The sequence below is a fragment of the Ponticoccus sp. (in: a-proteobacteria) genome (genome assembly GCF_048381735.1).
The window spans coordinates 1-55284 of sequence record NZ_JBLXGL010000002.1; the positions used below are offsets into that span (position 1 = coordinate 1).

Sequence of the window (55284 nt, forward strand, 5' to 3'; positions counted from 1 at the left end):
CGGCATGGCTAGATCAGGCTTGCGCCCATTGTCTAAGATTCCTCACTGCTGCCTCCCGTAGGAGTCTGGGCCGTGTCTCAGTCCCAGTGTGGCTGATCATCCTCTAAAACCAGCTATAGATCGTAGGCTTGGTAGGCCATTACCCCACCAACTACCTAATCTAACGCGGGCTAATCCTTCTCCGATAAATCTTTCCCCCGAAGGGCGTATGCGGTATTACCCTCAGTTTCCCGAGACTATTCCGCAGAGAAGGGCATATTCCCACGTGTTACTCACCCGTCCGCCGCTCACCCGAAGGCGCGCTCGACTTGCATGTGTTAGGCCTGCCGCCAGCGTTCGTTCTGAGCCAGGATCAAACTCTCAAGTTGAAAGCATCTTGCGATGCTATCCTTGACGTTCGAACCTCTGCACATCTCCAATACTCACCGGTGCTTTGGGGGCATCCGGCTATATCCACCCGGCTAAGGAAGGATACGTATTGGAAGTCATCTGTTTGATTGTGCTTCAGGTTTCATCAGAAACCGAAAGCCGCTCAAACAGTGAAGCTGACACCACATCATCGGCCGAAGCCTAGTGGCGCGACATACAGACAGTTGATCCATCGATTTGGACCAAAGCCGCCCGCATATCTCTTCAGATATTAGCGATGTCAAATAGCGTAGAAACAAATACCGAACCGGTGCGCCCTAACTTCTTCGGCGCGCCCGCCCGTCATGCCTCTGATTTCTGCCGCCGCGCTTCCCTTTCCGAACCCCTCGTTGGCGTCCCGTCCGTTCCGTCTGGCGTCCCGTCGTGCGCCTCAGCGCCGCCGGTGAAGGGGGTTCTACGGTTAGTTCCCCAGACCCGCAAGCGCTTTCTTCACGGAATGTCAGATTTTCTTCACGAAACCACCTACCAGACTGTTACAAAAGGATTTATTTCTTCATTTTTCCACTCCATGACCCCCGAAGTCCCGCTTTCCCCCCGCAAAACCCCGGCCCCCGCACGCCCGCCAGACACCCCCGGCCGCTTATCCACAGACTTACCCCCAAAGCCCCCCGATTCCACCGATTCCAAATTGCCCTTGAGCGTGAAGCACCGGCGACTCGCGGACAGAAAGAAGCCCCGCGAGCGACTCGCGGGGCCTCTTCGGTCTTCAGCTCGGGGCGGCCTGCCGGTTTGGCTGGCCTCTGGGGATCGTCCGAAGCGCCAGGAGGACCAGAACAAGCCCCATGTATAGGAGCGGCTCCAGCTGGAAGCCCTTCGTCAGCATCACGAAGTGCAGCGCCCCCAGCAGTGCCACGACATAGGTCAGCCGGTGCAGCCTGCGCCAGCGCGGACCAAGGGCGCGGACCGCGCGGTTGTTCGAGGTCGCCGCCAGCGGGATCATCAGAGCGAAGCCCGCCATGCCCACGGTAATATAGGGGCGCTTTACGATGTCGGCCCAGATCTGCCCCAGAAGCTGGACGTCGAGCAGCAGCCAGACCAGCAGATGTGCCGTGACATAAAAGAAGGCCATCAGGCCGATCGCGCGCCGGAACTTCAGCAGGTTCACCCCGGCGAAGCGCCGCAGCGGCGTCACGCAGAGGCCCGCAATCAGCAGCTTCAGCGCCAGCGCGCCATATTCATGTTCAAGTGCCTCGATCGGGTCCACCCCCAGCCCGCCGGTCAGCCCCAGCCAGAACAGCCAGGGCGCCGGCAGCGCGAGCGCAAGGTAGACCATCCAGACCGGCACGTGGCGCGCCGCGCGGTTGATGGCATCGACCGGCATCAGAATTGCGCCTTCAGGTCCATGCCGTCATAGAGGGCCGCGACCTCTTCCTCGTAGCCGTTGAACATCAGCGTCGGCTTGCGCTTGGCAAAGAGGCCGCCGCCGATGGTGCGTTCGGTCGCCTGCGACCAGCGGGGATGATCCACGCTCGGGTTCACGTTCGAGTAGAAGCCGTATTCGCGGGGCGCGGCCTTGTTCCACGCGGTAGGCGGCTGTTTGTCGGTCAGGGTGATGCGCACAACGGACTTGATCGACTTGAAGCCGTATTTCCACGGCACCACCAGCCGCAGCGGCGCGCCGTTCTGGTTGGGCAGCGGTTTGCCGTAGATCCCCGTCGCCATGATGGTCAGCGGATTCAGCGCCTCGTCCAGCCGCAGCCCCTCGACATAGGGCCAGTCCAGCACGGGGCGGCGCAGGCCCGGCATCTCTTCGGGGCGGTAGACGGTTTCGAAGGCGACGTAGCGCGCGCCGGACTGCACGCCCGCAAGATCCAGCAGGTCCGCCAGTTCAAAGCCGTTCCACGGCACCACCATCGACCAGGCCTCGACACAGCGGAAGCGGTAGAGGCGGCCCTCGATGGTCATCTGGCTGAGGATGTCCTCGAGCGCGTAGTCGCCGGGCCGGTCCACCATGCCGTCGATCGTCACCGACCACGGTTCGGTCGTCAGCCTGTGGGCATTGGCCGAGGGATCGCCCTTGCCGGTGCCGAACTCGTAATAATTGCAGTAGCTGCTGATCTCTTCGAAGCTGTTGGGCTTCAGCGCCCCCTCTTCCTGCGCCATGGCCGGGGCGCCAAGGGCCATCGCGCCCCCCGCCATTCCCATCCCGGCCAGGATCTGGCGGCGGTTCAGGAAGGCCGCCTCGGGCGTCACATCCTGCATCGTCAGCCGGTTTGTCCAGCGGTTGGCCATCGTGCTCCTCCTGTGTCTGGCGTTTCCGGATAGATAGCCGCCCTGCCCTTTCGGACAAAGAAACGCCTTGTCACGTTGGCGCGCGGGCGCTGTAACAAAACGCGTCAGCCGTCGCCGCGCAGCATCCTTTCCTTGTCGGGGGTCTTGCGCTTGATCGAGGGGTTGATCTCGTTCAGCTGGACAGAGCGCCCGTCGTCCATCACCACGCGCACGTGCCGCCGTCGCATCATGCGCGGTTCGGCCACGCCGACGGAATGGGCGATCGTCTCGACCTCGTTGATGATCGAGCGGGCGTAATTCGCGACCTTGTCCTCTTTGCGCTCGACCACCAGCCCCTTCTGCAGGTCCCTGTTGTGGGTGGTGATGCCGGTCGGGCAGGTGTTCCTGTTGCATTTCATCGCCTGAATGCAGCCCAGAGAGAACATGAAGCCCCGCGCCGAGGTCACGAAGTCCGCGCCGCAGCAGATGGCCCAGGCCACATCGCCCGGCGTCACCATCTTGCCGCTGGCGACGATGCGGATGCGCTCATGCAGGTCGAAGCGGTCGCGTATGTCGACCATGCGGATCAGCGCCTCGCGCAGGGGCATGCCGACGAGGTCGATCAGCGGCATGGGCGCGGCGCCGGTGCCGCCTTCGCCGCCGTCGATGGTGATGAAGTCGGGCGCGCTGCGCGGTCCGCGCTCCTGGATCAGCTCGAAGAACTCCACCCAGGGATCGGCAGAGCCGAGGCAGGTCTTGATGCCCACCGGCTTGCCGGTCACCTCGCGGATGTGGTGAATCAGGTCCAGCAGGTCCGCGAAGGTATCCACCTCTGTGTGCCGGTTCGGGGAAATCGCGTCCTGCCCGACGCGGATGCCCCGGATCTCGGCAATCTCCTTCGAGACCTTCGACCCGGGCAGGATACCGCCCTTGCCCGGCTTTGCCCCCTGGCTCAACTTGATCTCGAACATCTTCACCTGCGGTCGGGCCGCCACCGCGCGCAGCTTGTCGTCCGACAGGATGCCGTCCTCGTCCCGCACGCCGAACTTTGCCGTGCCGATCTGGAAGACCACGTCGCAGCCGCCCTCCAGGTGGAAGGGCGACAGGCCGCCTTCGCCGGTGTTCATCCAGATGCCCGCCTTCTTCGCGCCGCGCGACAGCGCCCGGACCGCCGGTTCCGACAGGGCGCCGTAGGACATGCCCGAGATGTTGAAGATCGACGGCGCCCTGAAGGGTTCCCGCGCGAAGGGGCCGATGGTCATCGGCGCGGTCGCCGCATACTGATCGTCGAGCGGCGGAAAGACCGCGTTCACGAAGATCGGCGTGCCCGGCACCTGGATATTGCGGGTCGAGCCGAAGGCCACGGTGTTCCCCGCCCCCTTGCTGGAGGAATAGACCCAGTTCCGCTGCGCCCGGTTGAAGGGCATCTCTTCGCGGTCCATGGCAAAGAAATACTGCCGGAAGAACTCTCCCAGCTCCGTGAACAGGCCGCGAAAACGCCCGATGACCGGGTAGTTTCGGCGGATCGCATCCTCGGTCTGGGTCCGATCCACAATGAAGAAGATCACCGCCACGGTGACCGCCAGCGCGATCAGAAGAACGAAGAGCAATGCGAGGTATTCCAGCGCCGTTCCGGCAAGTCCCATATTCTACGCTCCGAATGTGTTGATTTGTCTCACCACCCGGGCCGTTTACTTCCCCTTGTGTAACGGCAGGATGTGCAAGCGGATGCTGGTGCGCATCCTTTGCGAAAGGAAAGACAAATGAAACCGTTTCTTTGCATGACCGCGGCGCTGGCCTGTCTGGCCCTGCCCGCAACCGCGCAGGAGCTGGTCACCTATGAAACCGACCAAAGCTTCGACGACGTGGTCTTCGGGCTGGAAAGCGCGATTCTCGACGCCGGTCTGGTGATCGACCACACCAGCCACGTCGGCGAGATGCTCGAGCGCACCCGCGCCGACGTCGGTTCCGACGTGGTGCTCTTCGACCAGGCGGATGTGTTCAGCTTCTGCTCGGCGGTGGTGTCGCGGCAGGTGATGGAGGCGGACCCGATGAACATCGCCTACTGCCCCTACGACATCTTCGTCATGACCCGGCCCGACACAGAGGGCACCACCATCGGCTTCCGCAGCTATCCCGAAGGCCCGATGCAGGCAGTGCAAGAGATGCTGGACGGCATCGCCCGCAGTGCCATCGGCGAGGACTGATACCCGGATCGGGCGATTTCCGATCACGGGACGCGCGCGGCGGTTCACGAAAACCTGAGTGGACGGCCGCGAAGGCGCGGGCTTAGGCGGGGCGGTTGCCCCGTCAACGGCACCCCACGAAATCGTAAGCCTGATCTGGCCGCGTTTCTCCTCCGTAGCCTTCGCGATGAGACGGTTGTCGCATCGTGATGCACACAACAGGAGAGACACCCATGTTTCGCAAGACCTTCTTCGCCGCCACCGCAGCCGCTGCCCTCTTCGGGTCCACCGCCTATGCCGCCGGCCACTCGATGAACATCGTCGACACCGCCAAAGAGGCCGGCACCTTCGAAACCCTGCTGGCCGCCGCACAGGCTGCCGGTCTGGCCGAAACGCTGTCGGGCGACGGCCCGTTCACCGTCTTCGCCCCCACCGACGAGGCCTTCGCCGCCCTGCCCGAGGGCACCGTGGAGTCGCTGCTGCTGCCCGAAAACAAGGACCAGCTGACGGCGATCCTGACCTACCACGTCATTCCGGGCAAGGTGATGTCCTCGGACCTGTCGGACGACATGGCGGCCACCACCGTGCAGGGCTCTGACGTGATGATCGACCTCGACAATGGCGTGATGGTGCAGGACGCGACCGTGACCAGCGCCGATATCGAGGCGTCGAACGGCGTGATCCATGTGATCGACAAGGTGATCATGCCCGAGATGTGATCCGGCACTCCCAGGCCGGACGCAAAAAAAGGCCCGGTCTCCGCAGGGAGGCCGGGCCATTCTTCATGGGCTGGACGCGGGCCCGGCCCACCGTCTGGCGAGCAGGCCCGGGGTGCGAAAAGGCGGGGTCTCCCCCGCCTTCCCGATGCGCATCAGGTCTTTCAGTGGACCACCGCGTCGTCCGGCTTGGGCCGGCTGGTCGCGCCGACCCGGTCGCCGATCAGAAGCCCGTCCGATCCGGCGGACACCGTGATCGTCTGGCCGTCCGCCACGTCGCCGGCCAGCAGCATCTCTGCCAGCGGGTCCTGCAGCGCACGCTGGATCACGCGCTTCAGCGGGCGGGCACCGAACACCGGGTCGTAGCCCTCATCGGCCAGCCATTTCTTCGCCGCGTCGTCCAGCTCCAGCCGGATCTTGCGGGCGGCCAGCCGCTTCAGCAGGCGGGCAAGCTGGATATCGACGATCCCCGACATATCCTCGCGCTTGAGGCGGTCGAAGATAATGGTCTCGTCCAGACGGTTCAGGAACTCGGGGCGGAAGTGCGCCCGCACCGCGTCCATCACGTCGCGCTTGGCCTGCGCACCGTCCGCGCCGTCCGGCAACTGGCTCAGCGCCTGCGACCCAAGGTTCGAGGTCAGCACGATCAGCGTCTGCTTGAAGTCGACCGTGCGCCCCTGACCGTCGGTCAGGACACCGTCGTCCAGCACCTGAAGCAGGACGTTGAAGACGTCCGGGTGCGCCTTCTCGACCTCGTCGAACAGCACGACCTGATAGGGACGTCTGCGGACCGCCTCGGTCAGGACACCGCCCTCGTCATAGCCGACATAGCCCGGAGGCGCGCCGATCAGGCGGGCCACCGCGTGCTTCTCCATGAACTCCGACATGTCGATACGCACCATGGCGCTGTCGTCGTCGAAGAGGAACTCGGCCACGGCCTTGGTCAGCTCGGTCTTGCCCACGCCGGTCGGCCCGAGGAAGAGGAACGAGCCCAGCGGGCGGTTCTCGTCGTTCAGGCCCGCACGCGCACGGCGCACGGCATTGGCCACGGCGGTCACCGCCTGGTTCTGGCCGACAACCCGGCGATGCAGGTTGGCCTCCATACCCAGCAGCTTCTCGCGCTCGCCTTCCAGCATCTTGCCCGCCGGAATGCCGGTCCAGCGTTCCACGACGGACGCGATCTGGTCCGGGCGCACGGCTTCCTCGACCATCAGGTCGTCCTCGGCGCTTTCGGCCTCGGACAGGTGCCGCTCCAGCGCGGGGATGATGCCGTAGGACAGTTCCCCGGCGCGGGCGAGATTGCCCTCGCGCTTGGCCTGCTCCAGCTCGGCGCGGGCGCGGTCCAGCTTTTCCTTCAGGTCGCGGGCAGAGGCCAGCTTGTCACGCTCTGCCTGCCAGGCCGCCGTCATCTCGGCGGACCGCTCCTGCAGGTCGGCAAGATCCTTTTCCAGCTTGGCCAGCCGGTCCTTGGAGGCCTGATCGTCCTCCAGCCGCAGGGCCTCGACCTCGATCTGCTTTTGCAGGATGTCACGGTCGAGCGCGTCCAGTTCCTCGGGTTTGCTGTCCACCTCCATCCGCAGACGGCTGGCGGCCTCGTCCATCAGGTCGATGGCCTTGTCCGGAAGGAAACGGTCGGTGATGTAGCGGTGCGAGAGCGTCGCCGCCGCCACCAGCGCAGAGTCACTGATCCGCACGCCGTGGTGCAGCTCGTACTTCTCCTTGATGCCGCGCAGGATGGAAATTGTGTCCTCGACCGTCGGCTCCTGCACCATCACGGGCTGGAAGCGCCGGGCAAGGGCCGCGTCCTTTTCCACATGCTTGCGGTATTCGTCCAGCGTGGTTGCGCCGACGCAATGAAGCTCACCGCGCGCCAGCGCCGGTTTCAGCAGGTTCGACGCATCCATGGCGCCATCCGCCTTGCCCGCGCCAACCAGCGTGTGCATCTCGTCGATGAAGAGGATGATCTCGCCCGCGGCGGCCTCGACCTCTTTCAGGATGGACTTCAGCCGCTCTTCGAACTCGCCGCGATACTTCGCACCGGCGATCAGTGCGCCCATGTCGAGCGCCATCAGCCGCTTGTTGCGCAGGCTCTCGGGCACGTCGCCGTTGACGATGCGCAGGGCAAGACCCTCGGCAATCGCCGTTTTACCGACGCCGGGTTCACCGATCAGCACGGGGTTGTTCTTGGTCCGGCGCGACAGCACCTGCATGGCCCGGCGGATTTCCTCGTCGCGGCCGATGATCGGGTCGATGCGACCCTCTTCGGCGCGGGCGGTCAGGTCCGTGGCATACTTCTTCAGCGCGTCATAGCCGTCTTCGGCATTGGCGCTGTCAGCCGTGCGGCCCTTGCGGATATCGTTGATCGCCTCGTTCAGGCCCTGCGGCGTGACCCTGCCCGCCTCCAGCGCCTCTTTCGCGGGGCTTTTCACCATGGCCAGCGCCATCAGCATCCGCTCGACGGGAACAAAGCTGTCGCCCGCCTTGGTGGCAATCTTCTCGGCCTCGTCCAGCACCTTGCCGGTGGCACTGTCCAGATACACCTGACCGGCATCGCCCGAGACCTTGGGGATGCGCGCCAGTTTCGTATCCAGCACCTGAACGACACGCTTCGCGTCACCGCCCGAGGCGGCGATCAGGTTGGACGCAAGCCCCTGCTCGTCGTCCATCAGCGCTTTCAGCAGGTGTTCGGGCGCCAGCTTCTGGTGGCTTTCGCGCATCGCGATCGTCTGGGCGGCCTGAATGAACCCGCGCGCGCGCTCTGTGAACTTCTCCAAGTTCATAATCTCTCTCCTTTATCAAGCGCCCCTGCCTTTGCTGCGCCCACCTTTGCGGCACGCAGCCCCACGGGGCCTCGGGTTTGAATTTGGCGGGCGGCGGCGCCGGTTTCAAGCCCCCTGCGTTGCATTATTGCAACGGCGCCCATCCACCGAATGTTAAGCCGATGCAGGGCAGTCTGCGCACCGGAGGGAGGCCCGATGTATATCACAGGGATCGAGATCGAGGGCTTTGGCCCGCCCGGTGCCGACGGGCAGCGCCACGGCTCTGTCACGCTGGAGGCGGACGGCAGCCGGGTGCAGATCCCGCTGTCGCTGCCCGCCGGCCATGGCGCAATCGGGGCGCGCCAGCGGATGCTGCTGCTGGCGCAGGCGCTTTACCGCACCCGCCGCCTGCCGGAATTCCGCGACCGGGGCAGCCTGCGCTTCGCGCCGGGCCTCTTGCCGGACCGCCTGCGCCGCCTCTCCGCTTGACCTCTGCCGGGCTTCTCCGCATGGAAGGGCAACCCCAGCAAGGAGCCCGCGCCATGACCACCCCCGCCGACGACCGCCTGATCGTAGCCCTCGACGTGCCGAACGTGATTGCCGGGCTGGACCTCGTGCAGACGCTGGGCGACTCGGTCTCCTTCTACAAGATCGGGCTGGGGATGCTGACCGGCGGCGGGCTGGCGCTGGCCAACGAACTGAAGGCAGAGCACGGCAAGCGCATCTTCCTCGACATGAAGTTCTTCGACATCGGCGCCACGGTCGAGGCGGCGGTGCGCGGCATCGCGCAGTTCGACCTCGATTTCCTGACGGTGCACGGCGACCCCCATGTGGTCCGCGCCGCGAAACAGGGCGCGGCGGGCAGCGACCTGAAGATCCTCGCCGTGACCATCCTGACCTCGCTGGACCGCGACGACCTCGACGACTCGATGATCCGCGGCGGCACGATCCCCGACCTTGTGACCGAACGCGCGGGCCGCGCCTTTGACGCGGGCGCCGATGGCGTCATCGCCTCGCCCAACGAGGCGGCGCTGATCCGCGCGCTGCCGGAAGCCGCCGGGCGCCTGATCGTCACGCCGGGCGTCCGCCCCACCGGCGCCGACAAGGGTGACCAGAAGCGGATCGCCACACCGGCGCAGGCGGTCCGCGACGGTGTCGATCACATCGTTGTGGGGCGCCCCGTGCACAAGGCCGCCGACCCCCGCAAGGCGGCGCTGGACATCGTGGCAGAGATGGCCTCGCCGCAGGCCCGGACCCCCAACACCTAGCTGCCGGATTTCGTTTGACACCAGATCTTCGATCACGGGGACTTGAGCGCACTAGATAAGCTGCTTTCTGTCGGTTCCAAACAAGGTCATGAATTCCGGTATGGAACTTATCCACAGGCCTGGACGTATATATGCAACACCATCTTCGACCCCACCGGGTCCGAGCAGAGGAGACTGGTCATGCATAACGGTTCGCCCCGGATCGACGAGATCCGCTACAACGCCGCCGAGGAATGCTTTGAGGCCCTCGTCACGCTGAACACCATCGACGGCGCGATGCGGATCGCAAGCGCCTACCCCGCCCCTGTGACGGCAGAGTTCGAAGAGGTCTCGAACGGCCTGCTTCGCAACGCCCTGCGCAACCGGACCGCGCCCGAGGCACTGCGCTCGCGGGCTCCCTCCACGCCGCCGCGCCGCCACCTTCCCCATTGCATGCCCTTCGCGGCATAACATCTGCCTCGGCTCATATCTGCCTGTATGAGCCTGCACCCGGCGCCCCTCTTCGTCCCCTTGGGGTGTCGGGACTTCGCCGGGGTTCGTCCAGTGTTCTGGCGGCCCCGGCTTTTTCTTGGCCGCGGTCAGGGCCTTCAGCCCACCCGCTACGCCCCGCGACGCCGGTAGGCCGACAGGATCGCGCTGAAATGCGGGATCGCATCGGGCGCCGCGCAATAGGCTTCCGGCGCCATTTCGCACCAGCCCGCGCCCTCTCCGCCAAAGCGCACCTCGCGCAGCCCCTCGGCCGGAAGATGGGCCGCGAAGAACCAGCTTGGTCCCCGCGCGCCTGCATGGACCGCCGCGAAGACAAGGTCGCACGGTCGCAGAAGAGTGCCCAGCTCCTCGGCGGTTTCGCGGATCGCGCAGGTTTCCGGGCTTTCGCCCGCCTCGCGCCCGCCGCCGGGAAAGTCGAGGCATCCGGGCCAGGGAATGCCGGGGCTGTGGTCGCGCCGCAGGATCGCCATGCTGCCCCCGAAGAACAGCATCACCTTGGCTCCGGCGAAATCACGCCGCGCGGCGCCTGTGGCCTGCGTCTCTGCGCTGCTGTAGATTGAGGTCATGCCCGCCCTCTGCCGCGATTGTCTTGCCCGGTTCGAAACCGGTTCCCGCTGCCCCCAGTGTGGCAGACCGAGGATCGTGGCGCATCCCGAATTGAACAGTCTTTCGATTGCCCACATGGATTGCGACGCTTTTTATGCAAGCGTCGAAAAGCGCGACAATCCCGAACTGCGCGACAAGCCGGTGATCATCGGCGGCGGACGCCGGGGCGTCGTGTCCACCGCCTGCTACGTGGCGCGGGTGCGCGGCGTGCGCTCGGCCATGCCGATGTTCAAGGCGCTGCAACTTTGCCCGGACGCCGTGGTGGTCAAGCCGCGCGGCGCGGTCTACGCCGAGGTCAGCCGCCAGATCCGGGCCATGATGGAAGACCTGACCCCCGCCATCGAGCCGCTGTCGCTGGACGAAGCCTTCCTCGACCTGACCGGCACCGAACGCCTGCACGGCGCCCCGCCCGCCGTGGTGCTGGCCGGGCTGGTAAAGCGGATGCGCGACGAATTGGGGCTGACCGGTTCCATCGGCCTGTCGCACAACAAGTTTCTCGCCAAGATCGCCTCGGACCTCGACAAGCCGCACGGCTTCGCGGTGATCGGGCAGGCCGAGACGCAGGCCTTCCTGCGCCCGAAACCGATCCGGCTGATCTGGGGCGTCGGCGAGGTCAGCCAGCAGGCGCTGGACAAGGCCGGCATCCGCACCTTCGAGGACCTTCTGCGGTGGGAAAAGACCGACCTGATCCACCGTTTCGGCGGCATGGGAGAGCGGCTGTGGCACCTTGCGCGCGGCGAGGATCGGCGCCGGGTCAGCCGCAATGCACCGGTAAAGTCGATCTCGAAGGAAACGACCTTCAACGAGGACACCGCCGATCCCGAGATTCTGGACGGGCATATCTGGCGGCTGTCGGAACAGGTGGCGGACCGGGCCAAGGCCAAGGGGCTGGCCGGGCGCACCGTCACGCTGAAGCTGAAGCGCGCCGACTTCCGCACCCTGACCCGGCGCCAGTCCCTGCCCGACTGCACCCAGACGGCGGACCGGCTGTACCGCGTGGCGCGCGGCCTGTTCGAGCAGGTGGCGGATCAGGGGCCGTTCCGGCTGGTGGGCACGGGACTGTCCGACCTGGTGCCCGACGACCGCGCCGATCTGGTCGACGACCTGCTCGACCCGCAGGCCCGGGCGCGGCGGCAGGCGGAAAAGGCGACGGATGCGATCCGCGCGCGCTTCGGCGAGAACGCGATCCTCAAGGGCCGCGCCCTGCGATAGGGTGGCGCGCGCCGGGCATCCGACGCCGGTCAGGCGCCCCGGGTCATCAGCGCGTCTTCCTCATCGGTCGGATCGAACCCCAGCGCCTCCATCCCCGCCTCGAGGTGGTCGGCAAGATGGGGCGTGCCGATCAGGTAATCCGCCGTTGGGGTCGTGGCCTCTGCGATGGCGGTGTCATAGGCCTCGTCCCATTCCTCGGCCTCGAAGGCGCCGCGACCGATCCACATGATCGCGGTCAGAGCCGCCTGCTCTTCCTCGTCCATGCGGTCGACAAGCGCCCGCAATTCGCCCTCGGCCCGGTTCAACTCGCGGGCCATGACGATAACGGCGGCCACCTTGCTTGTGCTGATCTTTTCCATGTCGCGCCTCCTTGCGTGCCACCAAGCACTATAGCACAGGGGCGCGGGCGCATTGATCTTAAGCAAACAGCCGGTAGTACAGCGCGTCCGGCAGGAACTGCGCGGCCCGGAACAGCAGGCCAAAGCCATGGGGAAAGGCCCGCTGAAAACCGCCTTTCTCCATATGTTTCAGGACGATATCGGCGGCCTTCTCCGGCTCCATGATGAAGGGCATCCTGAAGTCGTTCTTGTCGGTCAGCCGCGTCCTGATGAAGCCGGGGTTCAAAAGCTGCACCCGCACGCCAGAGCCGCGGGTATCGGCGTGCAGCGACTCGGCCAGCGCCATGACACCCGCCTTCGAGGCGGTATAGGGCGCCGATCGCGGCAGCCCCCGGTAGCCGGTCAGCGACCCGGTGAGAACGATATGGCCCCGGTCGCGCTGCACGAAATGCGGGATCACGGCGCCCATCAGGTTCATCGCCCCGACAAAGTTCACCTCGGCCATGGTGGTCGCCTGCGTCGCATCCCAGTCTTTCGCGCCGAAGGGCCAGTAGACCCCGGCCAGCTGCACAACGCCGTCGATCTCGCCCATGTCGCGGTAGGCCGCCTGAAGGCTTTCGGGGGCGGTGACATCCACCGGCAGCGCCTCGGCCTTGCCGGGCAGGGATCGGGCCAGGCTGCGCAGCTTGTCGCCGGAGCGCGCCGACAGCACCAGCGCGCAGCCCGCCGCGCTGAGCCTGCGGGCCAGCGCCTCGCCCAGACCGTCGCTGGCGCCGACCAGCCAGTAGCGTTTTCCGGTCCAGTCCATCACAGGGCCTCCTTGCGTCGCATGGTGGCCACCAGTTCGGCCACCTTGAAACCGAACTTCCGAAACTGGCTGCGGTTCACGATGGTCCCGCCGGGCGTCAGATACATCCAGTCGGTCGTGTCCAGCACATGCCCGCCGGCGTCTGCTTCCAGCCGGATGCGGTAGCGCAGCAGAACCGCCGGGCCGCTTTGCCAGCCCTGCCCCTCGCCGGGGATGTCGTCGGCGCGGGCGGTGATGCGCCCGTCGCTGCCAAGGGTCAGGCGCCACTCGCGGTGCTGGACCTTGCCGGAATCGTAGCGGAAGACCTCTGTCATCACCCCGGCGTTGCCCTGCCAGCGGACGTCGAAATCGCCGGTGAAGCGCGACACCACGCGCCCCATGGGCCCGTAGATCACCCCGTCGCAGACCAGCGGACCGTTCAGGTGTCGGCGCAGGTCGAAGGCCTCTCCGCCCGCCTGCTCATAGTCGGCGGGGCGCTGCGCCCTGAAGGTCGCGAGGCGCCGCACCATCCAGACCGCCAGCAGTGCCAGCCCGGCGCCAAGCACCACGGACAGCAGGGACATCACGAGACCTCCTTCAACGGGCGCGGGCCGCCGCTGACCTCTTGGTCGGGCGCCGTCGGGCGGGTGCGGTAAGAGGCGCCCCTCCACCAGAGCTTCAGCGCCTGCCAGTGGATCAGCGCCAGAACCCGCCGCGCACCAAGGGGGCGCCGCAGGGCGGACCACAGGATGCCCCGGGCCGTCAGCGGCACCAGCGGGCCGACAAGCGTGGCGATCACGCCGCCCTTGTCGTGGGTATAGTCGATGCGGATGCCGATGTGATCGGGCCGGATGTCGAACTGGAACACATAGCCCCCGGCGATCGGCTGGAAGGGCGAGACATGCAGGATCTTCTGCGCCTCGATGCGGTCCTCTGGCCGGATCGCGCGACCGCCGGGCGCGGTGCAGAGGTAGGAATGCCGGTCGCCAAAGGTATTCGTCACCTCGGCGATCACCGCCCGCAGCGCCGCGCCTTCATAGGCCAGCCAGAAGGAAACCGGGTTGAAGACATGGCCCAGCAGCCGGGGCTGCGCCAGCAGCATCAGCCGCTCTGCCCGCAGCCCATGCGCCGCCAGCACCGCGCGGGCCCATGGCGCGCCACGGCCCTTGCGGGGCGGCCCGCCGTGATCGCGGTCCTGCACCGACATCATTCCGGCGCGGTTGCGCGCAAACAGGCGCGGCGCGGCGACAGGGGCCTCGGCATCGAGCAGCACGTAGTCGATGGAATAGCGAAAGCCGTTCTCGACCGCCCCCTTTCGTCCATGGAAGGTGTGCCCCCGAAGCAGCTTGACCCCTGTCATGCCGCCTCCATCGCGCCGGTGCGGGCGCGGATCATCTCGGCCACCGCGATGCCGCTGGCCAGCCCGTCCTCGTGGAAGCCGTTGCGCATCCACGCGCCGCAGAACCAGGTATTGCCGGTGCCGTTGAAGCCCGCCACCTCGCGCTGCGCGTCAAGCGCGTTCAGGTCGTAGACCGGATGATGCAGCGTCACCTCGTCGTGGATCAGTTCTTCGCGGATCGGGCGCGTCGAGTTCAGCGTCACGAACAGCGGGTCGTCCTTCGGAATCGGCTGAAGGCAGTTCATCCAGTAGGTCAGGTCGATCTGGTTCATCTCCTTGCGGTCGGTTTCGGTGTAGTTCCACGCCGACCAGCAGACCGGGCGGCGCGGCATCAGCGAGGTATCGGCGTGCAGCACGACCCGGTTCGGCTGGTAGGCGAACTTCGACAGCGCCGCGCGCTCGTGCTGGCGGGCGTCGGAGAGCAACCGCAGGCTGACATCCGTATGGGTCGCAAGTACCACCTCGTCGAACCGCTCCCACTGGCCGCCGCGCATGCGGATCTCGACCCCGCCCGCATCCAGCCGCCGCACGCCCTGAACGGGCGAGCCGGTGCGCAGCGCGACCCTGCGCGCCGTCAGGGCGGCCTCCAGCCGTCGCACGTATTCGACCGAGCCGCCCCTGACCGTGTACCACTGGTGCTGACCGCTGTGGCTGAGCAGGGCGTGGTTCTCGAAGAAGCGCACCAGCGCATGGGCCGGGAAATCCAGCACCTTCTCGGTGGGCGTCGACCAGATCGCCCCCGACAGCGGCAGCAGGTAGTAATCGCGGAACCAGTCCCCGGTGCCCATGCCGCGCAGGAAGTCCCCAAGCGGCTGCTGCGGGTCGTTCGCGGCATCCAAAGCGCGCGCATTGAAGCGCAGGATATCCCGGATCATCCGCAGAAAGCGCGGGTTGAAGGCGTTCCTGCGCTGCGCAAAAACCGCCCGGATGTCGCGCAACCCGTATTCCATCGCACCCCCGCGCAGGCTGGCGGAAAAGGTCATGTCGGATTTCACCACCGGCACGTCCAGATCCGCGAAAAGCCGCGTCAGATGCGGATAGTTGGGGCGGTTGAAGACGATGAAACCGGTGTCCACGGGTTGATCGCCATTGCGGCCCGCCAGCCGCGTGCGGGCATGGCCGCCCAGGTCGGGCTCCGCCTCGATCAGGGTGACCTGGTGGTCTTGCCCAAGGCTGTGGGCGGCGCCCATCCCGGAAATGCCGCCGCCGATAACGGCGATGCGGCGCGGGCCGGGAGGGGTGGCTTCGAATGGCATGGTCACGTCCTTGTCGTTCCGGTCTTTCAAGGCATTACGCGCCGCGACGCGGATCGGATGAGTTTTGCTTTGGCGGCAGCGGCAGGCCCGGATCCACAGCGCCGCGACGCGCCCGGCTGACAGGGTCCGGCCCGCATGACCGCGCCCACCAAGGGACACATGCCCCCGACCACCACGACGCCTGCCGCAACAGGTCACAGGATTTTTGATCCACCCCTGCCGCCGCTGCGTATTCAGGCTATGTTTGTCCAGACCGATGCATATCCTGCCCGCGACTCTTCGCCCGTTGCGACACCCGTCGCGGTGCCCCAGATCAGGGTCAGACAGGCAGACCGAAGGACAGACGTGACCCCCAAGGCGCCCGCCCCTCCCCCAGACAACGCGGAATGGATCGACGCCGTCGCGCGCATCCGGGACCACGCCGACGAAGAGGCTTTCGTGGCGCTGTTCCGGCACTTTGCCCCGCGCATCAAGGGCTTCCTGATGAAGTCGGGCGCCGATGAAACCACCGCCGAGGAATGTGTGCAGGACGTCATGGCGACAGTCTGGCGCAAGGCCGGGCAGTTCGATCCGGCCCGGGCCTCGGTGGCGACATGGGTCTTCACCATCGCCCGCAACCGCCGCATCGACATCCTGCGGCGGCAAAGGCGCCCCGAACCGGAGGATCTGGGCTGGGGCCCCGAGGCCGAGCCGGATCAGGAGACCGCGCTGGGTCTGCAAGAGGACACCCGGACCCTTGGAAAAGCCATCGCCGCGCTGCCGGACAAGCAGCGCGACCTGATCGAGAAGGCCTATTTCGGCGAACTCTCGCACAGCGAAATCGCGGATGTGACCGGCCTGCCGCTGGGGACGATCAAGTCCCGTATCCGGCTGGCTCTGGACCGCCTGCGGCACGCCATGGACAGGACGTGAAAGCCATGAAGACAAAGATCACCCACCACCTGACCGAAGAGCTGATCCTGGGGTATTCCGCCGGCACCCTGCCCGAGGCGGTCAACCTGATCGTGGCCACGCATATCTCGCTCTGCGATCACTGCCGCGCCGCCTACGAGGCCTGCGATGCCGTCGGCGGCACGCTGATGGACAGGGTCGAGGGCGTGGATGTGCCCGAGAGCTGCCTTGCCGGCACCATGGCCGCGATCCGCGGCGCCCGCCCCGAGCCCCGCCCCGCCCCGGCGCCCCGCAGTACGCTGCCCGCGCCCCTGCAGGGCTACCTCTCCGGCGGCATCGACGGCGTGCGCTGGCGGTCGGTCGGCATGGGTGTGCGGCAGACGGTTCTGCCGACCTCGACCGAGGCCACCGCGCGGCTGCTGTATATCCCCGCCGGAACCGCGGTGCCGGACCACGGCCACCGCGGGCTGGAACTGACGCTGGTGCTGCAGGGCGCCTTCGAGGACGAGGAAGGCCGCTTTGCCCGGGGCGATATCGAGATCGCCGATGCCGATCTGGATCACATGCCGGTGGCCGATGTCTCCGAGGATTGCATCTGCCTTGCGGTGACCGACGCACCGCTGCGGTTCAAGGGATGGCTGCCAAGGCTTGCGCAGCCCTTCCTGGGCATCTGACCGGCGACCGCCCGCCCCGATTGCCGGAACCAGACCACGTCGCAGGCCGATCCGCCCCCCCGGAAAGCAAAAACGCGCGGTCCCGTCACGGGGCCGCGCGCCTGATCTGCACCATATGGGCCGGTCAGTGCTTTTTCTTCTTGGGCGGCATCAGATCGGTGATCGTGCCCTCGAACATCTCGGCCGCGAAATTCACCGTCTCCGACAGGGTCGGGTGCGGGTGGATCGTGTGGCCAAGGTCGGTGGCATCGGCCCCCATCTCGATGGCCAGCGCCGCCTCGGCGATCAGGTCGCCGGCGTTCACGCCGACGATGCAGGCGCCGATCACGCGGTCATTCTCGGGATCGAAAAGCAGCTTGGTCACGCCCTCCGAACGGCCCAGCGACAGCGCGCGGCCCGAGGCAGCCCAGGGGAAGACGCCCTTTTCGTATGTCACGCCCTGCTTCTTGGCCTCGGTTTCCGTCAGCCCGCACCACGCGACCTCGGGGTCGGTATAGGCGACCGAGGGGATCAGCTTGGCATCGAAGAAGCGCTTTTCGCCGCTGGCGACCTCTGCCGCGACCTTGCCCTCGTGCACCGCCTTATGCGCCAGCATCGGCTGGCCCACGACGTCGCCGATGGCGAAGATATGGCCCACGCCGGTCTTCATCTGGCGATCCACGGCGATGAAGCCGCGATCGTCCACCGCCACACCAGCCTTCTCGGCGTCGATCAGCTTGCCGTTGGGCTTGCGGCCCACCGCGACCAGCACCTTGTCGAAGGTGTCCGAGAATTTCTCGCCCTTGTCATCCTCGAAGGTGACTTTCAGACCGTCGTCCTGCGCCTCGACGGCGGTGACCTTGGTCTTCAGGAAGATGTTCTCGTACCGGTCCTTGATGCGGGTCATCAGCGGCTTGACGATATCCTTGTCGGCGCCGGGGATGATCTGGTCCATCAATTCGACCACGGTGATCTTGCTGCCAAGCGCATCGTAGACGCAGGCCATTTCCAGCCCGATGATGCCACCGCCCAGCACCAGCATGCGGCCCGGAATGTCGGCCAGTTCCAGCGCGCCGGTGCTGTCGATCACCCGCGGGTCGTCATGCGGGATGAAGGGCAGGTCCACGGGTTCGGACCCGGCGGCGATGATGCACTGGTCGAAGCTGACGGTCCTGGAGCCGTCGTCGCCCGTGACCTCGATCATGTTCGGGCCGGTGAACTTGCCGACGCCCTGCACGGTGGTCACCTTGCGGCCCTTGGCAAGCCCTTCCAGACCGCCGGTCAGCTTGCCGACCACGTCGTCCTTGAAGGCGCGGATCTCGTCGAGGTCGATCTTCGGCTTGCCGAAGGTGACGCCATGGGCGCTCATTTCCTCGGCCTCGGTGATCACCTTGGCGACATGCAGCAGGGCCTTGGACGGGATACAGCCGACGTTCAGGCAGACACCGCCCAGCGAGGGGTAGCGCTCGATCAGCACAACCTTCTTGCCAAGGTCGGCGGCGCGGAAGGCCGCCGTGTAGCCGCCGGGGCCAGAGCCCAGCACGACCACCTCTGCATGGATGTCGCCCTGACCAGTGGCCGTGCCGGTCGCCGCGACGGATTTCGGCGCGTCCGATGCCGGGGCCTCTTTCGGCGCCTCCTTGGCGGCCCCGTCCGAGTCACCGGCATCGGCGCCTTCCAGCACCATGATGACAGAGCCTTCGGACACCTTGTCGCCTTCGCTCACCTTGATTTCCACGACCTTGCCCGCCGCGGGCGAGGGCACTTCCATCGTGGCCTTGTCGCTCTCCAGTTCGAGGAGCGCGTCCTCTTCCTTCACCTCGTCGCCGACGGCAACGAGCACGGTGACGACGGGAACATCCTTGAAATCACCGATATCGGGTACTTTGACTTCCATATTCCTCACCTCACCACATCAGCTTGCGCATGTCGCCGAGCAGCGTCCTGAGCGTCACGACGAAGCGTGCGGCCAGGGCGCCGTCCACGGCACGGTGGTCGTAGGACAGGGACAGCGGCTGCATCAGGCGCGGCACGAACTCCTCGCCGTTCCAGACCGGCTGCATCTTCGACCGGGTCAGGCCAAGGATCGCCACCTCGGGCGCGTTCACGATTGGCGTGAAGGACGTGCCGCCGATGCCGCCCAGAGACGAGATCGTGAAGGTTGCGCCCTGCATGTCCTTGGACTTCAGCTCGCCCTCGCGGGCGGCCTTGGACAGGGTCATCAGCTCTTTCGAGATATCGACCAGCCCCTTGCGGTCGGCGTCCTTGATCACCGGGACCATCAGGCCGTTCGGCGTGTCCGCCGCGAAACCGATGTTGTAGAAGTCCTTCTTGATCAGCTTGTCGCCGTCGGGATGGATGGACGAGTTGAACTCCCAATGCTGTTTCAGCGCCGAGACGCTGGCCTTGATGACGAAGGACAGCAGGGTCACGCGATAGCCGTCTTCCTTGGCCATCGTGTCCATTTCCTTGCGGTACTTGTCGAGGTCGGTGATATCGGCCTCGTCGTTATGCGTCACATGCGGGATGTTCAGCCACGACCGGTGCAGCGCGGGGCCCGAGATCTTCTTGATCCGGGACATCTCGACCTCTTCCACCGGGCCGAACTTCGAGAAGTCCACAGCGGGGATCGGCGGGATGCCCATGCCGCCCTGCGCGGGCGCGCCTGCGGCAGCCGGAGCGGCGGATTTCAGTGCCTTCTCGACATCCTCGCGCAGGATGCGGCCCTTGCGTCCTGAGCCGTTGACGCGGTTCAGATCGACCTCGACCCGGCGGGCAAAGGCCCGGACCGACGGCGAGGCATGCACCTTGGAGAACCCCGCATCCGTGACCGGCGCGGCAGAGCTTTCCTGCTTGGCGGGCTTGGGCTCTTCCTTCGGCGCCTCGGCCTTGGGTTCCTCTTTCTTCTCTTCCTTCGCGGCACCCGCGCCGTCGCCCTCGACAATCAGGATGACCGAGCCTTCGGAGACCTTGTCACCCTCGGCGACCCTGATTTCCTTCACGACACCGGCGGCGGAGGAGGGAACCTCCATCGTGGCCTTGTCGCTCTCCAGTTCGACGATCGGGTCTTCTTCGGCAATCGTGTCACCGACGCTGACCAGAACGGTCACCACCGGAACCTCGTTGAAATCGCCGATATCGGGGACTTTGACTTCTGTGCTCATGTATTCTTCCTCCAGTCCCGATCAGCTCAGCCGCGGGTTCGGCTTGCCGCCGTCGATGTCGTATTTCTTCAGGGCCGCCTGCAGGTCCTTCTCGGAGACGGCGCCCTCGCGGAACAGGTCGACCATCGCCGCCGCCGCGATGTGGTTTGCGTCCACCTCGAAGAAGCGGCGCAGGTTCACGCGGCTGTCCGAGCGGCCAAAGCCATCCGTGCCCAGCACCGTGAAGCGTTGCTTGACCGCGCCGCGCACCTGCTCGGCGTAGTTCTTCATGTAGTCGGTGGCGACGATGATCGGCCCGGACACATTGGTCAGGGTCTGGGTGATGTAGGGCACCCGCTCTTCGGCGAAAGGATTGAGGCGGTTGTGCCGTTCGCAATCCTGGTAGTCGCGCGCCAACTCGTTGAACGAGGTCGCCGACCAGATGTCCGAGGTGACGCCGAAGTCTTCCTTCAGCATCTCGGCCGCCTGCAGCGCCTGAACGAGGATCGTGCCCGAGCCCATCAGGTTGACGTGCTTCTTGCCCGGCTTCGCCACCTTGGACATGCGGTAGAGGCCCTTCAGGATCCCCTCTTCGGCGCCCATCGGCATTTCCGGGTGGTGATAGTTCTCGTTCATCAGGGTCAGGTAGAAGAAGACGTCTTCCTGATCCTGATACATCCGCTTCATGCCGTTCTGCACGATCACCGCGACCTCGTAGCTGAAGGTCGGGTCATAGGTGATGCAGTTCGGGATGGTGCCGGCAAGGATGTGGCTGTGGCCGTCCTCGTGCTGCAGGCCCTCGCCGTTTAGCGTGGTCCGCCCCGCCGTGCCGCCCAGCATGAAGCCGCGCGCGCGGCTGTCGCCTGCGGCCCAGGCCAGGTCGCCGATCCGCTGGAAGCCGAACATCGAGTAGTAGATGTAGAAGGGGATCATCGGCACGCCGTGGTTGGAATACGCGGTTGCCGCCGCGATCCAGTCGGCCATGGCGCCGGCCTCGTTGATGCCTTCCTGCAGCACCTGCCCGTCCGCCGATTCCTTGTAGTAGGACATCTGCTCGCGGTCCTCGGGGGTATAAAGCTGCCCCTTCGGATTGTAGATGCCGACAGAGCGGAACAGCCCCTCCATCCCGAAGGTGCGGCTTTCGTCCGGCACGATCGGCACAACGTTCTTGCCGATCTTCTTGTCGCGCAGCAGCGTCGTCAGGATGCGCACGAAGGCCATGGTGGTCGAGAATTCCCGCTCACCCGAGGACTGAAGCTCTTTCTTGAAGGTCTCCAGCGGCGGGATCTCCAGCTTCGGCGATTCCGTTTCCCGCTTGGGGAAGGCGCCGCCCAGCTCCTTGCGCCGCTCGGCCATATAGGCCTTTTGCGCGTTGTTCAGCGTGACGAAGGGGATGTCCTTTTCCAGTTCCTCGTCGGTGACGGGGATCTTGAAGCGGTCGCGCATCGCCTTCAGCTGGTCCAGCTGCATCTTCTTCTGCTGGTGGGTGGTGTTCTGCCCCTCACCGGCGGTGCCCATGCCGTAGCCCTTGACGGTCTTGACCAGAAGGACGGTGGGCTGACCCTTGGCCTTGGTCGCGCGCAGGAAGGCGTTGTAGACCTTCTTGGGATCGTGACCGCCCCGGCGCAGCGCCCAGATCTGGTCGTCGGTCCAGTCCTTCACCAGCTCGGCGGTCTCGGGGTACTTGCCGAAGAAATGCTTGCGGATATAGGCACCGTCCTTCGACTTGAAGGTCTGGTAGTCGCCGTCGATGGTTTCATCCATCAGCTGGCGCAGCTTGCCGCTGGTGTCCTGCTCCAGCAGTTCATCCCAGCCCCGGCCCCACAGCAGCTTGATCACGTCCCAGCCGGAACCGCGGAAGTTGCCTTCGAGCTCCTGCACGATCTTCGAGTTGCCGCGCACCGGGCCGTCGAGGCGTTGCAGGTTGCAGTTGACCACGAAGATCAAGTTGTCGAGACCCTCGCGCGCCGCAAGGTGGATGGCGCCAAGGCTTTCGGGCTCGTCCATCTCGCCGTCGCCGAGGAAGGCCCAGACCTTGCGGTCCTGCTTTTCGATCAGGCCCCGGTTCTCGAGGTACTTCATGAACCGCGCCTGATAGATCGCCATCAGCGGGCCAAGGCCCATCGAGACGGTCGGGAACTGCCAGTAATCCGGCATCAGCCAGGGGTGCGGGTAGGACGACAGCCCCTCGCCCGCGACCTCGGAGCGGAAGTTCAGCATCTGCTCTTCGGTCAGGCGGCCTTCCATGAAGGACCGGGCGTAGATGCCGGGGATCACGTGGCCCTGGAAAAACACCAGGTCGCCGCCGTGGATCGCCGACTTGGACCGCCAGAAATGGTTGAGACCGATGTCGTAGAGCGCGGCGGACGAGGCGAAAGAGGCGATGTGGCCGCCGTATTCGCTGCTTTCCTTGTTGCGCTTGACCACCGTGGCCATGGCGTTCCAGCGGTTGATGGTGCGGATGCGCCATTCCATCTCGGTGTCGCCGGGGACCTCGACCTCGTCATCGGGCGAGATCGTGTTCTGGTAGGGCGTGGTGGCCGAGAAGGGCAGCATCGCGCCCGCCGCGCGCGCCTGTTGCACCGCCTTGTCCAGCAGGAAATGCGCCCGGTCCGGACCGTCGCGCATGATGACGTCCTCGATGGCCTCCTGCCATTCCTGGCTTTCGGTCGGGTCGATGTCCTGAGGGGTGTCTTTCATGTGTCCTCTTCCCTTTCGCGCATTCTGCGCAATTTATGGTTTAGCCTTAAACCATACTTTTTGTGGAATCGGGAGGAGTCAGCTGACCAGCGCGCCTCCCCAGACCGATCATTGCTGGATCCTGTCCTAGCAGCCAGCCTGTCGCAGCGGCAGCCGGTGTCGCGCATAGCCTCCATGCGTCAGACGCATGGCAATAGTTCAACCTTAAACATTACCACCTCCCAATGGCATCCCACGCAAGATTGTTTCGCTCTTGCCGTGGCTACAGCCGCCAATCCCGTCGGGAAACCCCTCGGGATTCGAACAGCTTGCCACGATCCGGCTGCGTGATTCTGTCTGTCATGGTAGCAGAGACTGGCGCGCTGTCTCCCCCCGGGTCGCGCGGGCTACTCTCCGGGTGCCGTCGCGGGCAAGACACTCCGCGTCTCGGGCGCCAGATCCTCGAAATCGAAGTTGTCCAGCCGCCGCGCCCGCTTTCCCGCCTTGTCGGCGCTGATGCGGATTTCCTCCAGATCGCGCGAAGCCTGCCCGAAATGCCGGTCGAGGTTGCCGACGCGGGTCGAAAGCCGGTCCACGTCCTCGGACAGCAGGTGCAGCTCCTTGCGGATCGCACCCGCCTGCTCGTGCATCCGCGCGTCCTTGAGGATCGCGCGCATGGTGTTCAGCGTGGCCATGCAGGTTGTCGGCGAGACGATCCAGACCCGCAGGTTGAAGCCCTCGCGCACGACTTCGGGGAAATGCGCGTGCAGTTCCGCATAGACCGCCTCGGAGGGCAGGAACATCAGCGCGCCATCCGCCGTCTCGCCCTCGATGATATAGCGTTCGGCGATGTCGCGCAGATGCTTGCGCACCGCCAGCCGGAACCCCTGCGCCGCGCGCTGGCGGCGCTCGTCGCTGTCGGCCCTGCGCAGCGCCTCATAGCCTTCCAGCGGGAACTTGGCGTCGATGGCGATGGGGCCCGGGGGCTGCGGCAGGTGAATAAGGCAATCCGCCCGCCGCCCGTTCGACAGCGTGCCCTGCAGCGTATAGCTGTCCGAGGGCAGCGCCTTGGCGACGATGTCGTTCAGCTGGATTTCACCGAAGGCGCCCCGCGTCTGCTTGTTCGACAGGATGTCCTGAAGCGACAGCACGTCGCCCGACAGCTTGGTGATATTGGCCTGCGCCTTGTCGATCACCTGCAACCGCTCGCGCAGCTCGCCCAGCGAATGGGCGGTGCGCCTGGATGTGCCGTGCAGGCTTTCGGACATACGCTCCTGCACCTCGGCCAGCCGCTGTTCCATCAGTTGCAGCATGGCGGTCTGGCTGCTGGCCTGCCCCTCGGAGACGTGGTGCAACCCGCCCGCCAACCGCTCTTGCCCGTCGGACAGCCGTTGCACCCGATGCGCCATGGTGCCGGTCTGCTGCGTCAACGCCTCGATCATCCGGGCAGAGCGCGACGCCGCCCGCGCTGCGCGCCAAAGCAGGAACAGGACAAGCAGGGCCAGGCCAAGCGCCGCCAGCGTCAGGGGATCTTCCAGAGAAACCTCGAAGGTGCCCAGCCGGATCATGTGCGCCCGAACAGCCGCTCGATATCCGCCAGCTTCAGTTCCACATAGGTCGGACGCCCGTGGTTGCACTGGCCGGAATGCGGTGTCGCCTCCATCTCGCGCAGAAGCGCGTTCATCTCTTCGGCGCGCATCCGGCGGCCCGAGCGGATCGAGCCGTGGCAGGCGACGCGGCTGAGGATCGCCTCCAGCCGCTCCTGCACCAGCGCCGTTTCCCCTGTGTCGTCAAGCTCGTCGAGGATGTCGCGGATCAGCGCCTGCGCATTGACCTCGCCCAGGATCGCGGGCGTTTCGCGCACCGCCACCGCCCCCGCGCCGAAGGGTTCCAGCGTGAAGCCCATGCGCCCCAGATCCTCGGCCACGGCCAGCAGGCGGCCCGCGTCGTCGGATGACAGTTCCACGATCTCGGGGATCAGCAGGGCCTGCGCGGCGACGCCGTTCTCGGCCATCTGGCGCTTCAGCTTCTCGTAGACCAGCCGCTCGTGCGCGGCGTGCTGATCGACGATCACCATGCCGTCGGCGGTCTGGGCGATGATGTAATTCTCATGCACCTGCCCGCGCGCGGCGCCCAGCGGCAGGGCCGTGGGCGGGGCCTCTTCCGGCTCCGGCTCGACCACGCGGGCGGACCAGTCGGCCTGCATCTCGGCAAAGCCGGGGGCCTGCGCGGCAAAGGCCGCCTCTCGCGCGGCGGCAGAGGGCGGCACGGGCGGCGACCAGCGGCCCGGCGCGGGGCGGTCCATTTGGTAGACGCGCGGCTCTGCCGGGGCCTCGGGGCGCATGGCGCCCAGCGTCGCGCCGGCCACGGTGGTCGAGGCGCGGTGCCCGGCCTCTGCCAGCGCGTGCCGCAGGCCGGAGACGATCAACCCGCGCACAACGCCCGGCTCGCGAAAGCGGACCTCGGACTTGGCCGGATGCACGTTGACGTCGACCCGGTGCGGCTCGCAATCCACGAAAAGCGCCACGGCGGGGTGGCGGTCGCGCGACAGGAAGTCCTGATAGGCGCCGCGCAGCGCGCCGATCAGCATCTTGTCCCGCACCGGGCGCCCGTTGACGAAGAGATACTGCGCCACCGCCGATCCGCGCGAATAGGTCGGCAGCGCCGCGTAGCCGGTCAGCCGCACGGCTTCGCGCTCCGCGTCGATGGGCAGGGCGTTTTCCGTGAACTCGGTGCCCATGATTCGCGACAGCCGCCCGCGCAGCGCGTCGAAAAGGTCGCCGGTTTCGGGATCGACCCGGAAGGTCACGCGATCCGCCCCGCCAGAGACGTCTTTCAGGGTGAACCCGACCGAGGGCTCTGCCATGGCCAGCCGCTTCACGATGTCGGAAATCGCCTGCATCTCGGCCCGGTCGCTGCGCAGGAATTTCAGCCGCGCGGGGGTGGCAAAGAACAGGTCGCGCAGCGTGACGACCGTGCCGCCGTTCAGGGCGCAGGGCTTCACCGCACCCAGATGCCCGCCCTCGACGGACAGGGACGCGGCCTCGTGCCCCTCGGCGCGGCTTTGCAGCGTCAGCCGGCCCACGGCCCCCAGCGAGGGCAGCGCCTCACCCCGGAAACCGAAGCTGTGAATGTTCAGCAGGTCCGACCCGTCGATCTTCGAGGTCGCATGGCGCGACAGCGCCAGCGGCAGGTCCTGTCCGGTCATCCCGCAGCCGTCGTCGGTGACCCGGATCAGGGTCTTGCCGCCGTCCGCGATCTCTATGGTGATGCGCCGGGCCCCGGCGTCGATGGCGTTCTCGACCAGCTCCTTGACGGCAGAGGCGGGCCGTTCCACAACCTCGCCCGCCGCGATCCGGTTGATCGCCGCCTCGTCCAACTGCCGGATTTCCGGGCGCATATTGGGGCTATGGTTATTCATTCCACAAGACCTAGCAGGGGCCTCTTGATTCTGGAACGGGTCGCGTCACGGAATGTTTCGGCGCAATCCGCAGCATGACGCAAGATTTGAACAAAAGTCTTATACCCTCGGACACTTTCCTGCGTTAATAATTCTGTTAGCGCAAAACAAAGGAGGGAACGATGCTGGTTCCGCGCATAACCTACGAGTGCATTTCCGCCATGTATGGCGAGGATTTCGCAAAGACCTGGTTCCGGCCGGTATCCGCGGTACGCCACCGCGCCTGAGCCGAACAGACCCGCCGCGCCCCGGAAGCGGGACGCGGTCGGCCACAGCTGAGCAACGGCGCGCGCCGCCGACGACAAACCGGAATTTCGCATTGCAGGGAACCAAAATCCCTGCTTCACATTCAATACAGAGAATGCGAAACGGACCGGAGTACGTCATGTTCACCCGCACCAGCGCCGCGACCGGCGCAGGATCTCCTGAAGTCACCGGGTTCTACGACAAGGACACCGGGTCCATCATGTATGTCGCCGCCGACCCGAAGACCGGCAAGGCGGCGCTGATCGACACGGTGCTCGACTTCGACCCGCAAAGCGCCCGCACCCGCACCGACAGCGCCGAAGAGGTTCTGGCCTTCGTGCGCGACCGGGGGCTGACGGTGGCCTGGGTGCTCGACACGCACCCCCATGCCGATCACATGATGGCCTCGCACTGGCTGAAACGGCAGACCGGCGCCCCCAATGGCATCGGCGAGAAAACCCGCGAGATCGCCGGGCTGTGGCGCGGCATCTACAACCTGCCCAAGGCCTTCGACGTCGAGGCGGATTTCGACCGCCTGTTCGCGGACGGCGAAACCTTCATGCTGGGCGACATCGAGGTCCGCGTGATGCTGTCGCCGGGCCATACGCTGGGATCGGTGACCTATGTCATGGGCGACGCGGCCTTCGTGCACGACACCTTCATGCATGTGGACAGCGGCACCACGCGGGCGGATTTTCCCGGCGGCTCGTCCTCCGAGCTGTACGATTCGCTCATGGCGATCCTGACCCTGCCCGACGACACGCGCCTCTTCGTCGGCCACGATTACCCGCCCGTCGGCGACCGCAGCGATCCGGCGTGGGAAGCCACGGTGGCCGAACACCGCGCGCACAACAAGCACCTCGGCGGCGGCATCTCGCGCGCCGACTATTGTGCCCTGCGCGACAAACGGGACGCCACGCTGACCCTGCCCGACCGGATGCTGCACGCGCTTCAGGTCAACCTGAGGGCCGGACAGCTGCCGCCGCCGGAAGACGACGGCACAAGTTACTTCAAGATCCCCGCGAACAGCTTCTGAAGGAGACAGCCATGAAGACCGAAGAAGTCGGACAATCCATCCTCGAAACCTGGACCGTCGACGAGGTGGCCGAGGCCTTCGCCAGGGGCGAGATCGTCGTCATCGACGTCCGCACCCCGCAGGAATACATGTTCGAACATATCGAGGGCGCGCTTCTGATGCCCATGGCCTTCTTCAAGGCCGACGCCCTGCCCGGCCAGTCCGAGAAGCGCATCGTCTTCCACTGCGGCTCTGGCGTGCGGTCGGAAAAGGTCGCCCGCGCGGCCATCGAGGCGGGCATGGCCCGCGTCGCGCATCTGGAGGGCGGCTTTGGCGCGTGGAAGGGCGCCAAGAAGCCCTACATCGGCACCAACATGGCCACCGGCGCCCCGCATCGGGTGACCTGAGACCCGGGGCCTTGCTATTGCAGGGCGAAGCCTTCCGGAAGGAAGCGCACCATGGCGTCGGGTCCTTTCGGTCCGACGCTGTATAGTGCCGGGCGGGCAGACAGGTAGGCGCGCCATGTCCGTTCCGGCATCTGGCTGACCCGCGCCCCGAATTCCCTGCTCATCTGCACGCCGAAGTCTGCCATACGCATGCCCTGCCCGCCCCGGCTGTTACGCTGGATCAGGGCTCGGGCGTTGCGGTCCACCTCGGTGATCGCGTCCGCGCCGGCCTTCGTCGTCAAGAGCGGCGGGAGGACTGCGAAGGTGCTGCAGGCCCTGCGGAAGCCCATCGGCGCTTTTGTCTGGCCGATACCGTGGACGCTGTGACCGTGATACCGCAGCCGCTGCGCGAGGTGTACGAAGTCCCCGTCCGAACTGGCGATCACGAACCCCTCGATGCCGCAGGAAAGCGCCAGTTCCAACGCATCGAGCCCAAGCAGCAGGTCGCTGGCATTCTTGCCGGTGCCCGCGTGTACCGCGCGATAGCCGGGGGCCGACAGCCAGTCAGAAGGTCGTGCCGCGTTCAGATAAACCTGCGCAACGTCGATCCGTCCATGCACAGTTGCCAGTTTCAATATGTGGTCGGCATAGTCGGCAGACAGGTTGTCCCCGTCTACCAGTACCGCAATCCGAGTCATCCAATCCGTCCCGATCCATTCAAGACGGCGCTCCCGGAAGGACCGGAGGCGCCGCGTGTTTCAACCCTGACAGGCAATCGCGCCGAAATTGTGGCGCCGTCTTCAGGCCGGTTCGAACAGGCCTTCCGCCTTCACCGCGGCATAGCCCTCGTCGAGGCTCTGCCAGGCCCGCTCGATCAGCGTGTCGATTTCCTCGCGCGAGATCACCAGCGGCGGAGAGATGATCATCCGGTCGCCCACATGGCGCATGATCAGGTTGTTGGCGAAGCAGCGCTCGCGCACCTTGAAGCCGACCGTCCCGGCCTCGGCCTTGAAGGGCGCGCGGGTTTCCTTCTGCGGGGTCAGGGCGATGGACCCCATCATGCCAACGATCTTCGCCTCGCCCACCATCGGGTGATCGGTCAGCGATTCGAAGCGTTCGCGCAGGTAGACGCCGGTGTCGTCGCGGACCTTCTCCACCAGCTTTTCTTCCTCGATGATGCGCAGGTTCTCCAGCGCGACCGCGCAGGCGACCGGGTGCCCCGAGTAGGTATAGCCGTGGTTGAACTCTGTGTTGCCGATGACGCTGGCCACCTCGTCCGAGACGATCGAGCCGCCGATCGGGATGTAGCCCGACGACAGGCCCTTGGCGACGGTCATGATGTCGGGGCGGATGCCCATGGTCTGCGAGCCGAACCATTCGCCGGTCCGGCCAAAGCCGCAGATCACCTCGTCGGCGATCAGCAGGATGCCGTATTTGTCGACGATCTTCTGCACCTCGGGCCAGTAGGTTTCCGGCGGGACGATGACGCCGCCCGCGCCCTGCACCGGTTCCGCGATGAAGGCCGCGACGCGGTCGGGCCCGATTTCCAGGATCGCCGCCTCCAGCGCCTGCGCCCGTTCGAGGCCAAAGGCCTCGGGGGTGCTGTAGCCGCCTTCGGACCACCAGTTCGGCTGGTCGATGTGGTGGACGCCGGGGATCGGCAGGCCGCCCTGCATGTGGATGCCCTTCATCCCGCCAAGGCTGCCCGAGCCGACCGAAGACCCGTGATAGGCATTCCAGCGCGAGATGATCACGTCGCGCTGCGGCTGCCCCTTCTCGGCCCAGTAGGTGCGCACCATCCGCAGGTTGGTGTCATTGGCTTCCGACCCGGAGCCGGCGAAGAAGACGTGGTTCAGGTCGCCCGGCGCCAGTTCCGCCAGCTTGGCGGCAAGGTTCAGGGCGGGCACATGGGTGGTCTGGAAGAAGGTGTTGTAGAAGGGCAGTTCCTGCATCTGCCGCGCCGCCACCTCGGCCAGTTCCTTGCGGCCATAGCCCACGTTCACGCACCACAGGCCCGCCATGGCGTCGAGGATGCGGTTGCCGTCGCTGTCGGTCAGCCAGCAGCCCTCGGCCCGGGTGATCACCCGGGCGCCCTTGGCGCCCAGCTCCTGCCCGTGGGTGAAGGGATGCATATGGTGCGCCGCATCCAGCGCCTGAAGCTCTGCGGTCGGGGAATTGGCGGTCAAAAGGGTCATCGGGCACTCCTTTGCGGGTTTGGCGCGCAGAATATGATCAAATTCTGCACTGTCAATCGAATCACCGTTTTCGGCGCTTCCCCGCGGCCCGGTTTCGCCGCCCTGCCCCGCAGGCTGCCGCAAGGGGGATCGCCGGGGCGGGCGGGCCGAGTGTCCGCAGTACAGAGGGACGCCGCCCCGGGGTCAGAGCGCCGCCGCGATCAGGTCCATCCCCTGCCGCACATCCCCCTCCAGCGCCGCCGCCGCGGCCCCGGCATCCCGCGCCGCCAGCGCCGCGATCAGATCCTTGTGCATGTCCCGCAACTGCCGCGTCCCGAACTGCCCGCAGACCGTCCGCAACGAGGGCCCGAACCGCAGCCACAGCGTTTCGATCATCGCCGTCAGGATCGGCGCCCCGGCCGCCGCGTTCATGCGGGCGTGAAAGGCGTGGTTCTCGCGCAGGTAGGCCTCGATGTCGCCCCGCGCGATGGCGGAGTCGAGCCGCGCGTCTATCGCCGTCAGCGCCGCGACATCCCCCGGCCCGGCCCGCAGCGCCGCCCGCGCCGCGACCCGCGGCTCCAGCGCCAGACGCGCCTCGGTCAGCTCCTCGACCGCGGCGCGGTCCAGCACCGGCACCGCGATGCGGCGGTTGCCCAACGCCCGCAGCGCGCCCTCGGCGGTCAATCGGCGCAGCGCCTCGCGCACCGGGGTCATGCCCGCGCCGGTGCGTTCCACCAGGCCCTGGATGGTCACCGCCTCGCCGGGCATGAGCGCCCCGAACAGGATCATCTCGCGCAGGTCGCGATAGACCCGCTCATGCGCCGGGGGGCCTGCCCGCCCCGCTGTCTCTGTCGCTTTTTCCGCCATCTGCCTCTCGCTTCAGCGCCCCTGCGCGCCGCGCTCTTGCGCCGGTTCGTCACCCGTGGAAACATCGCCGAAGTTGCCAGCTTACGCAACTTATGATCAAATCCGGGGACGGGGCGCCAAAGACCCCGCCACCAACGGGAGAACGCAATGACCAAGACCCTGACGACGGCAACTGCCGCCCTCGCCCTGCTGGCCTCTGTGGCCGGGGCAGAGGAAGTGCGTGTCTACAACTGGTCCGACTACATCGACGAAGACCTGCTGACCAAGTTCGAGGAAGAGACCGGGATCGACCTGATCTACGACGTCTTCGATTCGAACGAGGTGCTGGAAACGAAGATGCTCGCCGGCGGCTCCGGCTACGACGTGGTGGTGCCCACCGGCACCTTCCTGCAACGCCAGATCGCCCTGGGCGCCTTCCAGCCGCTGGATATGGAAAAGCTGCCGAACGCAGGCAACATGTGGGACGTGATCTCCAAGCGGACGGCGACCTACGATCCCGGCAACGAATATTCCATCAACTACATGTGGGGCACCACCGGCCTTGGGGTGAACCTGGCCAAGGTGCAGGACGTGCTGGGCGAGGATGCGCCCATCGACAGCCTGGCGCTGATCTTCGACCCGGCGAATGCGGAAAAGCTGGCCGCCTGCGGCATCCACATGCTGGACGCGCCGACAGAGATCATCCCGGCGGCCCTGACCTACGCGGGCGCCGATCCGGACGGCAAGGACGAAGAGGCGCTGGCCAAGGCCGAAGAGGTGCTGATGGCGATCCGCCCCCATGTCCAGAAGTTCCACTCGTCCGAATACATCAACGCTCTGGCCAACGGCGACATCTGCGTGGCCTTCGGCTGGTCCGGTGACATCCTGCAGGCCCGCGACCGCGCCGCCGAGGCCGGCAACGGCGTCGAGATCGCCTATAACGCGCCGGTCGAAGGCGCGCTGATGTGGTTCGACCAGATGGCCATCCCGGTCGACGCGCCGAACCCGGACGCCGCGCATACCTTCCTGAACTTCATCATGGACCCCGAGAACATGGCCGCGGCGTCGAACTACGTCTACTACGCCAACGGCAACAAGGCCTCGCAGGACTTCCTGGTCGAGGACGTGATCGGCGACACCGCGATCTACCCCAACGAGGCGGCGCTCGAGACGCTTTACACCGTCACGCCCTTCCCGCCGCGCGAGCAGCGCAACCTGACGCGCCTCTGGACAAGGATCAAGTCCGGCACCTGACGCCCCTTCCCGGCCCGTGCGCCCCACGGCGCGCGGGTCCTTCCTTCCAGCGAAAGACCCCATGGCCGACACCGTCTTTGCCCCCTGGACCGACCCGGATGCCAAGCCGCTGATCCAGTTCCGGAATGTCACCAAGCGCTTCGGCGACTTCACCGCAATCGACAACCTCACGCAGGACATCTACGAACGCGAATTCTTCGCCCTGCTCGGCCCCTCGGGCTGCGGCAAGACGACGATGATGCGGATGCTCGCGGGCTTCGAGGAACCGACAGAGGGCCAGATCCTGCTGAACGGGCAGGACATCGGCCACGTCCCGCCGAACCGGCGCGCGGTGAACATGATGTTCCAGAGCTACGCGCTGTTCCCGCATCTGTCGGTCTACGACAATATCGCCTTTGGCCTGCGCCGCGAGGGCAAGGACAAAGAGACGATCGACGCCCGCGTGACAGAGATGCTGCGCCTGACCCGGCTGGACCGCTTCGCCAAGCGCAAGCCGCACCAGATCTCGGGCGGCCAGCGGCAGCGCGTGGCGCTGGCGCGCTCGCTCGCCAAGGCGCCGAAGCTGCTGCTTCTGGATGAACCCCTGGGCGCGCTCGACAAGAAGCTGCGCGAAGAGACCCAGTTCGAGCTGATGGACATCCAGGAAAAGACCGGCACGACCTTCATCATCGTGACCCACGATCAGGAAGAGGCGATGACCGTCGCCTCCCGCGTGGCCGTCATGGACGAGGGGCGCATCGTGCAGGTCGCCACCCCCGCCGAGATCTACGAGGCGCCAAATTCGGTCTACGTGGCGGATTTCATCGGCGACGTGAACCTGATCCGCGGCACCGCGAAGGCCCGCCCGACGGCGCCCGAACCCGGCCACGCGCCCGCCCCCCCGCCGGACCCCGTGCCCCCGGCAGCCACGGCGCCCGCGCCGCAGCCCGACACACCCCGCGCCCAGCCCAACGCCATGGGCGCATGGCTGCACGATACGCTGCTGCAGCCGATCCTCGGCAAGCGCGAGGCCCTGGCCGACCAGCCCCGCCAGCTTCCGCCGCCCAGCGCCGAGGAAAGCGCCAGGGCCGCGCCGCCCGCCACCGATCCCGGCATCGCCACCGGCGGGATAGAGATCCACTGGGCCGAGGGCCAGCCGCCGCTGATTTCCACCAATGGCGACCCCGCGCTGGACGGCAAGCCGGTCGTGCTGGCGCTGCGCCCGGAAAAGCTGACCATCGCTCGGGAGCGCCCCGACCGCGCCAACACGCTGGAAGGCAAGGTCATCGACATCGGCTACCTCGGCAATGTCTCGACCTACCATGTCGAGATCGCGGGCGGCACGATGGTCAAGGCGCAGATGGTCAATGCCACGCGCATCGCACGGCGCCACATCACCTGGGAAGACCGGATCTGGGTCGGCTTCACCGCCACCGCCGGCGTGGTCCTGGAAGAGTGAGGCCACAGTGATGCGCCGCCTCACCCTCATCGCCCTGCCCTATCTCTGGCTGCTGGCGCTCTTCCTCGTGCCCTTCCTGATCGTGCTGAAGATCTCGCTGTCGGACGTGGCCCTCGCGCGCCCGCCCTACATGCCGCAACTCGACCTTTCCGCCGGGTGGCAGGGCATCGCAACCTTCTTTGCCGGGCTCGACTTCGAGAACTTCACCTTCCTCGCCACCGATGACCTCTACTGGAAGGCCTATCTTTCCTCGCTCAAGATTGCGCTGATCTCGACCCTGCTGACCCTCGCTGTGGGCTACCCCATGGCCTACGGCATGGCCCGCGCGGCGCCGGAATGGCGCCCGACGCTCCTGATGCTGGTGATCCTGCCATTCTGGACCTCCTTCCTGATCCGCGTCTATTCGTGGATGGGGATCCTCTCGACCGACGGCACGCTGAACCAGCTGCTGCTGGGCCTCGGGATCATCGACGCGCCGCTGACCATCCTGAACACCAATACCGCCGTCTACATCGGCATCGTCTACACCTACCTGCCCTTCATGATCCTGCCGATCTACGCGGCGCTGGAAAAGCTCGACTCCAGCCTGCTCGAGGCCGCCGAAGATCTCGGCTGCTCGCGCCTCGCCGCCTTCTGGCTGGTGACCGTGCCGCTGTCGCGGGGCGGCATCATCGCGGGCTGCTTCCTCGTCTTCATCCCAGCGCTCGGCGAATTCGTCATCCCCTCGCTTCTGGGCGGCTCCGACACGCTGATGATCGGCAAGGTCCTCTGGGAGGAGTTCTTCTCCAACCGCGACTGGCCCGTCGCCAGCGCCGTGGCGGTGATCCTGCTGCTGATCCTGATCGTCCCGATCGTCCTGTTCCAGCGCTCCGAGGAAAAGGCCCGGGAGGCCGACCAATGATCCCGCGTTTCTTCTGTCCCGAAATATCCCGGGGGAGCCCGCAGGGCGGGGGCAGAGCCCCCTGCGACGGAGGCCGCGCATGAGACGCTTTTCGTGGTTCAACACAACCTCGCTGACGCTGGGCTTCGCCTTCCTCTACCTGCCCATGGTGCTGCTGGTCGTCTATTCCTTCAACGCCTCCCGCCTTGTCACCGTCTGGGCGGGCTTCTCGACCAAGTGGTACGGGGAACTCCTGCGCAACGAGGAATTCCTCGACGCGGCCTGGGTCACCCTGCGCGTCGCCTTCTTTTCCTCGACGCTGGCCACGGTGCTGGGCACCATGGCGGCCTATGTGCTGATCCGCGCGGGCCGTTTCCCGGGGCGCACGCTGTTTTCCGGCATGATCTACGCCCCGCTCGTCATGCCCGAGGTCATCACCGGCCTGTCGCTGCTGCTTCTGTTCATCGGCATCGGGCTGGATCGCGGCGTGCTGACGGTCGTGCTTGCCCATACCACCTTCGCCATGTGCTACGTCTCGGTGGTGGTCTCCTCGCGGCTTGCCAGCTTCGACATGTCGCTGGAAGAGGCGGCGCTGGATCTCGGCGCCTCGCCCTTCGACAGTTTCCGCCTCGTGACCCTGCCGATCATCGCGCCCGCGGTGATCTCGGGCTGGCTGCTGGCCTTCACGCTGTCGCTCGATGACCTCGTGATCGCTTCCTTCACCACCGGCCCCGGCGCCACGACCCTGCCGATCAAGGTCTTCTCCGCCGTCCGCCTTGGGGTCAGCCCCGAGATCAACGCGCTGTCGACCATCATGATCGGTATCGTCACGGTCGGCGTGATCACCGCCTCGCTGATTTCCAAGCGCAGCGCCGTCCAGCGCGCGCGCGAGGAACAGGCCGCCGTCCGGACCAGCTGACATGCGGCGCCTCTACGAACCGGCGGCCTACGGGCCGCAGGGCGCCTGCTACTGGGCCGAGACCCTGCCCGCCGCCGACTGGGGCCGCCCCGAGGGCGATGCCGGCACCGAGGTCGCGGTGATCGGCGGCGGCTTCACCGGCCTCTCCGCCGCGCTGCATCTGGCCGAAGCCGGCACCGCCGTGACGGTGCTGGAGGCCGAACATCCCGGCTACGGCGCCTCGGGCCGCAATGGCGGCTTCTGCTGCCTCGGCGGCGCCAAGGCCTCGCCTGCCGTCATCGAGCGCCGCTTCGGCTCCGGCGCCGCGCGGGCCTGGGCCGGGACCGAGAAGGCCGCCGTCGCCCGCGCCCGCGCCCTGATCGACCGCTTCGGGATCGACGCCGATACCCATTCGGACGGGGAAGTCCTGCTGGCCCACAAGCCCCGCGCCTTTGCGGCCCTGCGGGCAGAGATGCCGGATCTGGCAAGGGCCTATGGCGTCACGCCCCTGTTGATCCCGCCCGGGGCCCTTGCGGACCACGGGCTGGGCGGCACCTGGCACGGCGCCCTGCACCTGCCGCTCGGCTTTGCCCTGAACCCGCGCAAGTATCACGCCGGGCTGGCGGTGGCGGCCCGCGCCGCCGGGGCCAGGCTGCACTCGGACAGCCCGGTGACGGCCCTCACGCCGCAAGCCGGGCGCTGGCACCTGACCACGCCCACGGGGCGCATAACCGCCCGGCGGGTGATCCTTGCCACCAACGGCTATTCCTCCGAGGACCTGCCGGACTGGCTGGCCGGGCGCTACCTTCCCGCGCAGTCCAGCGTCATCGTCACCCGCCCGCTGACCGACGGCGAGCGCGCCGCGCAGGGCTGGACAAGCGACCGCATGGCTTACGATTCACGCGTCCTGCTGCACTACTTCCGCATGCTGCCCGAGGGCCGCTTTCTCTTTGGCATGCGCGGCGGGCTGCGGGCCACCCGGCGCGAGCGCGCCAGCCTCAGCCGCCGCATCCGCCAGCATTTTCACCGCCTGTTTCCCGCCTGGCGCGACGTGGAGATCACCCATGAATGGGACGGGCTGGTCTGCCTGATGCGCAGCCTGACCCCCTTCGTCGGTGCCGTGCCCGAGGCCCCCGGCCTGTTTGCCGCCATGGGCTTTCACGGCAATGGGGTTGCCATGGGCACCCATGCGGGCGCCAGCGTCGCCGCCATGGTCCGGGGCGAGCCCCCGGCAGACTGCCCCGCCTTCCTCAGCCAGCCGCCCGGGCGCTTCCCGCTGGGCCGCTTCCGCCGCTCGCTGCTGCGACCGGCCTATGTCGCGGCGGAGGCGCTGGACCTCTAGGCCCCGCCCCGCTGCCCCCTTTGAAACAAGGAAACCCCGCCACGCCCCTGGCGGTCGCGGACCGGTCGTGTCGCGCATCTGTCACACCAACCGCCGTTGCGGGACCGGCCCGCCGCAGCCCCGCTTCCCGTCAGGCCCCAGGGCTTGGGGGGCAGCCCCACTGCGGCCCACCAAGCCCGGGCGCCTCAGCCATGCGGCGTCATGTTGGAACGCGCCTGCCCGCGCCGCAGGCCCAGCTGGCGTTCGCGCCAGATGATCAGGCCGCCCGCCGCGACCACGATCGAAGAGCCCAGGATCACCATGGGCGTCGGCACCTCGGCGAAGAAGACCCAGCCGAAGACGATGGCGAAGAGGATCGAGGCATAGTCGAAGGGCGCCACCACCGATGCCCCGGCAAAGCGGTAGGCCGAGGTCAGGAAGATCTGCGCCACCCCGCCAATCAGCCCCGAGGCCACCAGCATGGCCAGTGCCCATGGCGCCGGCCAGACCCAGCCGAAGGGCAGCGTGAGCAGCGAGAACAGCGTCGCCGTCAGCGAGAAATAGAAGACGATGGCAGAGGTTTCCTCGACCTGGATCATGCGCCGGATCTGCACCTGCACCAGCGCCCGCAGGGCCGCCGAGGCCAGCACCAGCATCACGCCGAACAGCGCCGCCCCTTCGAGGCTGTCCAGCGACAGGCGCGGCCACAGCACCACCATGACGCCGACAAGCCCCAGCAGCACGCAGGCGGTGCGGAACAGGCGCAGGCGCTCGCCCAGCAGCACCGCGGCGGCAAAGACCGTCAGCATCGGCGCGGCAAAGCCGATGGCCGTGACCTCGGGCAGGGGCAGCAGGCCAAGGGCGGCGAAGTTGCAGCCCATGGCCGAGACCCCCAGCAGCCCGCGCCAGCTGTGGCCGATCCAGGACTTTGCCTTCAGCCCGGTGCTGAGGTCGCCGCGCATCCACAGCCATCCCACGATCACCGGCATCGCGAAGAAGCTGCGGAAAAACACCGCTTCGCCGGTCGGCACCACATCGGCGGTCGCCTTGATCAGCGAGGCCATGATGGTGAACAGCACAACCGAGGTCAGTTTCAGCGCGATCGCGCGCGTCGGATTCATGGCGGCTCCTGCGGTGACTGGGCGCAGACTACGCCGCGGGGCGCCGGGGTCAATGGGGCGGGATGGGGGCGGCGCCGTACCGGGTGGCGCCGGGGCTGTCCCTGCGGCTTGCGAAACAGGGCATCGGCCTGGCGGCACGGATCGGGGGTCTGCGCAATCGGACCAGCGGGGCGCCCGACCATTCGCCCTGTCCCGGCATCGCGCCGACAGGGGCGCATGGCTGCGCGGTCACGCGGCCCCGGCGGCCCGTCCGGCGCGGTCCCGACCGGCCCGCCTGCCGCGTCTCAGGTGGTGTCCAGACAATGCCGCCGGAACGCGCGCTTGAGCATGTCCAGCTCTGCCCGCAGCAGGTCCACTTCGGCGCGGATGTCATCGGCCAGCGCCTCTCCGGCGATCAGGGTGAAGCTGTCCAGCACCCCCCCTGCCCGGGCGTCGGTGATCAGGAAGGTCTGCACCCCGTCCCCCACCGCCTGCACCGGTACCGGCACCTCGACCGCCCAGCGACCGGCGCTTGTGGTTTCGGTCACCGTGACGCCGCCGACGGGCTTGTCGTGCAGGGTCACCGCGATCTCGGGGGCGGGGGCGCCATCCTCCGAGGCCACCAGCAGCCCCTCCCACACGCCTTCCAGGAAACGTGTCTTGGTCAGTGTATAGGCGCTCATCTCGTCCCTCTCACAAGGCGGCCCGCTTGCGGCGGCTGAAGGTCAGGTCGCGCAGGATCACCTGGTTCATCTCCGGCCCCTCGAAGATCAGGTCGAGCCACAGGCGCTCGACCCGCTTTTCGTTCAGCCGGGTGTAGGCGAGGTCGAATTCCACCTCGACCGACTCGGCGCCCAGCGGCAGCTCGCGCACGATCTGTTCGGTATTGGGGCCGTGCTTGATATTGAGCCGCGCGAAGATCTCCAGCGGCTTTTCCATTTCGACGATGGTCCGCACCCGGATCAGGTGGTCGCGCTTCAGCCCGTGGCCGACGTGCTCCGGCAGGTCGACGGCCAGCGACAGGTAGGACCCGTCGAAGCGGAAGACGTCCAGCCGCAACCCGTAGGCGGCAAGGTCCGCCTCGCGCTGGTTGCGGATCTGGCGCAGGGTCATTTCAGAGTGCTGGCAATCGTGGAACAGGGTCGCCTCGCGGCCCAGCGAACTGTTCGACGGCACCGAAGAGATGCCGCCCACCGGCAGCGGCCCGCACCACAGTTCCGGGCGCCAGGCCCAGTCCGAATCCGGCGGGCTGGGAAAGGCCTGATTGCCGATCAGCGGCAGCGCCAGCCGTTCCTCCGCGACATGGATCAGGGCGTCGAGCTGGCTGCGCAGGCGGCGGGCGCGGGCGCGCTGGCGCCGCAGGACGGGCAGGTCGGCCTCGCGCGCCTCGCGCGCGGCGCGGGTCCAGCGCCTGAGGCCCGTGGCAAAGACCGCCCGGTCGATCCATCCCTGCTGCTTCGTCATCGCCCCGCGCGTCCGTTTCCCGGCAAGCCGTCATTTGTTTCCATATCGGAAACCACTAAAGCAAATGCCCGGCACCGTCGACAAGTGCAAGGCGCCGGGACGGGCCGGATATAGCAACCGGGTCTTTCCGCGCCGTGAAGGGCTCACCCCTGCGTCAATCCGGCGAAGAGGCCACGTTTCCTGCGCTGAGGCGCTGTCGCCCCGGGTGCTGCCTTGGGGGCCGCCCCGGGCGCTGCCTTGGGCGTCGCGGGTTTCGCCACCTCTGCAGCCATCCGGGCCTTCAGCCGCATCAGCAGCTCCGCCCCCTCCGGTCCCGCCATGGGGTTGCCCGCAGGCGCGTAGAGCGCCGCCCCGACAAGCCGGTCGTCCAGCACGAAGACGGTGCGCCAGTGCTTCGGGTCGCCGCCGGGCAGGATCGCCGCGCCGCCCTGCCCGAGATGGGCAATGACCGCATCCGGCGTCCGGCTGCCGGACAGCAGCGGCGCCCGGCGGGCCTTGGCCAGCAGCTCCGGCGAGGGCAGGTCCTCCGCGGTGCCGCGCGATCCGGCGGCGACGGTGATCAGCACCGGCTCGACATAGCCGCCCACCTGTCCGCCAGTCAGAATGCGGCAAGAGGCGATGGCGGCAAAGCCCCGCTGCGCGCCGCCCCTGCGGGACTTGGGATCGATGCAGTAGCCCTCGGGCGGGACCACGGGCACGTCGCCCCCGGCCAATGTCAGCCGCAGCAGCGGTTTCGCCGCTTTCGGCGCCGCGGCCTTGTCGACGGCACCGGACAGCAGGCCCTTGCCGCCCGCCCCTGTCGGGGCCGCACCGGGGACCGGCGCGCATCCCGCAAGCCACAACAGGCCAAGAACAAGAAGGCAGCGGCCAGGCCTCATGCGGCTGGCCCCTGCGCGGCAGGTCTGGACAGGGTCAACGGCTCCTCCCGAACCGGATGATAAGACCTTTGAACCATTACCCAGTCCCGCCGCACCGGGCAAGCGCCGCAGCCCTGCGCGGTCGTGGGGCTGCCCGCCCCCTGCGAGGTGCCCCGCGATGCCCCTATCCGCTGCCGATCAACGCGCCCGCCGCAAAGACCAGCGCGCCGCCCAGAACGACCTGGAAGGTGGCCCGCCAGAACGGCGTTTCCATAAAGCGGTTCTGGATCCAGGCAATCGCCCAAAGCTCTATGAAGACGACGATCAGCGCCACCGTGGTGGCTGTCCAGAAATGCGGGATCAGGTAGGGCAGCGCATGGCCCAGCCCGCCCACCGCCGTCATCACCCCCGAGGCGATGCCGCGCTTGACCGGCGAGCCGCGACCCGACAGCGCCCCGTCGTCCGAGGCCGCTTCGGTGAAGCCCATCGAGATGCCCGCGCCGACAGAGGCGGCCAGCCCCACCAGGAAGGTGGTCCAGGTGTCCTGCGTGGCAAAGGCCGTCGCGAAGATCGGCGCCAGCGTCGAGACGGAACCGTCCATCAGCCCCGCCAGCCCCGGCTGGACCCATGTCAGCACGAACTGTCGCTTCTCGGCCCGGCCCTCGGCCTCTCGCGCGTCGGGGCCGAGGTGCTCGGCCGCCAGCCGCTCTGCCGTGTGCCCGTGGCCCGCTTCTGCCGCGGCGAGATCGCCCAGCAGCTTGCGCGTGCCCGCATCGCTCACCCGCTTCGCCGCCTCGCGGTAATAGCGTTCGGCGTCCTGCTCCATGGCCTGCGCCTCTTCGCGAATGCGCTCCAGCGAGAGGTTTTCCACCAGCCAGACCGGGCGCCGCGCGTAATAGCCCGCCACATGTTCGCGGCGGATCAGCGGGATCACCTCGCCGAAGCGCTTCTGGTGCAGGGCGATCAGCTGGCCGCGATGGCCGTCCTCTTCGGCGGCCATGCCATCGAAGACCCGCGCGGTGTCGGGGTAGTCGTCGCGCAGGCGCGCGGCATAGCTGCGATAGATGCGCGCGTCGTCCTCTTCCGAGGAAATGGCGAGCGCGAGGATTTCCTGCTCGGAAAGGTCGTCGATGCGGCGGCGATAGATCGAAAACATGGCTGGGGCCCCGGATTAGAATGATTCTAACCTACTGAGAGAGGCGGGAACTGCAAGCCCGGATATCCGACCTTTGCCGCAATGCGGCAATCCGTCAGCCCCCCTTGCATTCTGAACTGATCGGTTTAGATAACTGGACAGAACGGTTCAGTTTATATTGGAGACAGACAATGACCCGTATCCTTACCGCCGCCGCCCTTGCGCTTGCCCTTCCGCTTGCCGCGACCGCCAGCCCGATCAACCTGCCCGAGCTGACCTTCCCGGAACCGGTGGCACATCCGGACGTTTCGACCCAAGGCTGCACAACGACCGACACCGCGCTTTGCCGGTAAGGGGCTCCTTGCCCGGTCTGAACTGAACGGTTTATAGTCGGTCCGGTCAAAGGAGGGTCTGCATGACCGCAGAGGCTGTCGTCCGCAAAGGGCGCAAGTTCGAGCAGGTACTGGACGGCGCGCGTGAGGTCTTCATGCGCGACGGCTTTGAAGGTGCCAGCGTCGACGACATCGCGCGCGAGGCTGGCGTATCCAAGGCCACCCTTTACAGCTATTTCCCGGACAAGCGGCTGCTGTTCATGGAAGTCGCCTCCAGCCAGTGCTGCCGTCAGGCGGACGAGGCGATGCTGTCCATCGACCTCAGCCGCCCCCCGCGCGAGGTGCTGCCCAAGGCCGCGCATCACTTCCTGTCCTTCATCTATTCCGAGATGGGCCAGCGGATCTTCCGCATCTGCGTGGCAGAGGCCGACCGTTTCCCCGAGCTGGGCCGCCAGTTCTACCAAAGCGGGCCGCAGCTGATGCATGGCGCGCTCGTCGGCTATCTGGAGGCCGCGGTGCAGCGCGGCGAGGTCAGGATCGACGACCTCGAGCTGGCCGCCGACCAGTTCGCCGAGCTGTGCAAGGCGGATATCTGGATCAAGCTGCTGTTCGGCGTGCGCGACATGCCGTCGAAGCCGGAAATCGCCCGGATTGTGGATGGCGCCGTCGACACCTTCATGGCACGGTACGGCGCGTGAACCCGGTGCCCTGCGCGCCGTGACAACCAATCCAGTCAGCGCGGCCCGGAACGCCGCGCCCGGAGGACCGATGCAGACCATATCCGAAAACGCGTGCTTTGGCGGGGTCCAGGGCGTCTATTCCCATGCCTCGAAGGCCACCGGGGGCGAGATGACCTTCGGGCTGTTCCTACCGGAAGAGGCGCGCCATGTGCCCGTGCCGGTGCTGTGGTATCTTTCGGGCCTGACCTGCACCCATGAGAACGCCATGACCAAGGCCGGCGCGCAGGCCTGGGCGGCGGATTATGGCATCGCGCTGGTCTTCCCCGACACCTCGCCGCGCGGCGAAGGCGTGGCCAACGACGATGCCTATGACCTTGGGCAGGGCGCGGGCTTCTACGTCAACGCCACGCAGGACCCGTGGAAGCCGCATTTCCGCATGTGGGACTACGTCGCCGAAGAGCTGCCCGCGCTGCTGGGTGAACAGTTTGCCGTCGACCTCGACCGGCAGGCGATCTGCGGCCACTCGATGGGCGGCCACGGGGCATTGACCCTTGCCATGTCGCTGCCCGGCCGCTTTGCCAGCGTCTCGGCCTTCGCGCCGATCGCCAACCCGACCGCCAGCGACTGGGGCCGCAAGCAGTTCGCGGCCTACCTTGGCGCCGACGAGACGACGTGGCGGGCGCATGATTCCTCGCTGCTGATGGCGGAAAAGGGCTTTGACGGCCCGGTCCTGATCGATCAGGGGACAGAGGACCAGTTCCTCGACCTGCTGAAACCCGAGACCCTGGCCGAGGCCATGGTGCAGCGGCGGCAGGACGGCGCCTTCCGCATGCAGAAGGGCTATGACCATTCGTATTTCTTCATCTCGACCTTCATGGAAGAGCACGTCGCCTTCCATGCCGAGGCTCTGCTGGGCTGAGCCATGGTGGTCTATGTCGACGCGGATGCCTGCCCGGTGAAGGAAGAGGCCGAACGGGTCGCGACCCGCCACAAGACGCCGCTGAAGCTGGTGTCGAACGGCGGGCTGCGCCCCTCGCGCAATCCGCTGGTCGAAACGGTGATCGTGCCCGACGGGCCGGATGTGGCCGATATGTGGATCGCCGACCGCGCCAAGACCGGCGACGTGGTGGTGACCTCCGACATGCCGCTGGCGGCGAAATGCGTCGCGGCGGGCGCGCAGGTGCTGCGGCACGACGGATCGGTGCTGGACGCGCGCAACATCGGCCAGCAGCTGGCCATGCGCGACCTGATGGCCGACCTGCGCGCCGCCGACCCGTTCCGGCAGGGGGGCGGCAAGGGCTTCACCAAGGCCGACCGCAGCCGCTTTCTGAACGCGCTGGAAAACGCCGTGCGACAGGCGGCAAAGGCGGCGCAATGACCCCGGGCCCGGGCCCGCTGTCACACACCCCCTGCGCCACGCGCGGGCCGGTCGACGCGCTGCCCGACCTTGGCACCGGCACACGGGACAGCGCCCCGCCCTGCCCGTCCGCAATCGCCCGGGCCTTCCCCACCGGGCACGGGCGCGCGGCCAAGGCCCCCCCGGCGGCCCCTGCCCCTGCGCCGCAGGCAACCGGCCTGCCGGGCAACGCCCTGTTCTGCGCCGGGGACACCGGGGCACGCGGCAGGCAAAACCCCCTGTCTACCGGACCCGGGCGCCAGGCCGCATGGCCGACGGACGGCAGACTTCTGACGGAAAGCGAGACCACATGACCACGATCATCTCCTTCGACGAAGGCGAACAGCAGCTCGACTGGCTGGCCCTGACCGATGCCCTGGCAGAGGGCCACCGCCGCCCCCGGGCAGAGATCGCCGACGTCTTTCTCTATCGCGGCAAGGACACGCTGCTGAACCGCTCGGCCTGGATCGACGGGCTGGGGCTGGCGGTGAAGGCCGCGACGGTCTTTCCCGGCAACCCCGCAGAGGGCAAGCCGATGGTCGGCGGGGCGGTGAACCTTTTCGACGATACGGACGGGGCGCTTGTGGCGGTGGTCGATTTCCACCTGGTCACCAAGTGGAAGACCGCCGGGGATAGCCTGCTGGCGGCGCGGCGGCTGGCCCGGCCCGACAGCCGCGAGATCCTGATCGTCGGCGCGGGCACCGTCGGCGCCTCGCTGATCGCCGCCTATGGCGCGGCCTTCCCGCAGGCGCGCTTTACCGTCTGGAACCGCACGCCGGACAAGGCCCGCGCCTTTGCCGAAAGCCACGGCATCGCATGGGCCGAAGACCTCGAAGAGGCTGTGGCCGGGGCCGACATCATCGGCTCTGCCACCATGTCCACGGACCCCGTGCTGAAGGGGGACTGGCTGCAACCGGGGCAGCACATCGACCTGATCGGCGCCTATCGTCCCGATATGCGTGAGGCCGACGATACCGCGCTCCAGCGCGCGACGCTCTTTGTCGACAGCCTTGCCACCACGGTGGACCATATCGGCGAGCTGAAGATCCCGCTGGCCTCGGGCGCCATCACCCGCGACGCGATCCGCGCGGATTTCTACGACCTCGACCGCTTCGAACGGCAAAGCGACGACGAGATCACGCTGTGCAAGAACGGCGGCGGCGCGCATCTGGACCTGATGACCGCCCGCCATATCCTCGACACATGGCGGGCAGGCTGACCACCGGGCAGGGGCGGCCTTTGCCGCGCAACCGCGGGGCCGGAGCCACGCCCGTCAGACCCTTTGACCCTGGGCGGCCCGGGCTGACAGCCGCCGCACCTGATCCCGTCGGGCTATCGCGTCGCGGTCCGGACCGGGTCACAACCGGGCTCAGGCCGCCTGCGCCGCCGGGGCCGGGCGGTTTTCGCGCACCGGCAGGTGCACGATGGCGCTGAAGGCACCGACGCCCACGCCGATCCACCAGACCATCGTGTAATCGCCGTGGATGTCGTAGAAGCGCCCGCCCAGCCAGACGCCGAGGAAGCCGCCGATCTGGTGGCTGAGGAAGACGATCCCGTAAAGCGTGCCCATGTAGCGCAGGCCGTAAAGATGCGCGACAAGGCCCGAGGTCAGCGGCACCGTCGCCAGCCAGAGCGCCCCCATGACCGCCGAGAAGACCAACACCGAGGTTGGCGTGATCGGCAGCATGATGAAGGCCGCCGCCACGAGGGTGCGCAGGGTGTAGATGCCCGCCAGCAGGTATTTCTTGGTGTATCGCTTGCCCAGCCAGCCCGCCAGCAGCGTGCCCATGATGTTGAACAGCCCGATCAGCGAGATCGACACCGCCCCCAGGGCCGAGGTCGTGGTGATCCCCAGCCCGTGCAGCATGCCGCCCGGCAGGATCGGGCCGCACATCTCTGTCACGAAGGCCGGGAAATGCGCGGTGAAGAAAGCCAGCTGATAGCCGCAGGAGAAGAAGCCAAGGAAGATCAGCGTAAACGACGGGTCGCGCGCCGCCCGGCCGAGGATCGTGCCCATGCCTTCCTGCAGCTCTGCCTTGCTGGCGGCCTCGGGCGATTTCATCAGCGGCAGGGTCGCCAGCATGGCGACCAGCGCGGCGGCGAAGACCACGAAGACCCCCTGCCACGGCATGACGGCCAGAAGCGCCTCTGCCACCGGCGCGCCAAAGACCTGCCCCGCCGATCCGGCGGCGGTGGCGATGGCCAGGCTCATGGACCGGTTCTCGTCCGAGGAGGCGCGGCCCACGACCGCAAGGATTACGCCGAACCCGGTGCCCGCGATGCCGAAGCCCACCAGCACCTCCCAGGCCTGCATGGCGAAGGGCGTCTCGGACATCGCTGACAGCAGCAGCCCCGCCACGTAGAAGGCGGTGCCCAGAACGATGGCCTTGCGGTCGCCGACCTTCTCGGCCACCGCGCCGAACAGCGGCTGCCCGATGCCCCAGGCCAGGTTCTGGATCGCGATGGCAAGGCTGAACTCGGCCCGCGCCCAGCCGAATTCCTCGGCGATCGGGATCTGGAAGACGCCAAAGCTGGCCCGCACCGCGAAAGACACGAGGATGATAAAGCAGCCGACCAGCAGGACGGGGGTGATAAGGGGGGCTTGGCGATCCATGGCGGGGCCTTTCAGGTCTGCATATCTGACCTTTTTTTCACCCGTTTCGCCCCGACGTCAAATGCCAAAGCATGATGCGGGCATTCAACGGCCCTGATGACCGGCCCCTCTACACAAGCCGCCCCGCCCGCGCTAAAGCCGGATCATGACAACGCTGACAGAGCTTTACGAGGCCCGCGTCGCCGAGGGCCGCCTGAAACCCGACGAGGCGCAGCGCGCCGTCCTGCCCGCGCTCGAACGCATCCGCGCCGCGCTGGCAGAGCCGGTGAAGCGCGGCTTCTTCCGCCGCGCGCCCGAACCGCCCAAGGGGCTGTACCTTTGGGGCGGCGTCGGGCGCGGCAAGTCGATGCTGATGGATCTTTTCGTCGAAAGCCTGACGGTGCCCGCCCGCCGGGTCCACTTTCACGCCTTCATGCAAGAGGTGCAGACGCGCATCCACGAGCTGCGCAAAGAAGGCGTCGAGGATCCGATCAAGCCGGTCGCGAAAGAGATCAGCGACTCTGTCCGCCTGCTGGCCTACGACGAGATGCAGATCACCGATATCACCGATGCGATGATCGTGGGGCGCCTGTTCGAGCGGCTCTTCGATGCGGGCGTGGTGGTGGTCACGACCTCGAACCGGGTGCCGGACGATCTGTACAAGGACGGGCTGAACCGCCAGCTCTTCCTGCCTTTCATCGCCCTCCTGAAAGAGCGGATGGAAGTGCGGGAACTGGCCTCTGACAAGGATCACAGGCAGGATCGCCTGTCCGGCGCGCAGGTCTATTTTGCCCCCGCCGACAGCGCCGCACGGGCCAGGATCGACGCGCTCTGGTCGGAACTGACCCAGGGTCAGGAAGAGACCCTGACCCTGCACGTCAAGGGCCGCGAGATCGAATTGCCGCGCTATTACAACGGCGTCGCGCGGGCGAGCTTCTTCACGCTCTGCGGCAAGGCGCTGGGGCCTGCGGATTACCTGAAGCTGGCCGAGAGTGTGCGCGTGCTGATCCTCGAGGACATCCCGCGGCTGTCGCGGCAGAACTTCAACGAGGCCCGGCGCTTCGTGACGCTGATCGACGCCCTCTATGAGGCCCGCGTGCGCCTGATCGCCTCGGCGGCGGCGGAACCGGAATACCTGTATGTCGAGGGGTCGGGCAGCTTCGAGTTCGAACGCACCGCCTCGCGCCTGCGCGAGATGCAGGCCGCCGATTGGGGCACCTGAGGACCGGGCAAAAAAAGAGGGCCACGAAGGGCCCTCAGGTCTGCTCTGTTATGGTCGTCTTCTGCCTGCTTGATAATTCTGGTCAATCCGGTGTGGGCAGGGCCATGTCGGCCTGCCTTTGCAAGGGGTCGGCAAGGGTCATCGGCGCGGCGGTCGGCAGAGCGGGGGCAAGACCGGGCGGCAGCGACGCAGCCCGGCTGACCGCCTCGTGCGGCGTCTGTTCCGAGGCCTCGCCCACGGTCCAGAGAAGCACGTAGGTCACGCTGAGGAAACCGATGCCAAGAGCAACCATGCGGATCATGTCAGACCCCGAGACTCTTCCACCGGCACGCAGGCTTTCACCCACGCCCCATCACGCGCATTCATTGGCAGTCCCCCAGTCGCCCCGGCTGATGATTGGCAGTCCCACCGCAAGCTGCATCATTTATAGGTGACTCCATGGGCTCACGTCAATATCTTGGGCCGCTGTCAAGGTGTGGTGGCGCATTTTTTCGGCTAACCTACGGATAGAGAGTCATTTTTTCGGCAGAGCCCGCCGCGTCCCGGGGCGCAGACTGCCGGAGCGGACCGGCAAGGCGCCGTTCGCGACAAGACGCGGTCCGGCATATTGGTCTTCTCGCAGAGCGTCCCGGCGATGGAAACGAGGCTGTCGCGCTGTTGCACCGAACCGATACCCGGTGCAGCAGCGCGGCAGGATGGAAAGCCCCGGACAGGCCTAGAGCGCGTCGCGCAGCACGTATCCGGCAAGGTAGAGCGAGCCGCAGATCAGCACCCGCGCCTCGGGCGTCGCGTCGGTGATGGCGGTCAGGGCCGCCGCCACCGAGGGCGCGGTCCGGGTGTGGTGGCCGCAATCCGCTGCCAGCTTCGCCGTCTCTTCGCCGGACAGTGTGTTGGTCTCTCCGGGGATCGAAACCCCGGTCAGAGAGGTCGCCTGACCGGCAAGGGGCCGCAGGAAGCCGCGCGCGTCCTTGGTGTTGAGCATGCCGCAGATCAGGTGTGTCGGGCGCTCCGGCATCTGCGCCAGCAGCGCGGCCAGCGCCTCGCCCGCGGCGGGGTTGTGACCGCCGTCCAGCCAAAGCTCGGCCCGCGGCGCCAGCCCCACCAGCGGCCCGGCCAGCAGGCGCTGCATCCGGGCGGGCCAGTCGACGCGGGTCATGGCGGCCTCGAAGGCATCCTCGCCCATGCCCAGATGACGCAGGACCGCCAGAGCGGCCCCCGCGTTCTGCACCTGATGCGCCCCCCGCAGGGCGGGCAGCGGCAGGTCCAGCAGGCCAGTCTCGTCCTGATAGACAAGGCGGCCATTCTCTTCCCAGACATGCCAGTGCTGGCCATGCGCCAGAAGCGGTGCGCCAAGCTGGGCGGCGCGCGCCTCGATCGCCTCCATCGCCGGCTCCGGCTGCGGGCCGACGACGCAGGGCACGCCGCGCTTCAGGATGCCCGCCTTCTCGGTCGCGATCTTGGCCAGCGTGTCGCCCAGAAAGGCCTCGTGGTCCATGGAAATGGGGGTGATGACCGTCATCGCGGGACGGTCGACGACATTGGTCGCGTCCAGCCGCCCGCCAAGGCCGGTTTCCAGCAGGGTAAAGTCCGCCGGGGTCCGCGCCATGGCCAGAAGCGCCGCGCAGGTGGTGATCTCGAAATAGGTGATCGGCGTGCTGCCGTTCGCCTCGTAGCATTCGTCGAGCACGGCGCTCAGGTCATCCTCGGTGATCAGCTGACCGGCCAGCCGGATGCGCTCGTGGAACCGGGCTAGGTGCGGCGAGGTATAGGCGTGCACGCGCTTGCCCGCGCCTTCCAGTCCCGCGCGGATCATCGCCTGGGTCGAGCCCTTTCCGTTGGTTCCCGCCAGATGGATCACCGGCGGCAGGCGCCGTTCGGGATGATCCAGCGCCTCCAGCAGACGCCAGACCCGGTCCAGCACGAGGTCGATGATCTTGGGATGAAGGTCCATCATCCGTTGCAGGATGACATCGGACTTCGCATTCGGCGTCATGGGCGTACCCCGGGAAAAAAGGACGAAACGACAACGCGGGGCGGCAATGGCCTAGCCCTGCTTCGCATCCGTGGCAGGGGCGGCGGGCGACGAGGCGGCCTCGTCCTCCGGTCCCGGCGGCGGCAGGTCGCCCCATGTCGGAGGCGCCATCTTCATCAGCATCCGGCACATCACGATCAGCTCTTCGCGCATCTTGCGGCGGTCGGTGACCCGGTCGAGCATGCCGTGTTCCAGCAGGTACTCCGCGCGCTGGAAGCCCTCGGGCAGCTTCTCGCGGATCGTCTGTTCGATCACGCGCGGCCCGGCAAAGCAGATCAGCGCATTGGGTTCGGAAATCTGGATGTCGCCCAGCATCGCGTAAGAGGCGGTGACCCCGCCGGTCGTCGGATGGGTCAGCACGACGATATAGGGCAGGCCCCGTTCCTTGAGCATCTGCACCGCCACGGTCGAGCGCGGCATCTGCATCAGGCTGAGAATGCCCTCTTGCATGCGCGCGCCCCCGGCGGCGGAAAACAGGATCAGCGGGCGCCCCAGCCGCACCGCCTCTTCGGCGGCGGCGACGATGGCATTGCCCACGTACATGCCCATGGAGCCGGCCATGAAGCTGAAATCCTGCGCGGCGCAGACCACGGGCGTGCGCCCGATCTCGCCGGTCGCGACAAGCATCGCCTCTCGCTCTCCGGTTGCCTTCTGGGCGGCCTTCAGGCGGTCGGGATAACGCTTCTGGTCGCGGAAATGCAGCGGGTCGACCGTCGGCTCGGGCACCGCGACCTCGGAGAAGACGCCGCCGTCGAACAGCGCGAAGAAGCGGTCGCGCGGCGTGATGTGCATGTGGTGCCCGCAATTGGTGCAGACGTTCAGATTGTCGCTGATCTCGCGGTGGAACAGCATGGTGCCGCAGCCGTCGCACTTGGACCACAGGTTCTCGGGCACCTCGCGGCGCGAGAAGATCGAGTTGATCCGCGGTCGGACGTAGTTGGTAATCCAGTTCATGACAGCCTCGGCTTCGCTCTTGGGCGTGACTTATGCCGGGCTGCGTCGAATTGCAATCTTGCCCGCCCATCGGGCCGCGTTCTTCTTTGGGGGGCCCGGACGCGCGGGGCCGCCGATGCCGGTTTCTCCGCCACGCCCCGGGCCCGTTGCCCCGGCGTGGCGCCGCCCGATCCCGGCCCACCCCGCGCCAGCGGCCCGCCCCGTGCCGGGGGCGCCCGTCAGAGCCGCAGCGCGAGGCGCGCGGCCAGCCAGCTGAGGCCGATCAGGACAAGATCGGCGGGCAGAAGCGCCGCCAGCGCCGTCTCGTCCCCGACGCCGAAGGGGTACAGCCGAAGCGCCAGCCCCGACATGTCGCCCGACAGCGCCACGACCGCCACGGCCATGGTGTTGTTGACCATGTGCAGGGCAATCGCCGGACCCAGCGATCCCGCCCGCGCGGTCAGATCGGCGGCGGCAAGCCCGAAGGCAAAGGACCACAGCGCGATCGTCGCGGCATTTCCGCCGTAGTGCCCCGGCGCGTAATGCCCCAGCGCAAAGAGCGCCGAGGGGACGACCAGCCAGACCACAGGCATTCTCAGCCGCGCGCCCAGTTGCGATTGCAGGTAGCCGCGGAAGAACAGCTCTTCCGAGCCGGTCTGCACCAGCAGCGCCAGCAGGGTCAGCGGCAGCAGCGCCAGCCAGAGACCGGGGTCCAGTCCCGGCTCGCTGGCGGCGCGCAGGGGCCAGGGCGGCAGCAGCGCCACGGCGGCATTCAGCGCCACCAGCGCCAGCGCCACGCGCAGGGCCTGCGCCCGGAACAGCGGCCACGGCCCCAGCAGGCTTTGCAGCCCGCGCCAGTGCATGGTCTCTGCCACCACCAGCGTCGCCAGCCCCAATGCCCCGGTCAGCCCCAGCAGGGCCAGCATGCCCAGCGGATCCTCCGCATGGGTCAGCGCGTCCAGAAAGGCCGCCCTCGCGCGCGGCGGCGCCAGCCCCTCGACCAGCGCCACCACGCCGCGCGACAGCCCCAGCGTCACCGCGAGAACGACCACCAGCCCCAGCGCCAGCCGCCACAGGGCCGCCGAGGGCCGTGCCGGCTCTGTCAGCAGGGCGAAACGGCTATAGCGCAAGGCGGGCGCCTGCATGATCGGGGGCGCGTCCGGGCCACGGCGCGCTGATGGTCGGTGAACCCCGGTCGCCGGTCCTGTGCATTGCCGCCCTGCCCCCTTTCGCTTGCCCAAAGACTCTCTGCCCGCGCCGGTTCTGTCAACCGCCGCCCAAGGGGCCGGGTTCAGCGCACATCCGCCGACGGGACACGCGGCGCTTGGCAAGGCCCGCATGGATCCGCATTGTTTTCGCAGGTGGGCTTCCGGATTGGGGTCGGCGGCCAAAATGCATAAAACAGACTTCACACTCGCGGAACTGCCCGGCGCCCTGCGCCGGGTCTTTCTGATGTGGCAGGCCTCGGATCGCGGCGACGGGGTCCGGCTGAGGGATATCGACCTCGCGGAATTGACCAGCGATCTGGACGTCATCGTCCTGACAGAGATCCATCGCGACGCCGTGACAGGCGCGGTCGACTTCGAGCCCGTCTTTCTGGGGAAGTCGGTCCGCGACCGGATCGCGCAACCGATGATCGGCCAGCGCCTGTCGACCCTGCCGGGCAAGGGCCCCGGTTCCGGGATCTGGGCGGCCTACGAGGCCCTGGCCATGGGCCAAGGCCCGCTTCTGGCCCGGCTGCCCTATGACGGCCCCGCCGCCGGGATCACCGAAACGGTCGAAGTCCTGCTGCCGCTGCGCCCCGACGAGGGAGCGGGTCGCGCGCCGCTCTACGCGCTGGCCGGTGTCCGGTATCTCGGCGCGGAAGACGCCCGTGTCGCCGAACCCGCCACAGTGGGCGCCGCATCGCGCCGGGTGTCTTGACGCAGTAAGGCCCCGTGCTAAGCACTTTGCATGTTCGACGTCTTCCTCAAGACCCTGCCGTTCTTTGCCCTGATCGGGGTCGGCTACGGCGCCGCGAAGTCCCGCTTCTTCCCGCCCGAGGCGACGGCGCACCTGACGAAGTTCGTCTTCTACTTCGCGCTGTCGGCCATGCTGCTGCGTTTCTCGGCCAACCTGTCGTTCTCCGACATCTTCGAGCCACGGCTTGCCGCCGGTTATCTCTGGGGCACCGCCGTGACCTATGGCATCGCCATGGCGGTGGCCTTCCTGCGCCGCACCGACGCCTCGACCGCCGCGATCGAGGCGCAATGCGCGGCCATCGGCAACACCGGCTTCCTCGGGGTGCCGATGCTTGCCCTGTTGTTGGGGCAAGAGGCCATCGGGCCGATCATCCTGATCCTGTCGATTGACCTCGTGGTGTTCTCGTCCCTGCTGACCATCATCGTGGTCGGCGCCCGGGGCGGTCAGGTCGGGCTGCGCCTGCTGCGAACCGTGGGGCTGGGCCTTCTGGCCAATCCGATGATCGTGGCCATCGCCTTCGGCCTGGGCATCTCGGCCTCCGGCCTGCCGGTGCCCGAGGTCGCCAATGCCTTCCTCGAAACGCTTGGCAATGCGGCGACGCCCGGCGCGCTTTTCGCCATCGGCGCCTCGCTGGCGACGAAATCGGCGGAACGGCTGGAGATCGCGGCCTGGCTGTCCTTTGCCAAGCTGATCCTGCACCCGGCCTTCGTCGCGGCGGGGGTCTATCTCTTCTTCCCGGTCGACGCCTACCGCGCCTCTGTCGCGGTCTCGGCCGCCGCGCTGCCCGTCGCGGGCAATGTCTTCATCCTGGCCCAACACTACGGCGTGGCGCCGCAGCGGGTGTCGGCCTCTATCCTGATCTCGACGACCTTCAGCATCCTGACGGTCAGCGCCGTGATCGCCACCGTGGCGACCAACTGACCACGCAGGCGGGCGTTCGATCCCGGTCAGAGGCGCCCCGCCTCAGCTGCGCCCCTCGCGCAGCCAGGCCGCGACGATCAGGCCAGAGCCCAGCAGCAAGACCAGCCAGGCGGGCAGCAGCGGCGTCTGGCGGACATCCAGCGTTTCATAGGCCTCGCGCGGGGTCACGCCGATCCAGCCACGCCCCGCCGCCGGACGGCCCGCGCGGACCTCGCGCACAGAGGGCAGGCCCTCTTCCAGCCGCAGCACGCCGCCGCGCGTGCTGTCGATCAGCGGGGTCAGGGCGGCACCGCTGGCGATGGTCTGCACGAACTCGCGCGGGGCGGCGGGGCCAAGCCCGATGACGGCGGACAGGTCGCCCTCTTCCAGCCTGTAAAGGCCGATGTCCGGCCCCTCGAAGACCGCCTCGAAGCGGCCCGGGGTTTCCTCGGTCAGCGGGATCACCGTTTCCTGCCCGTCCGGGCCTATGACGGTGACGCTGTCCACATCCTCGTCCAGCGAGCGGCGGATGATGCGCATGGTCTGGCCGGTGGCTTCGGCCCAAAGCGCCTCTTCCTCAAGCTCGGGCTCCTTCATCATCCAGTGCGCCAGCCGCCGCAGCAGTTCCAGCTGCGGGCCGCCGCCCTCGAAGCCCCGGTTCCACAGCCAGGCCTGATCCGAGGCCAGAAGCGCCACGCGCCCCGCGCCCACCCGGTCGAGGATCAACAGCGGCTGGTCGGAGATCCCCGACATCACCACGTCGCCCTCGGTCGGCGTGACCTCGACCTGCCGCAGCCAGCGCCCCCATGTCTCGGAGCCCGACAGGCCCGCCGTGACCGGGTGGCGCGCGCCAAGGTCGGTCACGACCGGGCGATAACTCTCGTCCAGCACGCGGGCGGTGGGCTCGGCGGGCAGGATCTCGGCCAGCGGAGAGCGGTAGATCGAATCGGCAGAGGCAAAGTCCGGCCCGGCGGCGACCAGCACCGCGCCGCCGTTCTCGACGTAGTTGCGCACGTTATCCAGATAGATCGACGGCAGGATGCCGCGCCGCTTGTAGCGGTCGAAGATGATCAGGTCGAAGTCGTCGATCTTTTCAAGGAACAGCTCGCGCGTCGGGAAGGCGATCAGCGAGAGTTCATTGACCGGCACGCCGTCCTGCTTTTCCGGCGGGCGCAGGATGGTGAAATGCACGAGGTCGACACTGCTGTCCGACTTCAGCAGGTTGCGCCAGGTCCGCCCGCCCGCATGCGGCTCGCCGGAAACCAGCAGCACGCGCAGCCGGTCGCGCACCCCGTTGATCTGCACCAGCGCGGTATTGTTGCGGTCGGTCAGCTCGCCCTCGGCCTCGGGCACGGTGAACTGGATCACGTTCATGCCGCCATGGGGCAGCGTGATCGGCAGCGAGAGATCCTCGCCCACCGGCACCCGGTAGGTTTCCGGCTCGGACCCGTCGACCGAGATTTCGATGTCGGTCAGGGCATCCCCCGGCGCCGCGCCGTCGTCGTCGATGCGCAGGGTCAGCTCGACCTCTTCGCCGAGGATGGCGAAGGCGGGCGCATTGCGCACGATCAGGCGGCGGTCCCAGTCGTCCTCCTGCCCGGTCATCAGCAGATGCAGCGGCGCGGGCAGGTCGGGCGCGCGTTCGAGGTCGTGCAGACGTCCGTCCGACAGCAGGACGATGCCCGAGATGCGCCCGCGCGGTTCCTCTGCGATGGCCTCTGACAGGGCGGTCATCAGC

The 55284-nt window shown here is 67.2% G+C and carries 52 protein-coding genes, 1 rRNA gene and 1 pseudogene (1 of these 54 only partly in view); 24 read left to right on the forward strand and 30 right to left on the reverse strand.

The window, feature by feature from the left end; genetic code table 11:
- The 4 genes from ACN5KJ_RS04375 to ACN5KJ_RS04390 form a co-directional block, all read right to left on the reverse strand.
- Positions 1–368, reverse strand: a 16S ribosomal RNA gene (locus ACN5KJ_RS04375); the annotation flags it as partial.
- Positions 369–1135: 767 nt separating this feature from the next.
- Entirely contained in the window at positions 1136–1750 is a 615-nt protein-coding gene (gene msrQ, locus ACN5KJ_RS04380) for a protein-methionine-sulfoxide reductase heme-binding subunit MsrQ (protein ID WP_347166075.1), read from the reverse strand.
- Positions 1750–2661, reverse strand: coding sequence for a protein-methionine-sulfoxide reductase catalytic subunit MsrP (msrP, locus tag ACN5KJ_RS04385; protein WP_418592238.1), 912 nt, complete (start codon positions 2659–2661; stop codon positions 1750–1752). Before msrP ends, msrQ begins: the two co-directional genes overlap by 1 nt.
- 104 nt (positions 2662–2765) lie before the next feature.
- Entirely contained in the window at positions 2766–4286 is a 1521-nt protein-coding gene (locus ACN5KJ_RS04390; protein ID WP_418592239.1) for an FMN-binding glutamate synthase family protein, read from the reverse strand.
- Between the two features lie 117 nt (positions 4287–4403).
- On the opposite strand from ACN5KJ_RS04390, the gene ACN5KJ_RS04395 reads away from it, so the two are divergent.
- Both ACN5KJ_RS04395 and ACN5KJ_RS04400 read left to right on the forward strand, forming a co-directional pair.
- Entirely contained in the window at positions 4404–4847 is a 444-nt protein-coding gene (locus ACN5KJ_RS04395) for a DUF302 domain-containing protein (protein WP_347166078.1), read from the forward strand.
- Positions 4848–5059: 212 nt separating this feature from the next.
- On the forward strand, positions 5060–5545 hold the full coding sequence (locus ACN5KJ_RS04400) for a fasciclin domain-containing protein (RefSeq protein WP_347166079.1): 486 nt from the start codon (positions 5060–5062) through the stop codon (positions 5543–5545).
- Between the two features lie 161 nt (positions 5546–5706).
- Here ACN5KJ_RS04400 and clpB read toward each other — a convergent pair whose 3' ends face one another.
- A complete protein-coding gene (gene clpB / locus ACN5KJ_RS04405; RefSeq protein ID WP_418592240.1) occupies positions 5707–8322 on the reverse strand; it encodes an ATP-dependent chaperone ClpB in 2616 nt (871 codons plus the stop codon).
- 195 nt (positions 8323–8517) lie between these two features.
- Here clpB and ACN5KJ_RS04410 point away from each other — a divergent pair, with 195 nt between their 5' ends.
- The 3 genes from ACN5KJ_RS04410 to ACN5KJ_RS04420 all read left to right on the forward strand — a co-directional run bounded on the left by ACN5KJ_RS04410 (position 8518) and on the right by ACN5KJ_RS04420 (position 10019).
- On the forward strand, positions 8518–8790 hold the full coding sequence (locus tag ACN5KJ_RS04410) for a hypothetical protein (protein ID WP_347166081.1): 273 nt from the start codon (positions 8518–8520) through the stop codon (positions 8788–8790).
- A 53-nt stretch (positions 8791–8843) separates the two neighbouring features.
- Complete coding sequence (pyrF, locus tag ACN5KJ_RS04415) at positions 8844–9569, forward strand: orotidine-5'-phosphate decarboxylase (RefSeq protein WP_347166082.1); 726 nt, start codon at positions 8844–8846, stop codon at positions 9567–9569.
- Between the two features lie 180 nt (positions 9570–9749).
- Positions 9750–10019, forward strand: a complete 270-nt coding sequence (locus tag ACN5KJ_RS04420) for a hypothetical protein (RefSeq protein WP_347166083.1) — start codon at positions 9750–9752, stop codon at positions 10017–10019.
- A 149-nt stretch (positions 10020–10168) separates the two neighbouring features.
- Here the strand turns inward: ACN5KJ_RS04420 and ACN5KJ_RS04425 are convergent, their stop codons facing one another.
- Positions 10169–10624, reverse strand: a complete 456-nt coding sequence (locus ACN5KJ_RS04425) for an NUDIX domain-containing protein (RefSeq protein WP_418592241.1) — start codon at positions 10622–10624, stop codon at positions 10169–10171.
- On the opposite strand from ACN5KJ_RS04425, the gene ACN5KJ_RS04430 reads away from it, so the two are divergent.
- Positions 10623–11876 carry a DNA polymerase IV gene (locus ACN5KJ_RS04430; RefSeq protein WP_418592242.1) on the forward strand — a complete coding sequence of 418 codons (1254 nt, stop codon included), beginning with the start codon at positions 10623–10625 and terminating at the stop codon, positions 11874–11876. The genes ACN5KJ_RS04425 and ACN5KJ_RS04430 overlap by 2 nt on opposite strands.
- A gap of 29 nt (positions 11877–11905) precedes the next feature.
- Here the strand turns inward: ACN5KJ_RS04430 and ACN5KJ_RS04435 are convergent, their stop codons facing one another.
- The 5 genes from ACN5KJ_RS04435 to ACN5KJ_RS04455 are packed head-to-tail and all read right to left on the reverse strand — an operon-like array spanning position 11906 to position 15656.
- Entirely contained in the window at positions 11906–12235 is a 330-nt protein-coding gene (locus tag ACN5KJ_RS04435; RefSeq protein WP_206563701.1) for a DUF3775 domain-containing protein, read from the reverse strand.
- 58 nt (positions 12236–12293) lie between these two features.
- Entirely contained in the window at positions 12294–13025 is a 732-nt protein-coding gene (locus tag ACN5KJ_RS04440; RefSeq protein WP_418592243.1) for an SDR family NAD(P)-dependent oxidoreductase, read from the reverse strand.
- On the reverse strand, positions 13022–13585 hold the full coding sequence (locus ACN5KJ_RS04445) for a DUF3833 family protein (RefSeq protein WP_418592244.1): 564 nt from the start codon (positions 13583–13585) through the stop codon (positions 13022–13024). Before ACN5KJ_RS04445 ends, ACN5KJ_RS04440 begins: the two co-directional genes overlap by 4 nt.
- The gene (locus ACN5KJ_RS04450) at positions 13585–14361 is read right to left on the reverse strand and encodes a DUF1365 domain-containing protein (RefSeq protein WP_418592245.1); all 777 of its coding nucleotides are present in this window, start codon (positions 14359–14361) and stop codon (positions 13585–13587) included. Before ACN5KJ_RS04450 ends, ACN5KJ_RS04445 begins: the two co-directional genes overlap by 1 nt.
- Positions 14358–15656, reverse strand: a complete 1299-nt coding sequence (locus ACN5KJ_RS04455; RefSeq protein WP_418592246.1) for an NAD(P)/FAD-dependent oxidoreductase — start codon at positions 15654–15656, stop codon at positions 14358–14360. The genes ACN5KJ_RS04450 and ACN5KJ_RS04455 overlap by 4 nt, the downstream gene beginning before the upstream one ends.
- Positions 15657–16001: 345 nt before the next feature.
- Between ACN5KJ_RS04455 and ACN5KJ_RS04460 the strand changes: the two genes are divergently transcribed.
- Positions 16002–16568, forward strand: coding sequence for a sigma-70 family RNA polymerase sigma factor (locus tag ACN5KJ_RS04460; RefSeq protein ID WP_347166090.1), 567 nt, complete (start codon positions 16002–16004; stop codon positions 16566–16568).
- Positions 16569–16573: 5 nt separating this feature from the next.
- On the forward strand, positions 16574–17221 hold the full coding sequence (locus ACN5KJ_RS04465; protein ID WP_418592247.1) for a ChrR family anti-sigma-E factor: 648 nt from the start codon (positions 16574–16576) through the stop codon (positions 17219–17221).
- A gap of 124 nt (positions 17222–17345) precedes the next feature.
- Here ACN5KJ_RS04465 and lpdA read toward each other — a convergent pair whose 3' ends face one another.
- The 5 genes from lpdA to mutL all read right to left on the reverse strand — a co-directional run bounded on the left by lpdA (position 17346) and on the right by mutL (position 26443).
- A complete protein-coding gene (lpdA, locus tag ACN5KJ_RS04470; RefSeq protein WP_418592248.1) occupies positions 17346–19097 on the reverse strand; it encodes a dihydrolipoyl dehydrogenase in 1752 nt (583 codons plus the stop codon).
- Between the two features lie 10 nt (positions 19098–19107).
- Positions 19108–20364: a dihydrolipoyllysine-residue acetyltransferase gene (gene aceF / locus ACN5KJ_RS04475; protein WP_418592249.1), complete on the reverse strand. Its 1257-nt coding sequence runs from the start codon at positions 20362–20364 to the stop codon at positions 19108–19110.
- 21 nt (positions 20365–20385) lie between these two features.
- Positions 20386–23043: a pyruvate dehydrogenase (acetyl-transferring), homodimeric type gene (gene aceE, locus ACN5KJ_RS04480; RefSeq protein WP_418592250.1), complete on the reverse strand. Its 2658-nt coding sequence runs from the start codon at positions 23041–23043 to the stop codon at positions 20386–20388.
- A gap of 386 nt (positions 23044–23429) precedes the next feature.
- On the reverse strand, positions 23430–24590 hold the full coding sequence (locus tag ACN5KJ_RS04485) for a DNA recombination protein RmuC (RefSeq protein ID WP_418592251.1): 1161 nt from the start codon (positions 24588–24590) through the stop codon (positions 23430–23432).
- Entirely contained in the window at positions 24587–26443 is a 1857-nt protein-coding gene (gene mutL, locus ACN5KJ_RS04490; RefSeq protein ID WP_418592252.1) for a DNA mismatch repair endonuclease MutL, read from the reverse strand. The genes ACN5KJ_RS04485 and mutL overlap by 4 nt, the downstream gene beginning before the upstream one ends.
- Before the next feature lie 424 nt (positions 26444–26867).
- On the opposite strand from mutL, the gene ACN5KJ_RS04495 reads away from it, so the two are divergent.
- Both ACN5KJ_RS04495 and ACN5KJ_RS04500 read left to right on the forward strand, forming a co-directional pair.
- Positions 26868–27764, forward strand: coding sequence for an MBL fold metallo-hydrolase (locus tag ACN5KJ_RS04495; protein ID WP_418592253.1), 897 nt, complete (start codon positions 26868–26870; stop codon positions 27762–27764).
- Positions 27765–27775: 11 nt separating this feature from the next.
- Positions 27776–28150: a rhodanese-like domain-containing protein gene (locus ACN5KJ_RS04500; protein WP_418592254.1), complete on the forward strand. Its 375-nt coding sequence runs from the start codon at positions 27776–27778 to the stop codon at positions 28148–28150.
- 14 nt (positions 28151–28164) lie between these two features.
- Here the strand turns inward: ACN5KJ_RS04500 and ACN5KJ_RS04505 are convergent, their stop codons facing one another.
- From ACN5KJ_RS04505 to ACN5KJ_RS04515, 3 genes are all read right to left on the reverse strand, one after another.
- Positions 28165–28827, reverse strand: coding sequence for an NYN domain-containing protein (locus ACN5KJ_RS04505; RefSeq protein ID WP_347166101.1), 663 nt, complete (start codon positions 28825–28827; stop codon positions 28165–28167).
- Positions 28828–28929: 102 nt separating this feature from the next.
- Positions 28930–30324: an aspartate aminotransferase family protein gene (locus ACN5KJ_RS04510; RefSeq protein ID WP_418592255.1), complete on the reverse strand. Its 1395-nt coding sequence runs from the start codon at positions 30322–30324 to the stop codon at positions 28930–28932.
- A gap of 183 nt (positions 30325–30507) precedes the next feature.
- Positions 30508–31170 (reverse strand): GntR family transcriptional regulator, encoded by a 663-nt coding sequence (locus tag ACN5KJ_RS04515; protein WP_418592256.1) that lies wholly within the window; start codon positions 31168–31170, stop codon positions 30508–30510.
- A gap of 147 nt (positions 31171–31317) precedes the next feature.
- On the opposite strand from ACN5KJ_RS04515, the gene ACN5KJ_RS04520 reads away from it, so the two are divergent.
- The 6 genes and pseudogenes from ACN5KJ_RS04520 (at position 31318) to ACN5KJ_RS04545 (ending at position 36961) form a co-directional block, all read left to right on the forward strand.
- Complete coding sequence (locus ACN5KJ_RS04520) at positions 31318–32403, forward strand: polyamine ABC transporter substrate-binding protein (RefSeq protein ID WP_418592257.1); 1086 nt, start codon at positions 31318–31320, stop codon at positions 32401–32403.
- Positions 32404–32464: 61 nt separating this feature from the next.
- Positions 32465–33244: pseudogene (locus ACN5KJ_RS04525) on the forward strand (ABC transporter ATP-binding protein); the annotation flags it as partial.
- A gap of 114 nt (positions 33245–33358) precedes the next feature.
- Positions 33359–33841: a TOBE domain-containing protein gene (locus ACN5KJ_RS04530; RefSeq protein WP_418592920.1), complete on the forward strand. Its 483-nt coding sequence runs from the start codon at positions 33359–33361 to the stop codon at positions 33839–33841.
- 10 nt (positions 33842–33851) lie between these two features.
- Complete coding sequence (locus ACN5KJ_RS04535; protein WP_347166105.1) at positions 33852–34742, forward strand: ABC transporter permease subunit; 891 nt, start codon at positions 33852–33854, stop codon at positions 34740–34742.
- A 79-nt stretch (positions 34743–34821) separates the two neighbouring features.
- Entirely contained in the window at positions 34822–35640 is an 819-nt protein-coding gene (locus ACN5KJ_RS04540; RefSeq protein WP_418592258.1) for an ABC transporter permease, read from the forward strand.
- A 1-nt stretch (position 35641) separates the two neighbouring features.
- Positions 35642–36961: an NAD(P)/FAD-dependent oxidoreductase gene (locus ACN5KJ_RS04545; protein ID WP_418592259.1), complete on the forward strand. Its 1320-nt coding sequence runs from the start codon at positions 35642–35644 to the stop codon at positions 36959–36961.
- Between the two features lie 185 nt (positions 36962–37146).
- Here the strand turns inward: ACN5KJ_RS04545 and ACN5KJ_RS04550 are convergent, their stop codons facing one another.
- The 5 genes from ACN5KJ_RS04550 to mbfA form a co-directional block, all read right to left on the reverse strand.
- A complete protein-coding gene (locus tag ACN5KJ_RS04550; RefSeq protein ID WP_418592260.1) occupies positions 37147–38061 on the reverse strand; it encodes a DMT family transporter in 915 nt (304 codons plus the stop codon).
- Between the two features lie 284 nt (positions 38062–38345).
- The gene (locus tag ACN5KJ_RS04555) at positions 38346–38723 is read right to left on the reverse strand and encodes a hypothetical protein (protein WP_418592261.1); all 378 of its coding nucleotides are present in this window, start codon (positions 38721–38723) and stop codon (positions 38346–38348) included.
- Positions 38724–38733: 10 nt separating this feature from the next.
- Positions 38734–39504 carry a DUF6478 family protein gene (locus ACN5KJ_RS04560; protein WP_347166108.1) on the reverse strand — a complete coding sequence of 257 codons (771 nt, stop codon included), beginning with the start codon at positions 39502–39504 and terminating at the stop codon, positions 38734–38736.
- A gap of 143 nt (positions 39505–39647) precedes the next feature.
- On the reverse strand, positions 39648–40382 hold the full coding sequence (locus ACN5KJ_RS04565) for a dihydroxy-acid dehydratase (protein ID WP_418592262.1): 735 nt from the start codon (positions 40380–40382) through the stop codon (positions 39648–39650).
- A gap of 163 nt (positions 40383–40545) precedes the next feature.
- A complete protein-coding gene (gene mbfA, locus ACN5KJ_RS04570; protein WP_418592263.1) occupies positions 40546–41517 on the reverse strand; it encodes an iron exporter MbfA in 972 nt (323 codons plus the stop codon).
- A gap of 170 nt (positions 41518–41687) precedes the next feature.
- Here mbfA and ACN5KJ_RS04575 point away from each other — a divergent pair, with 170 nt between their 5' ends.
- The 5 genes from ACN5KJ_RS04575 (at position 41688) to ACN5KJ_RS04595 (ending at position 45123) form a co-directional block, all read left to right on the forward strand.
- Positions 41688–41849, forward strand: a complete 162-nt coding sequence (locus ACN5KJ_RS04575) for a hypothetical protein (protein ID WP_347166111.1) — start codon at positions 41688–41690, stop codon at positions 41847–41849.
- 62 nt (positions 41850–41911) lie between these two features.
- Positions 41912–42526 carry a TetR/AcrR family transcriptional regulator gene (locus ACN5KJ_RS04580; protein WP_347166112.1) on the forward strand — a complete coding sequence of 205 codons (615 nt, stop codon included), beginning with the start codon at positions 41912–41914 and terminating at the stop codon, positions 42524–42526.
- Positions 42527–42596: 70 nt separating this feature from the next.
- Positions 42597–43427 carry an S-formylglutathione hydrolase gene (gene fghA, locus ACN5KJ_RS04585; RefSeq protein WP_418592264.1) on the forward strand — a complete coding sequence of 277 codons (831 nt, stop codon included), beginning with the start codon at positions 42597–42599 and terminating at the stop codon, positions 43425–43427.
- Positions 43428–43430: 3 nt separating this feature from the next.
- The gene (locus ACN5KJ_RS04590) at positions 43431–43886 is read left to right on the forward strand and encodes a YaiI/YqxD family protein (RefSeq protein WP_347166114.1); all 456 of its coding nucleotides are present in this window, start codon (positions 43431–43433) and stop codon (positions 43884–43886) included.
- 328 nt (positions 43887–44214) lie between these two features.
- Positions 44215–45123: an ornithine cyclodeaminase family protein gene (locus ACN5KJ_RS04595; RefSeq protein WP_418592265.1), complete on the forward strand. Its 909-nt coding sequence runs from the start codon at positions 44215–44217 to the stop codon at positions 45121–45123.
- A 150-nt stretch (positions 45124–45273) separates the two neighbouring features.
- Here the strand turns inward: ACN5KJ_RS04595 and ACN5KJ_RS04600 are convergent, their stop codons facing one another.
- A complete protein-coding gene (locus tag ACN5KJ_RS04600; protein WP_418592266.1) occupies positions 45274–46518 on the reverse strand; it encodes an MFS transporter in 1245 nt (414 codons plus the stop codon).
- 145 nt (positions 46519–46663) lie between these two features.
- On the opposite strand from ACN5KJ_RS04600, the gene zapE reads away from it, so the two are divergent.
- Complete coding sequence (gene zapE / locus ACN5KJ_RS04605; protein ID WP_418592267.1) at positions 46664–47719, forward strand: cell division protein ZapE; 1056 nt, start codon at positions 46664–46666, stop codon at positions 47717–47719.
- An 82-nt stretch (positions 47720–47801) separates the two neighbouring features.
- Here the strand turns inward: zapE and ACN5KJ_RS04610 are convergent, their stop codons facing one another.
- The 4 genes from ACN5KJ_RS04610 to ACN5KJ_RS04625 all read right to left on the reverse strand — a co-directional run bounded on the left by ACN5KJ_RS04610 (position 47802) and on the right by ACN5KJ_RS04625 (position 51814).
- Positions 47802–48020: a hypothetical protein gene (locus ACN5KJ_RS04610; protein ID WP_418592268.1), complete on the reverse strand. Its 219-nt coding sequence runs from the start codon at positions 48018–48020 to the stop codon at positions 47802–47804.
- A gap of 414 nt (positions 48021–48434) precedes the next feature.
- The gene (locus tag ACN5KJ_RS04615) at positions 48435–49712 is read right to left on the reverse strand and encodes a bifunctional folylpolyglutamate synthase/dihydrofolate synthase (RefSeq protein WP_418592269.1); all 1278 of its coding nucleotides are present in this window, start codon (positions 49710–49712) and stop codon (positions 48435–48437) included.
- 51 nt (positions 49713–49763) lie between these two features.
- On the reverse strand, positions 49764–50705 hold the full coding sequence (gene accD / locus ACN5KJ_RS04620) for an acetyl-CoA carboxylase, carboxyltransferase subunit beta (RefSeq protein ID WP_347166119.1): 942 nt from the start codon (positions 50703–50705) through the stop codon (positions 49764–49766).
- Positions 50706–50923: 218 nt separating this feature from the next.
- Entirely contained in the window at positions 50924–51814 is an 891-nt protein-coding gene (locus ACN5KJ_RS04625) for a lysostaphin resistance A-like protein (RefSeq protein ID WP_418592271.1), read from the reverse strand.
- A gap of 262 nt (positions 51815–52076) precedes the next feature.
- On the opposite strand from ACN5KJ_RS04625, the gene ACN5KJ_RS04630 reads away from it, so the two are divergent.
- Positions 52077–52607, forward strand: coding sequence for a hypothetical protein (locus ACN5KJ_RS04630; RefSeq protein ID WP_418592273.1), 531 nt, complete (start codon positions 52077–52079; stop codon positions 52605–52607).
- Between the two features lie 30 nt (positions 52608–52637).
- Positions 52638–53567, forward strand: a complete 930-nt coding sequence (locus ACN5KJ_RS04635; RefSeq protein WP_347166123.1) for an AEC family transporter — start codon at positions 52638–52640, stop codon at positions 53565–53567.
- Positions 53568–53609: 42 nt separating this feature from the next.
- On the opposite strand, the gene ACN5KJ_RS04640 is transcribed toward ACN5KJ_RS04635, so the two are convergent.
- Positions 53610–55284, reverse strand: partial view of a glutamine amidotransferase gene (locus tag ACN5KJ_RS04640; RefSeq protein WP_418592275.1) — the 3' portion only. 365 nt of this gene lie beyond the right edge of the window; the window shows 1675 of its 2040 coding nt (coding positions 366–2040); the start codon falls outside the window, past its right edge; it ends in the stop codon at positions 53610–53612.

Bases quoted from the DNA above. Each gene is read 5' to 3' on its own strand.
- msrP (WP_418592238.1), bottom strand. From the start codon at position 2,661: ATGGCCAACCGCTGGACAAACCGGCTGACGATGCAGGATGTGACGCCC.
- ACN5KJ_RS04560 (WP_347166108.1), bottom strand. From the start codon at position 39,504: ATGACGAAGCAGCAGGGATGGATCGACCGGGCGGTCTTTGCCACGGGC.
- ACN5KJ_RS04615 (WP_418592269.1), bottom strand. From the start codon at position 49,712: ATGACGCCGAATGCGAAGTCCGATGTCATCCTGCAACGGATGATGGAC.
- aceF (WP_418592249.1), bottom strand. From the start codon at position 20,364: ATGAGCACAGAAGTCAAAGTCCCCGATATCGGCGATTTCAACGAGGTT.
- ACN5KJ_RS04610 (WP_418592268.1), bottom strand. From the start codon at position 48,020: ATGATCCGCATGGTTGCTCTTGGCATCGGTTTCCTCAGCGTGACCTAC.
- ACN5KJ_RS04545 (WP_418592259.1), top strand. From the start codon at position 35,642: ATGCGGCGCCTCTACGAACCGGCGGCCTACGGGCCGCAGGGCGCCTGC.
- ACN5KJ_RS04635 (WP_347166123.1), top strand. From the start codon at position 52,638: ATGTTCGACGTCTTCCTCAAGACCCTGCCGTTCTTTGCCCTGATCGGG.
- ACN5KJ_RS04595 (WP_418592265.1), top strand. From the start codon at position 44,215: ATGACCACGATCATCTCCTTCGACGAAGGCGAACAGCAGCTCGACTGG.
- ACN5KJ_RS04500 (WP_418592254.1), top strand. From the start codon at position 27,776: ATGAAGACCGAAGAAGTCGGACAATCCATCCTCGAAACCTGGACCGTC.
- ACN5KJ_RS04580 (WP_347166112.1), top strand. From the start codon at position 41,912: ATGACCGCAGAGGCTGTCGTCCGCAAAGGGCGCAAGTTCGAGCAGGTA.
- accD (WP_347166119.1), bottom strand. From the start codon at position 50,705: ATGAACTGGATTACCAACTACGTCCGACCGCGGATCAACTCGATCTTC.
- ACN5KJ_RS04425 (WP_418592241.1), bottom strand. From the start codon at position 10,624: ATGACCTCAATCTACAGCAGCGCAGAGACGCAGGCCACAGGCGCCGCG.
- ACN5KJ_RS04400 (WP_347166079.1), top strand. From the start codon at position 5,060: ATGTTTCGCAAGACCTTCTTCGCCGCCACCGCAGCCGCTGCCCTCTTC.
- ACN5KJ_RS04510 (WP_418592255.1), bottom strand. From the start codon at position 30,324: ATGACCCTTTTGACCGCCAATTCCCCGACCGCAGAGCTTCAGGCGCTG.
- fghA (WP_418592264.1), top strand. From the start codon at position 42,597: ATGCAGACCATATCCGAAAACGCGTGCTTTGGCGGGGTCCAGGGCGTC.
- ACN5KJ_RS04430 (WP_418592242.1), top strand. From the start codon at position 10,623: ATGCCCGCCCTCTGCCGCGATTGTCTTGCCCGGTTCGAAACCGGTTCC.
- mbfA (WP_418592263.1), bottom strand. From the start codon at position 41,517: ATGTTTTCGATCTATCGCCGCCGCATCGACGACCTTTCCGAGCAGGAA.
- ACN5KJ_RS04535 (WP_347166105.1), top strand. From the start codon at position 33,852: ATGCGCCGCCTCACCCTCATCGCCCTGCCCTATCTCTGGCTGCTGGCG.
- ACN5KJ_RS04435 (WP_206563701.1), bottom strand. From the start codon at position 12,235: ATGGAAAAGATCAGCACAAGCAAGGTGGCCGCCGTTATCGTCATGGCC.
- clpB (WP_418592240.1), bottom strand. From the start codon at position 8,322: ATGAACTTGGAGAAGTTCACAGAGCGCGCGCGCGGGTTCATTCAGGCC.
- ACN5KJ_RS04455 (WP_418592246.1), bottom strand. From the start codon at position 15,656: ATGCCATTCGAAGCCACCCCTCCCGGCCCGCGCCGCATCGCCGTTATC.
- ACN5KJ_RS04600 (WP_418592266.1), bottom strand. From the start codon at position 46,518: ATGGATCGCCAAGCCCCCCTTATCACCCCCGTCCTGCTGGTCGGCTGC.
- zapE (WP_418592267.1), top strand. From the start codon at position 46,664: ATGACAACGCTGACAGAGCTTTACGAGGCCCGCGTCGCCGAGGGCCGC.
- ACN5KJ_RS04395 (WP_347166078.1), top strand. From the start codon at position 4,404: ATGAAACCGTTTCTTTGCATGACCGCGGCGCTGGCCTGTCTGGCCCTG.
- ACN5KJ_RS04540 (WP_418592258.1), top strand. From the start codon at position 34,822: ATGAGACGCTTTTCGTGGTTCAACACAACCTCGCTGACGCTGGGCTTC.
- ACN5KJ_RS04520 (WP_418592257.1), top strand. From the start codon at position 31,318: ATGACCAAGACCCTGACGACGGCAACTGCCGCCCTCGCCCTGCTGGCC.
- aceE (WP_418592250.1), bottom strand. From the start codon at position 23,043: ATGAAAGACACCCCTCAGGACATCGACCCGACCGAAAGCCAGGAATGG.
- ACN5KJ_RS04485 (WP_418592251.1), bottom strand. From the start codon at position 24,590: ATGATCCGGCTGGGCACCTTCGAGGTTTCTCTGGAAGATCCCCTGACG.
- ACN5KJ_RS04555 (WP_418592261.1), bottom strand. From the start codon at position 38,723: ATGAGCGCCTATACACTGACCAAGACACGTTTCCTGGAAGGCGTGTGG.
- ACN5KJ_RS04515 (WP_418592256.1), bottom strand. From the start codon at position 31,170: ATGGCGGAAAAAGCGACAGAGACAGCGGGGCGGGCAGGCCCCCCGGCG.
- ACN5KJ_RS04390 (WP_418592239.1), bottom strand. From the start codon at position 4,286: ATGGGACTTGCCGGAACGGCGCTGGAATACCTCGCATTGCTCTTCGTT.
- mutL (WP_418592252.1), bottom strand. From the start codon at position 26,443: ATGAATAACCATAGCCCCAATATGCGCCCGGAAATCCGGCAGTTGGAC.
- ACN5KJ_RS04590 (WP_347166114.1), top strand. From the start codon at position 43,431: ATGGTGGTCTATGTCGACGCGGATGCCTGCCCGGTGAAGGAAGAGGCC.
- ACN5KJ_RS04565 (WP_418592262.1), bottom strand. From the start codon at position 40,382: ATGAGGCCTGGCCGCTGCCTTCTTGTTCTTGGCCTGTTGTGGCTTGCG.
- ACN5KJ_RS04410 (WP_347166081.1), top strand. From the start codon at position 8,518: ATGTATATCACAGGGATCGAGATCGAGGGCTTTGGCCCGCCCGGTGCC.
- ACN5KJ_RS04575 (WP_347166111.1), top strand. From the start codon at position 41,688: ATGACCCGTATCCTTACCGCCGCCGCCCTTGCGCTTGCCCTTCCGCTT.
- msrQ (WP_347166075.1), bottom strand. From the start codon at position 1,750: ATGCCGGTCGATGCCATCAACCGCGCGGCGCGCCACGTGCCGGTCTGG.
- ACN5KJ_RS04630 (WP_418592273.1), top strand. From the start codon at position 52,077: ATGCATAAAACAGACTTCACACTCGCGGAACTGCCCGGCGCCCTGCGC.
- pyrF (WP_347166082.1), top strand. From the start codon at position 8,844: ATGACCACCCCCGCCGACGACCGCCTGATCGTAGCCCTCGACGTGCCG.
- ACN5KJ_RS04445 (WP_418592244.1), bottom strand. From the start codon at position 13,585: ATGTCCCTGCTGTCCGTGGTGCTTGGCGCCGGGCTGGCACTGCTGGCG.
- ACN5KJ_RS04495 (WP_418592253.1), top strand. From the start codon at position 26,868: ATGTTCACCCGCACCAGCGCCGCGACCGGCGCAGGATCTCCTGAAGTC.
- lpdA (WP_418592248.1), bottom strand. From the start codon at position 19,097: ATGGAAGTCAAAGTACCCGATATCGGTGATTTCAAGGATGTTCCCGTC.
- ACN5KJ_RS04505 (WP_347166101.1), bottom strand. From the start codon at position 28,827: ATGACTCGGATTGCGGTACTGGTAGACGGGGACAACCTGTCTGCCGAC.
- ACN5KJ_RS04420 (WP_347166083.1), top strand. From the start codon at position 9,750: ATGCATAACGGTTCGCCCCGGATCGACGAGATCCGCTACAACGCCGCC.
- ACN5KJ_RS04465 (WP_418592247.1), top strand. From the start codon at position 16,574: ATGAAGACAAAGATCACCCACCACCTGACCGAAGAGCTGATCCTGGGG.
- ACN5KJ_RS04530 (WP_418592920.1), top strand. From the start codon at position 33,359: ATGGGCGCATGGCTGCACGATACGCTGCTGCAGCCGATCCTCGGCAAG.
- ACN5KJ_RS04550 (WP_418592260.1), bottom strand. From the start codon at position 38,061: ATGAATCCGACGCGCGCGATCGCGCTGAAACTGACCTCGGTTGTGCTG.
- ACN5KJ_RS04450 (WP_418592245.1), bottom strand. From the start codon at position 14,361: ATGACAGGGGTCAAGCTGCTTCGGGGGCACACCTTCCATGGACGAAAG.